The following is a 40,587-nucleotide window of genomic DNA, read 5'->3' as shown; positions in this document are numbered from 1 at the left end:
CAGCGACTGTCATGCTGACATCGGCGGCAACCCGGCGCTGTCCGGTTTCGATCCTGGTGAGCAGAGTCCGATCCATCCCCACGTCCTTGGCCACCTGCTGGATCGAGAGGTCCTGATCCTGGCGCAGGCCGCGCAGGGCATCACCGAGGTGAAGCCTCCGACTGTAGGGCGAAACCCGATCACCGTTGGCTACGACCGATCCTTGCGACAACGGTCACACCTCCTTCATCGCACAGTGACGAGTTGTCACACCAGACTGCTGTCACAGCATACAACCTCGGGTTTTCCCGTCATTTCGCCGATTCCGTTGCACGCTGCTTGTCACTGTGCCACTCTGACACAAAGCAATGCAGCGTGATTAGCGTTATGCAAGTCACTTTGCTGGGGATCGCTCGGAGTGCAGGTGGGACTGATGGCGGCAAAATTCGTGTGCGACATCGCTTGGGGCCTTGCGCCTGCCCGCTCCGCCGCAGGTGTGATGGCGGGCGTCGGCCTAGACCGCGATCAGCGGATGGATCGGGGTGTGTGATGGCAGTCGCGACCACCACCACCCGCATTGCTAGCGACCGTTCCGGGGTGTTCGCCGTTTCGGTGGGTCACGGCAAGTGGGTCACCGAGCGCCTGCGCGGCCGGACGTTCACCACAGATCAGGCGCTTAGCGTTGTCCAGTTTGCGGACGAGGTTGTCTTCGGAAGAGAGTTGGCGCCGTTCGACAATCCGATCTGGGCTGAGGCATTGGATTGGGTTCGGATGGTCGGTCTGTCGATCCGCGAAGCTGTGATTCTTCTTGAACTGCCGTGCGACCCGCGCGAATTGCCAGCGGTGTTGCCGCTGGGTGGAGATATCCCGGAGCCGCCGGAACAGTCGGCTGTTACGCAGGGGCGGCGCTTCAGAATCGGACGACGGCGATGAGCGCGGTCCGGGGCGTCGAGGACCTAGAGCAGGTGAGCCAGACGCTCGGGATCTTCGGCTACCTGCGGTATCCGTTGGTTGGGCAGCAGCGAGCCGAGTTCGTGAGGGCGATCGAGGAGCGGGCGATGTCCTGCGGTGGGCCGCTGCGCGATGTGTATTTCGAGGCAGCGTCGCCGGTGGCGATGTTGTGGACGCTGCTTCAGGGTCTAGATCGCGACTGGGGCGGGGACGTGGTGTCCGCGGTGACGGAGTACGCGCGGGCCGATGGCGTCGATGTGCGGGATGTGCTCGACGGCGGCCGGGTGGCGCCGGTGCAGTGGCGAGCGCTGGTCGCTGAGCTTGATCGGCTCGGCGGGGGCTGGATCATCATGCCCTCTCCTCGCGATCTCGACGGGCTCGGCGAGCCGAGACATGTTGTGCTGCAACGACTTGCCGCGATGAATGTGCACGTGGCGTATCTGCGCGGCGGCGCCAGTGCTCCGGAGCCAGGTCAGCGGCGTGCACCCGCGCTGGTGAGCGAGGGCACCGAAATCGGTCAGTTCAGGGTGAGCGCGTTCGGCTTGGCGATCGAGGTGGCGAAGCTGAGCGCGCAGATGTATCTGAACCGCGCTGGTCTGGCGTACCTGGTCGACGCGGTAACGGATCTGCTAGGCGATCTGATCGGGCGGCGGGTGGAAGACACGCTCGTCCCGGGCCGAACGAACGAGATGACGGTGCAGCTGCTGCGGAGGTCGGACTCGTTGGTCGTCGTGGTCAGTGAAACTCATGACCATCTCGGCGAGCCGGTCAGCGCGACGGCCCGCGCGGTCTGCGGGTTGGACGGCGTCGAGCAGGCGCAGGCCCCCGACGGGGGCACGGTCACTCGTTACCGGGTGGCGTTGACCGAGCCCGTCGCTTTCGAGTCGGCCGCGATCCGGAGGCCGGCATGACCATCGTGCGGGCGTACGGGATCGTGCGCAGCGACTTGTCCGGGGATGACACCGAGCTGGATGCCGCGCGGGTTCGAGACCTATCGGGGCGGCGTGGATTCGATCTGTGCGCAGTGCGGATCGAGCATGGTGATGCCGATTTCGGGTTGTTGCTGGCGACGTTGGCGCCGTCGCACATCAGCGTGCTGATCGTGCCGACGGTCGCGCATGTGACCGGCTGGCTGGATGCGGTGCGGCAGGACGCGAGCGTGTGGACGGTGCGGCCAGCGGGCTGCTGGCCGCGTTTGGATGCGCCGGGCACGGTCTCGGAGTTCGTCCCGGCGGGGTCGGCGTGAGTGCCGGGGTGCGGCTGAGATGGCCGCTGGGCGATCCGCCGACCGATGACAGGGAACGCTGGGGGACCGGCTCACATTTTGAGTCCGATTGCAGCACAGCGGAATCCGGTGTCGTCATCGCACATGAGGTGATTGGCGTCGTTGAACGCTGCTGGTCGGGCGGCTTCGAGGAGGCTGCTGAAGGACGAGCCTTTGAGCTCGAAACGGCCGGGAGCCGATTCGGTCGACAGCCATTCCCAGACATTGCCGCAGAGATCGACCACTCCCCACGGCGAGACGGAGGATTTGTAGCAGTCGACCGGTGTGGTCGTGCCGGATTGGTCGAAGACTTTGCAGTTGCATTTGGCCGGCGTGACCTGGTTGCCCCACGGCCAGGTGGCGCCGGAGGTGCCGCGGGCGGCTTTCTCCCACTGCTGCGCCGTGGGCAGTTGTTTGTGGGCCCAGCGCGCGTAGGCGGTGGCGTCGTCGTGGGTCACCCATACGACAGGGTGATCGGCAATGGCGGGGGGTGGCTGGCCGTTGTCCCAGTGCCGGGGTGCTGGATACCCGGTCGCGGTCACGAATGTGGCGTAGTCGGCGTTGGTGACCGGGTAGGTATCGATGTGGAATCCGGGCAGCCAGACGGGTTGGTCCATCGGTCCGGACAGGAAGACGCCTTCGGGGATCCAGGTCATGGAGCGGCCGTCGACGGGGTGGCGGATGCGGTCGGGCTGGATGAGCTGGTCGCTGTCGGGGGCCTCGCCGATCGCGTCGGCGGGGACGACGGTGAGGAATCGCGTCAGCTCGTCGGGGGTCAGTCGCGACAGGGAGGTGTCGAGCGCGGCCTGATTGACCGGCCGGGGCTTGATGTCGGCTCCCTTTTTCTCCCACTTGGAGACCATGCGTTCGCTGACGCCGAGGTGTCCGGCGAATTCGATCAGAGACATTCGCCGGGCCTCGCGCAGCGCGGCAACATCGGCTCCCGTCCACGGCCGAACCAAGCTTTTCATCTACAGCGTCGCCCCTTCTCGATCTGGTGGGGACCGAGCCTACTGGGAGCCGGGGGCAGTGGTGGGCTAGAGCTGTTGCGGCGGAATGGATTCGTACGCTTTCCGGAGGATCGACACCGCGTCGTGCTCGGGCCATTGGGTGTCGTCGATGCAGGACACGGCGCGCACACCGGTCGCGGCGTTGGTGGCGACGACGCCGGCGTAGTCGCCGAGCTGGGCAAGGGTGACGCGTTCGGTCACCACGTCTTCGTCGAGAACCTGGTTGAGCAGTCGCATCGTGGTGCCGGGGAGAACTTCGGCGCGCGGCCACACCAGGTGACCTTCGCCGGTGATGAATCCGATGTTGCTGGTGGCGATTTCGCTGATCGAGCCGTCGCCGGCGGTGAACACGACGTCATCGAATCCCTGACGCTGGGCGGCTGCGCGCTGCGCGAGGGCACCGAAGAGTCCGATGTGCTTGACCCTGGGCAGATCTCGCGAGTACACGACCGATTGCAGGCGCAACGGCGTCGACGGCACGGCCGGTGCGTGGCGCATGGAAACCAGCACGTGCGGGTCGGCGGGGGCGCCGGGTTTGGACAGTTCGAGCGCCGGATCGTAGATGGTCACTCGGATGACTACCGGCCCGTCGGCGTCGCGGATGGCGTGCCGCACGTAGGCGCGGACGCGCTCGGGATCGAGTTCGGCGTTGAAGACCGTGAGGCTGTCTCGGGTCAGCCGATCGAGATGCAGTTCGAGGCCGCGAACCGCGCCGCCTTCCTCGACCCGCATCGAAGTGAAGTGGCCGAGTCCGACCAGCGCCAGCGGAGCGAGGTCGTCCACCGTGACCGGCACGCCGTTGAGTTCCATCATGCCGCCAGTGTCCCACCGGCTAACCGATGCGCAACAAGGGCCCGGGCGCGAAGTTCGGTGAAAGTTCAGTGCAGTTCGGTGCCGGTGCAGTTCCGGCTCACACCCGTTGTGCCGATGCTGAAGTGCATGAAAATCGCGGAGCGTGACGCCCGGGAGGCTATATGACTACCCGCGCGCTCGTCCCGGGGAATCGAGTCCTACCGGATTGGCACGAGCTGTGGGCGGCGGTGCGCGGCAGTCGCGGACTGGACACGCATCCGGTGACGGCCATCGCCTCCGGCTTGGCGCGGACGCACCGTCTCGCGCTCACGAGGGACAGCGCGCTGGTCGCTCGCCGCCGTCTGGGGTTGATCTGGGCGATTGATGCGTGGGTGGCCGAGCACGTCCGCACTGCTGACCGGCGGGTCTCTATCGGCACCTACATCGACAAGCTGTCCGCGGCCGCGGTCGCTGCCGATGAAGCGGTTCGACACGAAGGCGCAACAGGCGATGTCCTGCACGAGGTCTTCACCGAAGCAGCCGAGTGGGCGGCCGGCTGGACCGAGATCGTCGATACTGCGGCGCCACGTACCTACCGGGCGGGTTCTGGATGAACGGACTACACCTGCCCGAGTCCTGCCGGATCTTCAAATCCGTTGTTCTTCTTGCCATTTCATGCATTCGTTGATGGAGGTCTCGTGACAACAGCAACAGTTCCGCCACAGCTCGATGTCGGCGTGGAACCTCACCCACGGCCGGGCGCGGGTAGCGCGCTCGCGACCGGTGAGTCCTTCGCGGAGTGCAAGCGTCGATACGACCAGCTCTACGGCCCGACACATCTCGACAGCACCTTCAAGGCGATAACCGTTCGCGCGAACCGCTTCGTGGCGCTGATGGTGCGCGGCGAGATCGCCGACGCTGTGGCGGAAGCCTTACCACGGCGGCCGTTACCCATCTTCGGACTGCGCCGGGGAATGCGGGTCGTGATGACTGCCCCTCCGGCACTGGATGACGACCTGCGCAGGTGTGAGGCGGTCCTGTTCGGTGCCGAAGTGACGATCGTCGGACACGGGGCGGAGTTGGCGTTGCCGACGCCGGGCAACGAGTCACGCTACTGGCTGGACGGCCTGCCGGTGGATTCCTGGTTGCCGTCTTACCGCGAGGTTGTCGACGCGATCGGCGCCAAGACTGCCCGCACCCGCGGTTTGCCGGCGGCGTCGCGGTGAGCCGCCCTCCTTCGGTCGTCGGCCGCGGCATCGACTCGCGCAATTCGACCAGATTGCGGCGGTAGCTATCTCTTCCAGCTTCCGCATCACTGTGCGCTGAACGATCTCATCGACACATCAGCCGCTGCGCACAGATTTCTTTTCCCTCAACACGTTTGGAGTATTTCTGTGTCCACACCACCTGGCTCCGGCCGGTGCCCGATCGAGCACGGCCCACCACCGAGGAGCGCTCCGTCGTTTCCGATCGCCGGGCAGGAATTCGCCGCGGATCCGCACGCCGTGTTCCGGAACATGCGGTCGCGGCACTCGCATCTGGTCCCGGTCGATGTGGGTTTCCCGGCGACGCTGGTGATCGACTACCGGCTCGGGTTGGAAATCCTCAACAATGAGGATCGCTATCCCACCGAGCCGGTGGCTGGATCGCCGGCGCTGGCCTGCCTCGGGCCCGGACGCGATGCCTTGCATACCCGTGGTGACGGTCGTCGGCGACTTCGCCGTGCGATATCGGACAGTCTTGCCCGGGTCGACACGTTGGCGTTGGAAAAGACGGTTGCCCGCGCTGCGGTCGGGCTCGTCAACAGCTTCTGCGAGGCCGGTGAGACGGATGTGGTGGCCTGTTTCGCCATTCCTCTCGTGGCCGAGGCTTTGCATGGTGTGTTCGGGATCGCCCCGGAGGTCGGCGGGAAGATCATCGATGCTCTGCTGGCGTTGCAGTCCGCCGATCCTGCAATCGCCGCGCGGGGCCGTTCGATGCTGCGTGAAGTGGTGGTCGACACGGTGCTGGCCAAGCGTGCGTACCGGGACGCCGATGTCACCTCGTGGCTGATGGAGCATCCGGCGGAGCTGTCGGACGAAGAGATCGTCGAGCAGCTGCTGTTGTTGTGCGAGTTCATCGCACCGACTTGGGCGTTGATCAGCAACGCCGTGCTGCTGGTGATGACCGACGAACTCGGCGGCGATGTGCTCGGCGGAGCGCTGTCGGGTCAAGACGCCATCAATGAAGTGCTGCACAAGAATCCGCCGGTAGCTGTCGCGGCGCCACGGTTCCCGCGGCAGATGCAGGTCCTCGACAACATCGGCACGCTGCCCGACAACTGGCCCCTTCTGGTCGGGCTGGCGGTCTGCAACGCCGATCCCGCGGTGATGCGCGAGGACCGCAGAGGCAACCGCGCGCACCTTGCGTTCGGCGCCGGAGCGCACATGTGCCCGGCCGAACCGATCGCGACCTTGATTGCGCGCTCGGCGTTGGACCAGCTGCTGGATGCACTGCCGGATCTGGAGCTCGCCGTGCCCGAGAACCACCTTGTGTGGGTGCATGACCCGTTCAGCCGGGCTCTGGTCTCACTTCCCGTGCAGTTCCCGCCCTCGAAACCCTTCCCGCTTGCGTAGAGAGCGTTGATGATGCAGCAACAGCCCGCGGTCGACGGTGCCGCTTCCCTCTCGATCGAACAGGTCGGGCCCCGAATCAGTTTGCACACACCGGAATTCGCCAGCAACCCGCACGAAATCTACCGCTACATGCGAGACAACTTCGGGCCGCTGGTGCCGGTGCTGCTTGCACCGGGGGTCCCGGCGACCCTGGTGATCAGCTGGCACACCGCCAGGCAGATCCTGGGCGACGACGGCCATTTCCCCGCCGACCCGCGCGCCTGGCAGGACGGAGTGGCCGACGACTGCCCGATCAAACCGATGACGCTGTGGCGGCCCAACGTGCTGCACGCGGTCGGCGCGACCCATTCTCGTCTGCGCGAGGCGATCAATGACGCCCTGGCCGGTGTCGATCCGCACGCGGTGCGGACGGAAGTGATCTGGAGATCGGAAGACCTGATCGATGGGTTCTGCCAGCGCGGGCGCGCGGATGTCCTCGGCGAGTTCGCGCATCCGATGGTGTTCGGGGTCTTCAACAACCTGATCGGCTGCTCGGACGACACCGGTGCACAGGTCGCCGACGCAATGGCGCGAATGTTCAACGCCACCAACGACACCGAGACCGTCGAACAGGACCTGGCACGGGCACTCGGCCAAGTCGTCCGGCGCAAACGGATCCAACCCGGGAACGACATCACCACGCGCCTGCTGACATTCCCCGCCGACCCGAGCGAGCACGCGCCGCTGTCGGACGAAGAGACCATCCATCAGCTGGTCCTGCTCTACGGGGCAGCAATCGAACCGACGGTCAACCTGATCGCCAACTCGGTGCTGCACATGATCACCGACGACCGATTCACCGCCAGCACAACAAATGTCAGCTCCACGATCACCGACGCAATGACCGAGGTCCTGGCCTTCGACCCGCCGATGGCGAACTTCTGCCTCACCTATCCACCCCGACCCACCCTCGTCGAAACCCAGCCAGACGGGCAGCGCATCTGGCTGCCAGCGAACCAACCCGTCCTGATCAGCCTCGCTGCGTGCAACAACGACCCACGCATACAGAAGGACCGGACAGCCAACGACTCGCACCTGGGATGGAGCACCGGGCGACATGCATGCCCCAAGGATGCGCGAGACCTCGCGAAACTCATCGCCCACACCGGCATAGAGAGGCTGCTCGACGCCGTTCCCGACCTCGTTCCGGTCAATCGTGAACCGGTCTGGCGCCCCGGTCCCTTCCACCGCGCAATGGCCGAATTCCCAGTCACCTTCCTGCCCGCACCCCCGATGCACCCCACCACCAGGAGCCATCATGACCGCTGACCAATCCCTGACGGCCACCCTCGACCCCGCCGGCGTCGGCATGACGCACGAGACCATCGACACCTACTTGGCCACACTCACGTTGACCGCCCCGCAGGCGTGGACCCTGTGTGACATCCTTCCGCCCGCCCAACAGCTGGACCACCGGTGGTGGGACGACGCACCCAAGCAGCTGGCGGCCGTGACCCGCGCCAGAGCCCTCGAACCGCATCACAGTGAGCGGTGGGGAGTCGATCACGCCGATCTCGCCACGGTCTGCGAAAGCCTCGCTCCACCACAAGCAGTCGCGCTCGTGGACGCCGTTGTCCGGGCCCGATCCGCCCCAGGGGACTACGTCGAGGCGCTACGAGCAGTCGGGCTGCTGCGCTGACCTCGGGGCGGACTGGATCGCACCGATCCGGCGCGCCCGGCTTGCCCACCATTCACATCCACACGAAGCCATGGGGCTCACAGCAATTCGGCGACACACCAACCGGCCACCCATACCGGACGTGGCGCCGGCAGCACCGCGAAGGGAATCGACATGACCACCACCGATCCCACCACAACCACCGACAAAGCCGACACCACCTCCCACGGCTGCCCCGTCGACCGACACACATCAGTCATCAGCGCGCTGGGTGCTGCGTTGTTCGGCCCGACCACGCAGAGACGAGCAGAGGTGCGTGAGGCCGCCGCCGCGCTCGGCTACCGGCCGAAGCCGAACCAGACCTACATGCAGAAGGCGGTGCGCGGGCCTGAGCAGTTGCGGCAGGTGATCTCCGACATCGACGGATCCGCGGTCGCGGTCGCCACCGACGACGAGCTGCGAGGTCTGCTGTGCGAGGAAATCGCCGTGCTGGCCCCGCAAGGGCTGACACCGCTGACCGGACACCTGGATCTGGCGATCGGCGCGATCGCCGCACTCGGCAACGGATCGGACTATCAGCAGCAGATCCTCGACGATCTCGATCGCGGTGCTGTTCTCGGCCTGGCCGGCATCACCGAGGTCGGCGGCACCAACGGAAACGACTGCCGCACCCTCGCGATCTGGGATTCGGGCTCCGGGGGCCTGTGGCTGCGCACCCCGGATCTGCGGGCGTGCAAGTTCAAGCCCAACGGCAAGTATCCGGGGTTGCCGACGATCATGGTGGTCACCGCCCGCGTGATCGTCGACGGCCGCGACGAAGGGGTGCTGCCGATCCTGCTCCGTCTGCACGACGGCACCGACTTCGCGCCCGGAGTCGAGGCGGTTTTGCTTCCGGAAGGCATCTCGACACTGCCTCACTACATGTTCCGGTTCCTTGACTTCTGGGTGCCGAAAGACGCTGTGCTGGGCGGTGATTGGGTACGCATCACCGACGACGGACGGTTCGAATCCGACGTGCCGGTGCCCGAGCGGTTCCACCGTGCGAGCATCCCGCTGGGAGCTGGGCGACTCGACCTGGCCCGCGCCAAACTCGCCGCAGCCCGCGCCGCGGTCTGGGGACTGCACAGCTTCGCGTCGCAACGTGGCGGTCATCAGTTCGATCCGCCCCAGCCGGGGCGGCAGATGATCGACCGGGATCCGGTCCAAGCCGATCTGGTCACGGCCGTCACCGCGCTGTACCCGGCGACGATCCTCGCCCGCCAGCTGGGCACCATGCGATCTGCCGCCGGCGCTGACGCGATCGAGACGATGGTGTGGGCGATGATCGCGAAAGTCTCGTGCACCGTCACCGCCTACGAGCAGGTGCTGATGGCCCGGCTCAACACTGCCGCTCACGGCGCCACCATCAACAGCCGGCTCGGCGAATGGCACGCCAACACACTCGGCGCCATGATCGCCGAAGGCGTCATCCAAGCCATGCAGGTCAAAGCCGGACGCCTGCTAGCGAAGACCGGGCAACTTCACCTCCCAGGAACCCCGGACCAGCTGCCGCCCCTCACCCAGGCACTCACCGAGCGGGAGCGCGTGATCGCGGCGGCGATCCGCGACGGCGATCTCTTGGTTGCCGGGCCGGTGCTCGGATCGGACTCGGCCGCCATCGCTTTGACCAGCGCGGCCGCCGAACGCGCTCTGGCCACCGCCCCCTTGATCGCGGCCGCCGAAACCACCGATCCCGACACCCGGCACCTGCTGACCACTATCGCTGCCGCCTATGCCGCCGACCGTATCTACGCCCACCACGGCTGGTTCAGCGCCCACCGGCATCTGACCCACGCCGTGGTCCCCGACTCCGGCGCCCTCGCGCTCGAGTTGGTTGAGCATCGCCGCACTCTCGCCCGACGGCTCGCGGACCTGGTCGGTGCCTTCGACGTCCCAGACCTTCCCGGGTCGCCCCTGTCGGGCCCCGACTACACGCGCCCCTGGCGTGAACTCAGCGGCTGGACCGAGGACAGCTTCATTCCCGCGGACGCACCCCTGCCCAGCAGTCGAATCGATTGAGACTCAGGAGATTCCATTGATTGATATCCATTCCGCGGCGCCGCCGATGACGCGGCTGCCCGTCTGCATCTGCACCGACCTGGGCTACGACCCGGACGATTTGCTCGCGTTGGTCATCGCGGCCGCGGCGTTGCCGCTGCGGCTGGTCGTGACGTCCGACGAATTCGGTGGCGGCGAGCGCGCGCGGTTGGCGCGGTATCTGCTCAACCTCTGCGGGCGGACCGGCGTCGTTGTGATCGCCGGGGAAGAAATCGAGGGCGCGGAGGCTCGCTGGGTGTGTGACGGGCTGGTTCCGTCGGACTTCCCGCCGTCCTCGATGCCGATTACCGGGTCGACGGTCGAGGCGGTGCGCACGGTGCTGGGCGAGGGCCACCGCGCGGCATGGATCGGGCAGGGCCCGGTCTCGAACCTGGCGTGGCTGTACAAGTGCGCCCCGGAGCTGGCACGGCGGCTGGTGATCACGTTGATGGGCGGCGGACCGGCTCACCTGTATCGCGACCCGTCCCGCGCCAGCCACAACCCGCGGATGGATCCTGCGAGCGCGACCGCGATCTGGACCGCGCCGGACCTGGATCTGCGATTGGTGACCTCGGATGTCACCTTCACCACCGAAACCGAGATCACCCGCGACAGTGAGGTCTATCGGCTGCTCGCGGCCGACAACGCGCCGAAGTGGGCGCGGCTGGTGGCCGACGGGTACAGCAGGTGGTTCGCGCGCAAACGGCCCGGATCGAAAGCGGCCGATCCCATGGCGGTCACCGCGGCGGCGGGGCTGCCGTTCGTGAAGTTCGAACCCGTCCGGGTAAAGATCGGCTCGGATGCCCGAATGCACCTGGACCCGAACGGGACTGAGCTGCGCCTTTCCACGGCCGCGGACTACGCGGGCTTCCGCGGTTGGGTGACGATGGTCGTGCGACACGCCCTCGAGTCCGGGATGGGGTATGACCCCTCGCTGATCGGGCGGCTGCCGAGTGCACCGGGCCCGGCAACGGCAGGGGCGGCATCGATCGGTAGCTGGTCATGACCGCCGGCGAGCTCCAGCGCGATTACCTGGACCAGGCGTTGCTGCCGCACGTGAGGTCCAACCTCTACGACTGCTGGACCGACCCGGGCGTGCTGTCACTCGAGCGAGCCGAGCGCGCACATCAGCTGCACCTGCACTGCTCGTCGGACTGCCGTGTTCGTACCCGAGCAGATCAGTGCCTCAACCCGCTCGCTCGGCAGGGATCGGAGGACGCCGGATGAGCAGCCCACAGGATGTCCAGCCCCGGCGTCCAGAGCCGATGGACATTCACGACCCGAGCCGGGCGCATTGCGGGCGGGTCCACGATTTCCTGCTGAACGGCGGGAAGGATTCGTACGAGGTGGACCGGGAGGTCGGCGATCAGATCGTGCGCGAGTGCACCGTCTTCCAGCAGTCCGCCCGCGCTGCCCGCTTGTTCCTGGTGCGCGCCGTGCACCACTTGGCGGCCGAGTGTGGAATCGGTCAGTTCGTCGAACTCGGCTCGGGCTATCCATGCCCACCGAATCTGCACGAGGTCGCGCGCAGCAAGGTGCCCACGACGCGCACGTTGTACCTGGACTCGGACGCGGTGATCGCCGCGCACGGTCGGGCGCTTCTCGCGGATGAGCACAACGTGTTCGTCCATGCGGACTTGACCGACACCAGCACTGTCGTGCAGGAATTCGCCAAGAATATGAATCTCACTGCGCCCGTGGCAATTTGCCTCGGATTCGTCGCCGAGTTCATCGCGGATCCGCGGACTGTGGTCGCAGCCGTGTCGGCGGTGTTGCCAGCGGGGTCGTACGTGATTCTGAGCCATGTCACCAGCGACGTGGACGCCAAGGAGGTCACGCGCGCCGCGGAGATCTATCGGGATCACGGCATCGAGTTCTGGCCCCGTCCGCGTAACGAGATCGGCGAGATTCTGTCGGGCTGTGAACTGATCGAGCCCGGCTTGGTGGCGTCGAATAAGTGGCGACCAGATCCGGAGGTCGATTCGGCGCATGCCGCGCGGCTCGGCTGGGATCCGGCCTCGATCGGTGAGATCTGCTTGGCGGCGGTGGGGAGGGTCCGATGACCTGCCTTCACATCCCGCGATCAATCCGTATCCAGCGCGAACAACGGCGGGCGAACGACGCGCCGGCGACCGAAGGGGAGTTGCACAGACGCATGCTCAAGGGAGCGACATTGGACAGCCCGGACGTTCTGGTGGTCGATAACGGCCACTTGAAGGCGACGTGGCCATTCCTGGGTGATCGACTGCGTAATGGTCTGGTCAGCCGGGATTTCACGGTGATGTGGGAAAGCCTGCCCGCTGGCAGGTCGTTGCGCGAGATCGAGGGGATTGCGGAGGCACCCGCGCTAGTGCTGCTCGACGTCGAGCCCGGTGCCGAGGACATCGCGGCGATGCCGCGGCTGGGAGTCGTCGCGGGAGTTACCGGGACCGGCCCGGCGGTGGCGCCGCAGCTGGCCGCCCGGGGCATCCCCTACGTCGACGGGTCGCGCGGTCACAGCTATTCGCGGGCGGAGATGGCGGTCGCGTTGACGCTGTCGGCGCTGCGTCAGCTGCCGGGCTGGCATGTCAAGGTGGCGGTCGAGGGTCCTGCGGCGTGGCCGCTTCCCAGCTGGCAGTTTAGCGATCACCTCGGTTACGTGAGCGGCACCTTGCGCGGCAAACACGTCGTCGTGGCGGGTCTGGATCCGGTGGGAATGCACGTCGCCGACCTGTGTAGCGCGTTCGGCGCGGTGGTGTCCGTCGCCGATCCAGCTGCCGAGGACATCGACTTCACCGTCTGCGATGTGCAGCGGGTAGGAATCGACGAGATACCCCAGACCGGCGACATCCTCGTGGTGGCCTCCAGCGGGCCGGAGCTGCGGGTGCCCGCCGGCGTGGTCAACCGCATGACGCCGGGCTCGCTGGTGGTCACCATCGACGGCGCCGGGATCGACCTGGCCGCGGTGCGCGCCCGCGTCCTGCATGACGAGCTGGCATGGGCGACCGACGTGTACGAGACCACGCCGGTCGCGTTGGATGATCCGATCCTCGGTCGCGACAACGTGATTCACACACCGGCGGTGGCCGGGCGAACCCGCGACGCGAATCATGGTGTCGCTGATGTTCTGGCAGAAAACGTGATTCGTGTTCTGCGCGGCGGCCAGCCGTGGCCGTGGGACTGCATTCCTGCTGCCCGGTCAGCCGCGGAACGGACGGACTCGGCCGGTCCTCCGGAGGTTGGGGCCGTCTCGTTGACGAATATCGTCCCCGGGATCGAAGCAGGCCGATGGTAGGGGCGGCGGTTCTGGAGCGGTCTTCTCGGAGCGGTGCTCTGTGTCAGCGAGCTGCTGATGTGCCGTCCAGCGGGGTCGCTAGTTCGGCGGGTTTCGTGCTCAGCGGGGTTCAGGTGCTGGTTCTGCGCGCGCTGGCCAGTGCGGAGGGCGGCCTGACCGCGGGGGAATTGGCGGCCGCGACCGCTGGTGCCCGCACGATGCCGGTCGCGCCGGCAGTAACAGCGCTGGAGGCTCGGAGCCTGGCCTGTGGGCACGAGGGGTCAGGTGCCGGGCGGCATACGGCGTGGGCTTGGTCGCTGACGGCTCTGGGGCGGCGCACCGCGCAGGCGATGAGGGTGGTTGAGGGCTCCGGCGCGGTCGTCAAGGTGGAGTCCGTGCGGACGAACTCGGCGGAGGCGAGGCAACGGTGAGCGCCGACATGGCGGAGCCGCCGTGCTCGCAGCCCCAGCAGCAGATCACTCGAGACCGTCTTCTTCGCTCGGCGGGTCAGTTGTTCATGGCCGAGGGGTTTCACACGACCTCGGTCGACCGGATCGCCGCCCATGCCGGGTATAGCCGCGGTGCGGTCTTCGGGACCTTCAACGGCAAGGCCGAGATGGGTGCGGCGGTGCTCGACGAGATGTACCGCCACGTCACCGACTGCATGCGTTTTGTCCGCGTCAGGACGGTGGAACAACTGGTCTCCACCGTGACGACGTGGGGGTACCTCGCGGTGAGCCGGCCCGGCTGGATCCGGCTGGAACTGTCGCTGGCCGGGCCGTCGGCTCCCGCCCGATCGGTGCCGCTGACGCGACTGATCTCGGCGCTCGGCGGCTGGTTCACCTGCGCCGCCGAAGACATCGGCGTGCCCGCGACCGACGGCGAAGAAGCGGCGTACGTGCTGATGAGCACGCTGGCCGGCCTCCTCACGAACTACCCGGATCCAACCGACATCACGACGGGCTTGGTACGCCAGCGCGTCGAACTCGTGGTGTTGAACACCTTCATTCATTACGCAGCAGCCGAACTGCGCGACAGCGGCTGCGCCAGCGAGGTCGCCCGTGTGATGCCGCGCGGGTGCGTCACGACAGGACGAGCCTCCCACCGAGCCGACCAGCTCGGCCCCGAACCAGACGTCGATTGGATGGAGACCAAATCATGAGTAACACAACGAATCTCACGAATCCGCACAAGCCCTTCGGTGATCCCGGCCGATCCAGCGGTCCCGAAACGCCGACGGTGGCCGCGGTAGCAGTCACACCGCTGGGGATCGGACTGGTGTACGTACGGTTCGACGCCCAGCAACCGCACGACCTCGGCGCGGATCATCGCGGTTTCACCTTCGGCTATGAATTGCTGGTCAACAGCACTGCCGAGCAATTCGGTCCTACCCTCGCTCTCGACGAGCGAATGGCCGAGTGCGACCTGTACGCGGAGGTGATCACCGGCCACGATCTGGCAGGCGCTCTCAAGCCGCTGTGCACGGCAGCAGTCGAAGGTCAGATCGAGCTGGTGAGCGTGGACAACTACGCGATGTTGTGGCCGCATCGCAGGGAGCTGCCGGACACCGACGATGTCTCCGCGTTGATGGTCGACACGGCATTCGATCTGGACATATCAACGCCGGACCTGCGCGAGACCTGCGCAGCAGCGAAGTTGTCGAGCTGGTATCTGGATCCGGCACGCGACAGCTGGCGCGGACCGATCACCGCGGCGTTTGGGTCGGCGTTGTTGACCGCCCGATCGCTGGGCTGGTGCTCGTGGCAGACGCTGGACCTCGACCCGCTGGTCACCGAGTCGGCACGCGAGTCGCGGTAACAGATCGTGGCAGCGCAACAGCGACGCCTCGAAGTACTCGGCCCGGTCGCCCTATGGGAGCCACTGTCTGTGGCCGTCCGGAGCGCGCAGCTTCGTGATGCTCACGGACGCGATAGACGCCACCCACCCATAGTGGGCACCCCAGCTCGCCTCTTCGTCGGCATGAAGGTGGTCGTCCAGGACGCCGAATTGATCCGTCAGCGCACCGAAGACGTCGTCCCCGTGGAGCCAAAGAGCATGGTCACAAGCTCGGACCTACTGCCGAGTGGTGGATTGCACTGTGGGTGCGGCATGTCGCTGCCGAGCGAGGGCGGAACACCTACTCGCAGTGAGTTCTTCGCAGGGCGGTTCGTTCCTAGCCTCGAATGGGACCGCATCTCGAATCGTTGGGGAAGCAGGGCGGCATGAAAACAACTCCCGATAAAACAGGTCGCTACACGATCGCAAAAGCCTTCACGTTCAGCGCAAGTCACGAATTGCACCACCTCCGGCCGGGGCACAAATGCGCTCGCAACCACGGCCACAACTACACGGTGACGGTGAGGGTGAGCGCGGACCGGCTCGACGAATTCGGTTTCGTCACCGACTTCGGTGACCTCGCGGCCTTCGGCGGCTATCTGACGGAGCACTTCGATCATCGCTTGCTCAACGACGTCGTGCCGTTCCCGCCGACCAGCGAACTGCTCGCCGCTCATCTGGGCGAGTGGTTCATCGAGCATGTGGAACCGACCATTCATGGCCGCCTCGTGTCGGTGCAGGTCAGCGAGACCCCGACCTCGTTCGCGGTATGGGAAAGGACAACCTCCGATGACGCATGACACGATGCTGCCCGATCCGGCGATCGGGCCCGGCGAGGTGAGCGTATTGCTGGCCGAGAACTTCGTCTCGGTACAGGGCGAGGGGCCTTACACGGGCCAGCACTGTGCGTTCGTGCGGTTTTCCCGCTGCAATCTGTCGTGCTCGTGGTGCGATGAAAAGCGCACATGGGACTGGACGCAATACCGGCCCGACGAGGTGAGCCGCCGTATGCCGGTGGCGGCAGTGGCCGACTGGGTGCGTGAGTCGGGGGTAGATCTGCTGGTGATCACCGGCGGCGAGCCGATGATTCAACAACCCGCCATGATCGCTCTGGCCGAACAGGTCCGCCCCTCGGTGCGGGTACAGGTCGAGACGAACGGCACGCAGGCACCGACACCGCATTTGGCTCAGCTGGTGGACTTGTGGGTAGTCAGCCCGAAACTGGCGCACTCCGGGGTGGCCTATAGCCGCCGAATCGTTCCACCAGCACTGGAGGCACTGCGGGATTCGGGCCGCCGAGTCGCGTTCAAGTTCGTCGTCACCGACAACCCGGCGGCGGACTTCGCCGAGATCGACGCTCTTGCAGCTGATCTCGGGCTCGACCCGGTAACGATTTGGGTGATGCCGGAAGGCGAGACCGCCCACCGCGTCGCGGCCGGGGTGGAGCAGCTGCGCGAGCCGGCCGCAGCACGCGGCTGGCAGGTCAGTACCCGGCTGCACATCTTGCAGGGGGTGCGGTGAGCAGCACGGGAACCGCCGAGGTGGCGTTGGATCTGACATGGCCTGCGCTGGAACACCATACGGGCGCGATGGCAGACCGGATCCGTGCCGATGGCGTGCCCGAGGTGATCGTGGGAATTCTGCGCGGCGGCATGGTGCCCGCCGTGATGCTGGCTCATCACCTGGGAGTGCGGGATGTGCGCGGCGTCGAGGTCACCCACACCCTGTCCGACACACCGAACGGCGCCAAGTCTGCGATCCCGCAGATCGCGAACCCCGCATCACTGGGCGCGCTCGCGCCCGGCACCGATGTGCTGCTCGTCGACGACGTGGCCGGATCTGGTGACACCGTCGAGCACGCTGCCCGTCTGCTGCCGGACGCGGGACGGCTGCGGCGGGCGATCGTCGTGGTGAACACAGTCAACTGGTATGCGGCGCACCCGGATTCGGTTGCGCCGGAACACGTTCAGGACTACATCGGCTGCACATGCGCTGGATGGGTCCGTTTCCCCTGGGAGGTCCGATGAACACGATCACCGACACCGCGGAGTTCGAGCGCGAGTTCGGCACCCGGCCCGGCACGCCGATGATCGGCCCATACAGCGTCAACCAGATGGACGACTTCTATGCCGCGCTGGCGCGGGGAGAGGTGAAACCGACGGGGGTGATGAACTACCTGCAACGGTTGTTCATCGCCGAGCGCACCCGCCCCGGTGACCGGGTCGTGGATGTGTGTTGCGGCCGCGGCCTGCAACTGCCGCCGCTGTATCGGTATTGCTCAGCGCTGGGCAGTTACGTCGGCCTCGACATCAGTGCCGCCAACCTGGAGCAGGCCCATCAGCGAGTGGACGAGCTGAACAACCTGTATCCGGAATCGCGGTTCCCGATCGAGTTCTACCGAACCGATGTCGCGGAGCCGTGGCCGGAGCTGGAGCCCGCCGACGTCGCGGTGTATACCTCTGCGCTGGAACACCTTCCGCGCGAGCTGGGCGTGGCCAGCCTCGAGCGCACCGCCGCGGCACTGGCCGACGGCGGGGTGTTGTACCTGTCCACCCCGAACACCCCGGGGGATCCGCCGCGCCGGTTGCAGCACCGGGTCCATGTCTACGAGTGGTCGCACGAGGAGCTGGCGGCCGTGCTCGAGCAGGTCGGGCTAGTGGTGCGCAATATCGTCGGGATCTTGCCGCCGGCGACCACCGAGGCCGCCGAGGAGGCGGTGAAACAGCGGTGGGGATCCGGAGCGCTGGAGTTCTACCGGCACATGGCCGACAACACCCCGGCCGCGCTGCTGGGCCCGGTCACAGCGACCGCGCTGGACACTGCGGCCAGCGAGGTGCTGTACGTATGCGCACGGAGCGAGCAATGACCGCATCAGCGCACAAGCCGTTGTGGGTCAGTCTCGAAGGGCGCAGCGGTGTCGGGAAGACCACAACGGCCCGCGCGGTCGCCGCCATGCTCGGTCCGCGATGCCTGCTGGTGGACGAACTCACCGATCAGCCCGGCGACACGCTCCCCGGGCTGGTGATTGCCGCGCTGGGGGCGGGCGGCGACGACGTCTTCCTGCGCACAGGCCACCCGGTCGCTGAAACTCTGGCGTTTCTCGCATTGCAGGTCCATAAGGCCGAGCGTCTGGCGGGCCGTGACTTGACCGGAGTCGAGGTGATTCTCGAGGATCGGGGTGTCGATACCGTCGCTGCGTGCCAGGCCGCGATTCTGTGCTCCCAGCCCCCAGAGGTGCGGCCGGAATCAGTTGCGGCGCATGTGTTGTCGAGTCTTCGCCGGTGGACTGTGTTTCCGGACGCGACTCTCCTGCTCACCGGGGATCCCGTGGTGTGTACGGCGCGGTTCGCCGAGCGGATCGGCCATCCGCTGACACCGCAGGACGTATCGCTGCTCGATCAGATCGATGCCCTGTACCGCGTCGCGGCGGCCGAGGATCCCGGGCGATACACCTTCGTGGACGTGAGCGACCTGTCGCCGCAGGACAGTGCGGCGGCCGTGTGCGGCATCGTGACCAGACTGCTGGATCGGCGGGTCGCTCATGCCTCGTGACATCACGCTGTTGTGGGGCCTGCGGTCCCCGTGTGCGTTTGCGTGCCCGCACTGCTATTTCGGCACCATCGAGGAGCACAAGACCAATCCACCGGAGCAGGCCGGTGTGCTCTCGCACCTGTCGCGCACCGATTTGCCCGCCGAGGCGATGACCGCGTTCGCGCGCACGTTGGCCGGATCGGATGTCGAGCGGGTGGTCATCGCGGGCGGTGAGCCGCTGGACTGGCCCGGCACTCTCGGACTGATCTCGGTGATCAAGGATGCGGGCTGCGAAGTAGTCGTTGCGACGAACGGTGTCCCGCTGACTCGCCCCCAGGTGGCCCAGCGTCTGGTCGATCTCGGGGTCGACGGGGTCTCGGTCTCGCTGGACAGCGCCGACGCGCACACCAACGATCTGATGCGCCCGTCCCGCTCGGGCCGGTTCGGATTCCGGGACGTTGTGGAGGGCATCGACATCCTGCTGCGCCTTCGCGCCGGCGGGACGGTGCCCAGGGTCGGGATCTACACCGTGGTCACCCGGGCACGTCCGCACGAGATCACCTCGATGGGGCAGCTGGCTGCCGATCTCGGTGTGGACTACTTTGTGCCGCAACCGATCTCCCTTGCACCGGACCACGCCTTGTTCGGCGAGATGTGTCATACCCCCGGCGATGTCGCCGATGTCGGTGAGCACCTGACGCGCCTGTATCGCGACCCGCAAGGGGTGGCGCTGCCCGATCCGTCGTACGTGCGGCGCTTCCTGTCCTCGATCACCACCCAGGAAAACGGCCGCGTCCCGGACTGTTTCGGCGGTGCTCGCCTGTTCTTCGTCCAGCCTGACGGCTCGGTCTGGGACTGCCCGTCCGATCGCCGGATCGCCGCCACCGCACCCGAGCAACACCGCACCATCCGGGGCGCCGACGCGCGCACGCTGTTTGCCACCCGGCCGCCGTGCACGGACTGCTCACTGTTCAGCCGAGACTGTGTGAACATGTGGCCCCTGCTGGATATGCCGCATCTGCTGAACCAGGGAGCGCCCCGATGATGCCGCAAACCTCCACAGGTGCAGGGCCGCTGATGGATCAGCTCGGCCCGGTACTCGAGCAGATGCCTGACCCGAGCGGCGGCCCGGTCGCTGCGGACCTCGAGCGTGAACTGGCGGCCGCGTTCGGTGTCCAGCACGCGGTGTCGGTCTCCTCCGGCACCGCGGCGTTGCACGCCGCGCTGTCCGCGTGCGGGATCGGCCCGGGTGACGAAGTCCTCGTTCCCGCGCTGACCGTCGTGATGACGGTGGCGCCGCTGCACGCGCTCGGGGCGCGGCCGGTGTTCGTCGACAGCGACCCGGCCACCCTGGACCTGGACTACGCCGATGCCGCAGCCAAGCTCACCCCGCGCACCCGGGCGATCATGCCGGTGCACCTGTGGGGCCGGATGGGAAACCCGGAAGCTTTGGGCGCGTTCGCCTTCGCGCATGGGCTCGCCGTCGTCGAGGACGCCGCGCAAGCCGCTGGCACCACCCGCGACGGGCAGTGGGCGGGAACCGTGGGCACGGCCGGCTGCTTCAGCATGAAGGACGGCAAGATCCTGTGGAGCGGGGAAGGCGGGTTCCTGCTGACCGACCGCCGCGAAGTGGCCGAGTATGCCACCGCGTTCCGCAGCCACTGGCTGCCCGCTCCCGCCGGGCAAGCCCCGCTCAGTCGCCTGGCCACGAACTCCCGCCTTGCCGCGCCCTTGGCGGCGATCGCTCTGGCCAACCTGCACCGGATCTCCCACCTGGTGCAGCTGCGCCAGGAACAAACCCGGCACCTGCTCAACGCTGTGGAACACATCCCCGGCCTGACCGCCCTGAGCCCGGCCGCAGGCGAGCAGTGGAACGGGTTCGCTCCGCTGCTGCGTATCGACCTGCCCAACCCCCGGGGGTTCGCTGAACACCTTGCCCGGCGGGGAGTTCCGAACTCCACCGGGAGTTTCCGGCTCGTGCCGTGCGACACCCGGCCGATGTTCCCCAGCCCGGACCGGCCGTGCCGCGGCGCCGCGCAGATCTTGGACCACACCCTGGCGGTCGTGCTCACCGAACGCGACACCGACACCACGCTGGACCAGTACGCCGCGGTCATCGCGCGAGAGGCCGCCACATGGGCGCCGTGACCGACATCGGGCAACCGGCACCGGACGATTCGTCTGAAAGCTGCTCTCAACACCGTATTGTCTCTGCCCCCGAACGGATTCGGATGCCATGACGATCACACCGATACACCAGCATCGCTACTGCACTCGCGGACCGCTGATCTCCATCGAGGGCATCACGGGAGTCGGCAAGACGTATCTGACCCACCGCGTTTTCGACACCCTCGAGGACACGCCGCTGCTGCTCGAGGGGTTCTCCCAGCGGATCGACGGGCACCCGGGACTGGGCAAGGCGCTGCTCGGTGCGTTGCGCGAGGCCAGCGGCGGGGATCCGTTCCTGCGCGGGGGCGCTCCCATTGCCGAGGCCCTGATCCTGCTGGCCATCAAACGCTGTGACCTGGACACCGTCGTGGCCGAGCTGGCGAGCGGCCGGACCGTCGTCGAGGGCCGCAGCGTCGACTCCACCGCGGTATGCCAGGCGCTGCTACTGCACCCCGACAACCCGGACGCGGCCCTGGCGACTGCGACCGACCTACTGGATCTCGCGGCCTCCTACCGGCCACTGCCGGACCTCACGATCCTCATCACCGACGACCCGGCCCGCGCCGTCGCGCGCACCCAGCAGCGCGACGAGTGCGTTCTGACCAGCGAACAGTCCACGTTCATGCACCACGCGGCCGGCCTGTACGAACGAGTCGCGGCCGCCGACCCGGTGCGCTGCCGGGTCCTGGACCGGCGCACCGTCGATGAACACGACGCCGCCGAACAGATCCGGGCATGGATCCACCATGCCCGAACTGATCTGGACTGCGTGCGCGAGCCGTGGCAAGGCCCACGGGCCCGGTGCCTGTGCTGCGGCCACTCCGCGCAGGTGGTCCCGGTATGAGCCCGGCCCCCGCCCGCGCGGCGACCCCGGGTCGGGCACCCGACTGTGGCTGCGTGCCCGTACTTCCCGGCGATGTCGGGGCGCTGATCGTAGATTTCGACGGCACCCTCGCGGACACCAGTGCCGATCATGAGCAGGCTTTGCGAGAAGCGTTGCAGCCGTACAGCATTGATCTTAGTCACCAGTGGTATCGCGACCATATCGGCCTGTCGATCCGCGATCTGCTGTCCCAACTGCCGGGAGCCGGGCACCTGCCGCACGAGCAGATCATCCGGTGGAGCCGGACCCGTCTGCTGGCGAGCGTGCACGCCATCACCCCCATCACCTGCGTGGTGACGCTTGTGCATGCCGCGCGCCGCGCTGGACTGCCCTGCGCGGTCGCCTCGGGCGCCAGCCGGGTGCTGGTCGGTCCCGGACTCAAGGCGCTGGGCCTGGCCGGTGAATTCGCGACCGTCGTCGCCCGAGAGGATGTCGCGCACGGCAAACCCGCCCCTGATCTGTTCGCCGAAGCTGCCAGCCGTCTCGGCGTCGCGCCGAGGGTCTGCCTGGCCGTCGACGACGCCCCCGAGGGCGTGGCGTCCGCCCGCGCGGCTGGAATGCGAGTGCTCACGGTGATCGAAGGCCACCTGGCCCTCCTCGAGGACGGCTCCGAGGCCGCCGCGAACGACGGAATGCCGCAGCACCGCCACGATCAGCACACTCCACCCCATGACGGCACAAGGCCGCCGGACCAGGGAGCATGATGCCCGTACTTCATTCGACCAAGAACCTGAAGATCCTGGATCCGCCCACGCCAGCGCGGGAAGGAGTCGGCGTCTTCGAGTACACGGACCACTTCTCCGTCTTCCACTTCGGGCGCATGCCGGACACCATCCCCGGCAAAGGAGAGGCGACCTGCCGGATGGCCGTGTTCAACTTCGCGATGTTGGAGGCGGCGGGGGTGCGCACGCACTTCCGCCGGTTCATTGCACCGAATCGAATCGAATTCGCGCTCGCGCGTGTCCCGGACCAGCACACTCGGGCCGCCGGGAGCTATCTGATTCCGGTGCAGGTCCTCTTCCGCAATGAGCTGCCCGCGGGTAGCTCCGTGCATCGACGGATCGCGTCCGGCGAGCTGACACCAGCCGAACTCGGCCTGGACGGCATTCCCGCTATCGGCGAAGCGCTGCGGCGTCCGGCTATCGAGTACGCCACGATGCTGGACGAGGTCAACCGGTTCATCCCACCAAGCGAGGCGCAACGCCGCGCGGGTCTGAGCCGGGCGCAGTTCCAGGCGATGCGCACGATCGCGGTCACCGTCAACGACGTACTGACCAGGCGCGCACGCGCTGTCGGGCTGAGCCACAGCGACGGCAAGGCCGAGTTCCTGGTATCCGGCGACAGACGGCTTGTTCTCGCGGACAGCCCCGGCACACCCGATGAGAGCCGCCTTATGTACAACGGGGTGCATTGCGGCAAACAGGTCCTGCGGAACTGGTACGTCCGCAACGGATTCGAAGTTCCGGTCAGCACACTGATCGCCCAGCACATACCCCGGGATCAGTGGCCGCGACCGGCCCGCCTTCCAGCCGAATTCGTGCCGGTGATGTCGGACCTGTACCGCTCCCTGGCTGAGACCTGGACAGGCGAAAAGCATTGGGGCGCACCAGATCTACAAGCCGCGACCCAGGCGGTTGCTCGTCTTATCGGCCGATGAACCAGCGGTCCCCGGGCCCGCCCGCGGGCGTGCTCTCCTCGATCCGGCCGGCGCAGGCCGCCACGACACCTACGAGAACGGTGGACACATGGGCTTGACCGAAGACCCCGCCTTCGCGGCAACGACGTTCGTGGTCATCGACTTCGAAGCCACGACCCCCACGGGCTACCCGGCCCAGCCCATCGAAGTCGCTGCGCTCGCGCTGCGCTACCGGCACGGCGAGTGGGCCACGGTCGGCCGGTACGAATCGCTCATCCGCCCACCGGATTTCGCGCCGGTGACCCCCGCCGTGACGGCCCAGACCGGCCTGACCCCCGAGCAGGTGAATAGTGCGCCCAGCCCCGCCGAAGCGCTGGGCGCACTCGACCGGCGATTCAGCGCAGACACCCCGTACCTGCTGGTGGCGCAGCACGCTGCCACCGAGGCGAACCTCATTCACAACCAGCGGGCACACTGCCCAGCCCTGGCCCGCGTCGACCTGCTCGACACGATTCCGTTCGCCAAGACGATCGTTCCCGGTCTGCGCAACTACAAGCTCGACACCTTGCTCAAGCACTTCGCCGTCCCGATGCCCCCAGACCGCCACCGGGCCGCTGCCGATGTCGAGGTCACCGCACAGGTCTTCGCCCGGCTCATACACGCCGCCGCCGGAAGTTCCCAGATCAGCGATCTCGCGAGCCTGGTGAAAATCGCCGGGCGCACAGCCAAATGCAACATCCCGGTCCAGAGCGGCCTGTTCGACATCGAAGACGTCCCGCAGGAACAAGCCCTTGCGGACCCGAGCTGACAGGAAGGAACGCCGTGGTGATGATTGAGGAACAACCCGAGCGCCAAGGCCGCCAGGAGGTGCCGTTCTGGTTCGATCCGCTGTGCCCGTGGGCGTGGATCACCTCGCGCTGGCTCCTGGAAGTCGAACAGGTGCGTCCGGTGCGCGCGGACTGGCGGATTATGTCGTTGAGCTACCTCAACCTCGTCCAGCGCGAAGGCCAAGGGCTCAGCGACGAGTACCGGGAACTGATGACCACCGCGTGGGGGCCGGTGCGGGTCTGCGCAGCCGCCGCCGCGCACCGCGGCCGTGGCGTCCTCGGCCCGCTGTACACCGCCATCGGCAGCCGCCTGCACAACCAGCGCCGACGCGATGACCCCACGGTCATCACCGAAGCACTGGCGGAGGTGGGCTTGCCCGCCTCGTTGGCGTCAACGGCGACCAGCACGGAATTCGATCAGGGCATTATCGACTCGCATCACGAAGCATTCGACCAGGTCGGCCTGGATGTCGGCACACCCGTGCTCCGTATCGGCGGCACAACGCTGTTCGGGCCGGTGATCACCCCGGCCCCGCGCGGCGACGCCGCCGGACAGCTGTGGGACGGCCTGGTCATGATTGCGAGCACTGATGGCTTCTTCGAACTCAAACGCAGCCGGGACCGCAAACCGTCCTTCGAGTAAACGCGGTGATCGACCGACCGACCCAACGGGGCGTGGTCAGCGGGCTGGAGTGCTGATCGCTCGCGCGATGCGGGGCCCGACACGGCGTTCGGCCTCGGCGAGCGGGTACCACGCGGCGCCGGTTACCTCTGATGCCTGGAGATCTCCGATATCGGCCTGCGTCGTGGTGAAGGCGAATCCGAAGTCCAAATGGAAGTGCGGCGGCTCGTCTTTGTTCGGGCGGGCCGGCACCGCGCCGAACTCGATGTAACTCGGGATCGGCGAGGCCAGCACGACGTGGCTGGGGTCCAAGCCGGTCTCCTCGGCCAGCTCGCGCAGCGCGGCGTCGACGAGCGAGGCATCGGACTCCGGCTCGAGGTGCCCGCCTGGCTGAAGCGTGAGCCCGTACGCGCGGTGTTCCACCAACAGGATCTCTCCATCACGGACCAGCAATGCCCCTGCGGTCGCGTGCATCGGGAATGTCCGGCGCCACGCGAAGTTCTCGCCCCGCCCGAGGAGTTCGATCGGCTCGGCCAGATCCGCGGCCTCGTCCGGATAGATCTCGAGATAGGCCGCGATCGCCTCCGCGATGTCCGAGTCACTGATCGCCACGACGCACCCCCGTCACAGCCGCAGGTCCCTCGGGATTTCCTGCCCGGATGTGAGCATTGAAACGCGACACAGTCAGCTCCGTGGAAAGCGCTTGGCGTACAAGGTCGCCCGTACTGTACAAGCCTGGATCTGGCGGCGTGCGGATACCACGCCGGACACCGATCGAAGGACCCGCAAACGGGGACATTCCGGCGTGGTCACTCGACTGCTGCCAGGCGGCCACGTCACCGCACACTCGGCGAAATCGGTTGGCGCAAAGCAAGACCCGTGATACTTTCTGTGCCCGCTGCCGTTCGGCTGTGACCTCATCGGACCGCGGTGTGGAATTCCTCGCGTCGGCTCGGCTCGTCGAGCAGCAGACCGCGCCACGCCGAGGTCAGAGTGGTCGCGCCGGGCGACTGCGCGCCGCGCATCGTCATGCACAGGTGTTCGGCGCGAACCACCACGCCGACGCCGCGGGCGTCGAGCTGATCGTGCAGCCACCCCGCGATCTGCTCGGTCATCCGCTCCTGAGTCTGCGGACGCCGGGCGAACATCGTCACCACCCGCGCTAGCTTCGACAGGCCGACGAGGCGATCGCCTGGCAGATATCCCACGTGCGCGACGCCGACGAACGGCAGGAAATGGTGCTCGCACAGCGACCTGAACGCGATGTCGCGAGTCAGCACCAGCTGCTGGTATGCCTCGCTATTCGGGAACACCGTGAGGTCGAATTCGGGCGGGCTGAGCATCTCCTCGTATGCCCGCGCCATCCGCAACGGGGTGTCGCGCAACGACTCTGCCGACACGTCCACCCCCAGCGCCGACAACATGGCGGCGGCCGCCGCAGTAGCCGCGTCGAGATCGCGTCCGGCGGTCTCGGCTGCGGTGACGCGCCGCCGTGACGTGCCGGCGGCGGCGAGGTCGACCACGGGTGCGGATGCGAGGTGGTTGAGCATCTGATCTCCTAAACAGCAGCACACGGCACAACGCCCGTGATGAGATGAAGGTGCAGCGTCCGTTCCACCCTAGGAATTCGGAGCGGACCGAAGAACTCACTGCGAGTAGGTCTTTCGGGCGACGAGGAGCGCGACATGCCGGACTCGGCGGGTAGATCACCTACTGCCGGGAGGAGTGCGCTGTCCGGACGGGTGGCCGGGGCGATGCTGGCCACGATCCGCCGATCCCTCGGCCACAGCCAATTCCAGCTGGCCCAACGGTTCGAGGTGGCGGAAAAGACCGTACAAGGCTGGGAATTGGGCACCAAACCCCTGATCCACCTGTCCTTCTCGCGACTGGGGGCGGTCAAGCGCACCCTGGTCGGGCTCGGCGCATCGCCCGAGCTGATGTCGTTGTGGGACACCGCGCTGGCCGTCGATGACCTGCTCAGCGCCTTCGACACCAGCGACCCCGAACAGCACCCGCTGGCCTTGACCGTCCCGAACCGCGTCACCAGTGACCTGATCTCCTGGGCGCTCACCGGACGGCTACCACGCGAATTGCGTGAGACCACCGCGGTCCTGCACATCCCGGACAGTGCTCGCGATCAGGTGGTGGACAGCCTGCGCGAAGTGGCCGACTCCGCACGGCCCGGCGGCGCGACCGCAGCCCAATTGCGCCGTCAGACCATGTATCTCGTTGCCCGGCACGACGGTTCGCAGGACTGGATCGCCGACCAGGTCCGGCGCACGATGCGACGGCCGCACAGCGAGCTGCGGCAGTGGTCCCCAGAGTGGGCGCTGACTCGCTCCGCGGCGGTGAGCGCGGCCGCCGTCGGTGACACCGAGCCGTTGGAGCGGTTCATATCGGCGGGCGGCATCGAGGACCGCAACGCGCTGATCAACCTGACCTACTGGGCGTATTGGGCCGGTGACATCGCAGGCACCTGGGACCGGGACTCTGCGATGTTCCTGGCCAGCACTGATACCTGGTCTGGTGACCGCCTGCTCGCCGGTCTCCTCGATGGCATCGTGCACGCGCCCTATCGGGAGCTGTGTATCCACACGCTGACCGCTCTGCTGGCTACCCGGCGCCGACTCGCGACCGATCCACGATGGCGGGGACGAATATCGTCTACCGTCGAGACCGCACTGACCAGCGAGGGATTCAGTCCGAACGCGCGGCGGTGCCTAGACCAGGTGTTCTACCTTGTTAGGAGCGAATGACGATGTCGGACAATGAGTTTCAGGGCATCGCGGTGTTCGGCTACGAGACAGGGCGCCTCAAGAAACTGGCCCGCGACGGCTGGGAGAACGCCCTGGTCCCCAACCCTGAATCGGTCGCCGAGCACAGCCACCGCACCGCAGTGCTGGCCTACATCATCGCCCTCCTGGAAGGCTCACCCAACCCCGACCGAGCCGCCACCCTTGGCGCGTTCCACGACCTCCCGGAAACGCGCCTCGGCGACAAGAACGCCGTCAGCCGCAGGTACGTCACAACCGCAGATGCACGCGATGTCATCCGCGACCAGACCAAATGCCTTCCGGACACCATCGCGGCCAGAATTCGCGAGCTCGTCGACGAACACGAGTCGTGCAAGGGGGCAGATGCGACGCTGGAAGCCCGCTGCTCCCATGACGCGGACAAACTCGAATGCCTACTCCAAGCCTGCGAATACGAAGCCGCAGGCAACCGGAACATGCAGGTGTTCAAAGACACGATGCTCGACGCCCTGCTCACCCCGACCGGCAAAGCGCTCGGCCAAGCAGCACTCGAAACGGACCCCGCTACCTGGTGGCTGGAGTTTTCCGCCAACATCGGCCGAATCGGCCGACACTAGCAAGGGACGACCTGATACCCCCCACTTGAAAACTCCCTCGGTAAGCGTGCTTTGGATTCTCGCATTGTGACCAGAAAGCAGGCCCTGGGCTGACAGCCGTCGATATCGTAGTGCACGGCCCGGGCATGGCAGCCGGTGTTCAGGTCGTCAGCTGGACTACCCGTGATCGGCCTTGACGACGAACACCCAGCATGGCGCCGGTGGCCCGACACGAGCAGGAGAACCGCACCGATGACCCGCCCCGTGATCAATCCGCCGGCGGTGACGCCGGACAGCCGCGTCGCGATCGTCTCCACCTCCTCGCCCATCCCCGCCGACGAACTGGATCGACTCGTCGCCTACTTCGAGGGGACCGGTCGCCCGGTCACCGTGGGGACGCACGCGCGGGCCGCGACCGGCTACCTCGCCGGATCGCCCGCCGACCGAGCCGCCGACCTGATGGCGGCGTTCGCCGATCCGAGCGTCGATCTGATCGTGCCGGCCACCGGCGGCAAGGGCGCCGCGCAGCTGCTCGACCTGCTCGACTACGACACCATCGCCGCGAACCCGACTGTATTCACGGCGCTGTCGGACCCGGTGGTGCTGGCCAACGCCATCACCGCCCGTACCGGGCTGGTCACCCTGCACGGCCCGACCGGGTTTGACTTCTCCCGGCCCCAGGTCAACGAGGCCACCGCGGAATCGTTCTGGCAGATCGTGTCCGGCCCGATCAAGGACATCGTGGTACCCGGACCGGGCTGGCGCATCCCACGCGGGGCGGGGGCCTCGTTCTCTGGGCCGGTGGCCGGCGGGCATCTGGGCACGATCCGGGCACTGATCGGAACCCCGTGGATGCCGGACCTGACCGGGGCGGTGCTGATCCTGGAAGAGGTGTTCGTGCCCTGGGTGCAGGTCGACGCAGCCCTAACCCATCTGCGCCTGGCCGGGGTGTTCGATGCGATTGCGGGCCTGCTGGTCGCGGTCCCGGTCGACAGCCCCCGCGAGGACGCTCCGGATGCTTCCTACGACGATCTGATCCTGCGCTGTGTCGGCGGCGGCTTCCCGGTCGTCACCGGCGCCGAATTCGGGCACACGCCAACGAAATTCGCTCTACCGCTGGGCCTGGATGTCCAACTCGACCTGACCGGACCGCGCCCGGTGTTGCGGTACCTCGAGAACCTGGTGACCGCATGAGCCCGCCACAACGCCCCTGGATCTGGCCGCCGAGTTCGTCGGCCAGCGGTGGGCGAACTCGGCGAGGTCGTCTTGGACTTCCTGACCACCGATACCTGGGTCGCTGAACTCGGCACACGGGTGGTGGTGCGCTCGGGCGCCCGTGGCTTAGCCGTTGCGCGTCGCGATCGACGCCCGCTACTGGCGCTCGAGTATCCAAACCGGGGTCGAGCGCTACATCTACCTGCTCACCGAAGCCGACTCTCGGCTGCGCGCGACACGTGGCCGTACCCCTGGCGGCATCCGCGAAAACTAGGGTGGGATGATGCTGAGTTGCGGTCAGGCGCCGGCGTCGATGGTTTCGATGGTGGGTAGCCACGCTACGGCGTTGTCTTTACAGGACTGGTGTACCGGGGTCAGCATGCTGTGGTCGTCGAGGGCCATCATTGTGATACCCATGTCGGTGCCGTCCTCGTCGATCGCCGCGACGAGCGAACCGCAGTTGGGGCAAAACCCTCGCTTGGTTGTGGGGAAGGTGTGGTACCAGGTGGGCTCGCCGCCATCGCCGGTCCAGGTGAAGGTGGCCAGCGGGAAATCGACCCAGGCTGTCACTGGGCCGCCTGCTAGTTTCTGGCAGTGCTCGCAGGAGCACAGATGCGGCCAGTTGGCCTCACCGTCGGCGCGGAACCGGATTCGTCCGCACAAGCAGCCCCCTTCATACATCTGCGTCCTCTTTCTAGTCGAATTTCGTTGTGGTTAATGCCTTTTGGGTACCATCGCAGGCCGCGGTGAGCTTCGACCCGGCCAGCGTAGACCAGCATGACCAGCCCGCCCCCAGGGCGTGCGGCGTGTTGCGCTGCGAAGCGCCGACCGATGAGCGCGGTGCCGCGCTGCGCTCGCAGGCCATCATGACGCCTTGGCCCCGGCGGGTGTAGTCCGCGCACGAGCGGGGATCATTTCGGTGTGAACCGGGATGTTCGAGCGAAGTGGTGGGCTGAGGCCGTTGGGTGTGGTGCAGGCGCGTCGCGCGTCGGCTTCAAGATGAGCGGGCGCGGACTGTGCGGCGTAGTCGCGGGGATCATGCTCCGGCGCGCCGGAGATGTTCGAGCGTCAGCACGTGCAGCGTCTGCCGATGAGACTGCGGGGTGTCGTCCCAGCGGTTCGCTGGCTCAGGGTGAGATGGTTTGCGCTGGCCAGCCGTTTCTGTCCGGGCGTGCATAGTCCGCCCCCGAGCGGGGATGACTCCCGCGTGAGCTGTGATGTTGAAGCGAGGTCGGAGGCCCTGGACCAGGGGTTGTTGGGTCAGGTACAGGCGCGTCGCGCGTGCGGTTGGCTCCTGACCGGTAACCTGGTGCCCTGGTATACCTCGACGATGAGCGCTAACGCAGTGGCTGGCTGGCCTGATCCTGCTTCAGGGATACCGACGGACACAGGTAGGTTGCGGTGACGTTCACACAAGATGACGCGGTTGTGGTCTTCAACGTGGTTGGCGGCCTGGCTGACATGACCTTGTTCAGTACGGTGTTCGCGGATGGCCGCACTCCGGCGGCTTGGCGGAAGTTCTTCGCGCGAATTGTGGATGCGAAGGTGATCGAGGAAAACCGGGATCTGGTGCACGCAGTCGCAGGTCTCGGTTATACCGTGAGCTATTCCAGCACCTTCCCCGATGCCACACGGATGGATACGCTCGGTTGGCTTGCTGCCCACGATTTCCCCGACGGTGACCTATTTCTCCGGCCGGATGACAACCTGACGCATGCGCGTCGAATCAAATATCAGCATTGTCGGGCAATTCCAGAATACAAACGACGGCTGCGCGCATTCGTAGACGACGACATTCGTGCCGTGAATTTCTTGCGTAATCGGCGGATCCCCGGGCATACGTTCGAATATCTGCTGGGTTTGCGTGTTCGACAGATCCGTCATGAATTCGACGTACTGGCGTCCAAAACCGATATGTGTGAGATGCGCCCGTCCGTGGCCTGATCGTCTCGCGCGCACCTTCCTCGCGGCTCACCTCCAGCGCCGATGGGTGTTCTCGTGGGTGGGCCTAACAGCGTTCCCACGAGAACACCCATTCGAGGGTCAAACCGCGTCGGCTGCGACGGGTGGAACCCGTTTCGGCATGATCATGCCGCCTGTGCGGCGGGTGGCCTGGCCGGGTTCCGGATCGGGGGTAACCGGCACCAGCCGCGGCGGCTGAACGGTGTGTGCTGAACGGTGCACACGAGGCGCGGAACGCGGCCGGGTTGGCGGAGCCGTAGGAGGTGTGGGCGGTTCAGCAGGCGCAGATTCAGCCTGGGGCACCTCATTCTGTGCCGGATCGGCAGGCGGTTTGGCTACGGCGGCGGGCGTGGTCTTGGAGATTGCAGCAGGAGCGGGCGGAGGGGGCATGGTCGCCGATGCGCTGGCAGGTGCTGGCGGACCTACAGGTGTCTGCGGTGTAGTCGTGTGCTGCGGAACCGGTGTGAGCCGTCGGTTTTTGCTGCGCTGCTGGCGCCGCGGCTGTTTAGGAGTGGGAGATTCGGCGGGTTCGCGGTGGTCAGAACGCTCTCCCATGCCGGTTGCCGCGATGGATTCCGCGACGATCGCTACCGCGCTGGCGATCACGGAGAAGTCGATGATGAAGGGAACGAGGCCCGCCAGACGCGGTGTGACTCCGCACATGATCGCGAAGTCACGCACGGCGGCGAACGACATCGCGAAGGCTGCGGCGCCGATGAGCATGGCGATTGCCAGCGACAAGAACAACGTCGCCACCACAACCCAGGCCAGACGGCGGGTGTACTGGCTCAGTCGCACCAGGCGCGCGACCAACTCGGTGATTCCGATAAGGGCGATCGGTGGGATCACGCCGACCAGGGTCGTAGCCAGGGGCGGCAGCGACGCGGAGGGCACGAGGAAGGCGTGAAAGCCGTTGGCGGCCACGCTGACTGCCGACCAGAGTACCAGCAGCAACCATGCCCACTCCCGAACCGAGGCGAGAGCGGATCGGTAGAGCTGGTCGTCATCGACCGGTGCGCCGGCCTCGGCGGGTGCGGGCATGTAGGCGCGGACGCGACGTATGAGCGATTGGGTCATCCCGTGGTCTTCCGTGCTGGGGGCTGGCTGAGTGAGGGCCTTCTTGAAGGCGCCCTGAAAAAAGGCGGGCCCGGACCGTCGATGGTGGTCAGGGCCCGCTGAGTGGATGTAACCGGCGCTCAGGGCAAGCCGAGAGCCTGCTTGATCTCGTCGGGATCGAAGGTGATGCCGTTGGCCTTGGCCTCCACCATCTGCACTTCGGCCTGAAGGCGCAGGATCGGCAGGCCAGCCGCCTTGGCCGCCGTGAGGGTCTGGAGGAACGAATCCTGACGCTCGAGCAGCTTGCGTGCGCTCGCGGCCCACGCGCCACCAGCATCGGTCACCGCCTTGAGGATTCGGTTTTCCTCCGCCGGGTCGATCGTCTGGACAGGCACAGCCGAACGCGCTGCACGCCCAGCAGGCGGTGCCGAGGCGGCCTCCCTCTCCCCAGCAGCGTCCGCGGCCGCCACAGCAGCGGGCTGAGCAGCTGCCGCAGGCGCCGACTGCTTCTTGGGTGCTGGCTGAGCCGCGGCCGGTGCAGGCACTGCGGTCAAGGTGGGAGGCGGGGCCTTCGCCGGCTCGACCTGCGGCGGCGCAGACTCCGGTGCCGGTCGACGCCGGGCCTCCTTCTGCTGTTTCATGGCGTCCAGCCCGTTACTCATGCGACACGCTCCCCTACTTCTCGTGCTATCTGAACCAGTGCCGTGATGTACGGTGCCTTGGCCCTGGAAAGCCGCTTGGCCGAAAGCACGGCGTTGAGTGCCGCCCGGGTAGGAGCCCAATCCGCTTCGGGAATCGGAAGCGACACCGGCAGCTCGTATTTCGCGCAAATCTGCTCCAACCAGCGCAACTGCCGGTCAGGCGGATTCTTCGGAATCTTGTTGGGCGTGATGAGGATTTCGTGTCCGCGCATCTCCTCGCACCAGCCCTCGAGCGCACGCAACACCCGATCGGCCAGCTCTACCGGCGAAACGAGCAGGTGCGACACGGCCGCTGCCCCGTAGACGGCCGCGCCGGTGCCGGGGTGGGTGTCGACGATCAGGCACCGACCAAGCTCTTTGGCCCATCGCGCGAGGCTTTCGGAGATCACTTCCTGGGCGGGCTGCCCAATCTCGAAGTCCGGGCCGCAAGGAATCAGGTCGGGCCTTCCCAGCTTCGCTCCGAGGTAAGGCCGCGGCAACTTACCGCTGGTCAGCGCGGTCAGGATGGGCGAGGACGGATAGTCCTCGTGCCGCCATCCCAGCGAGCGACTTCCATTGCCCTCGTTCCAGTCCATGTCGACATAGACGGCATCGAGTGCGTACGCCAGGTCGATGGCTTCTTGCGTTTTGCCGACCCCGCCCTTGTCCGAGCAGACGGTGATGATCCGGCCGGCAAGGTTGTCTCGCCCCCACTGCCGCAGTGCGGCAACCATCCCGAGTACATCGAGTTCGTTGGCGTCGTCGTCGGTGCCGTCGTAGTCCTCGGCATCCGCCAGATCCGCTGTCACCCGGCAGACAGTAGTGCGCGCGCCCGCTCGGGGGCAAGCACCCGAGCACTCGCGTGTCGCTCGCAGGCCCTGGCGCACATGCGATCCCCCGCACACGAGTGCGTTACGCACCCCAGTCGCAGCGCGCGCACTACCGCGCTTACGTGTGGTCGCCTCTGCGTGCTCTCGATCGGGAGCACGCGCGCTCTCACTCCCCCACGCGCTTTCGCGATCGTCTGCGCACGCTACCGATCGAGCACACCCACACGGGCGTGCCATCGCCAGCAAGTGCGCAGGCGCGATCGCTCCAACGAACGCACGCTCTCACGCGCGCTAGCACGAACGCTTGCGCTTTCGTGCGTTTTCGCGTACGAGCGTGCGTGCGCATGTACGTGCCTGGGTTCGTGCGTGCGATAATGCGCGCCAGCTACCGCGCTGGCGGTGGTACGTGATCACGTACTCGCTTGCTCTCCCGCTATCGCTAGCACGTGGGTACGTGATCACTAGCGCCCCTGAGCACGTGATCAGTTGCGCACGTGCGTGAGTGCCTAGCGTCAGCACGTCAGCACGTTGGCGCGATGGCACGTACGCACTCACGGTCGAGCGTTCGCACGCCACCACGTGTGTTCGTGAGCAAGAGCGACCGGGCGCACCCACTTGCGTTCGCGCTTTCGCTCGCATTCGCGCACGCGCCCTCGAACGCACTCGCGTCCGTTATCGCGTCCAGGTGTGCGAGCAATCGCACCTGCGCGCTGGCCATCGCACGCACCCGGTTTCGGGCGCCCGCACGTAGCCTCGAGCGCGCTCACGCTCTCGGCCAGGCGCGCATCCCTGCACGTGCCACTGCGGGCACCTCCCTGCGTTGGGGATCGCGTGGGTGGGCTCCCGACATGCTGGCGCCATGCGCGCGCCCGCACGGTGGCGGCCACGTGCCAGCGCGCAGCCGATCGGCCTCGGCGGAGAGCACGGTCGGCCCGGGGGGCGGACCCGGGATCGTGGCCCCCTCCAGAGGTTCGTGAGTCCACGGCACGGGGGAGGGGGCAGCGGGCGGGATGCCGGCACGGCGCCCTCGAAATGCCCGCCTCCTGGAGACAGTTTCAGCGTGCCCGCTTTGCCGCCCAGCAAGCCCGATGAGCTATCAAAACCATGCCTCGCGCAGTTGTACTCGTTCCCCTTTTATGTCACGTGACATAAAGGGGGAGCCATAGTGCCCGGTCACGCTCGCACGCGAGCACGCTCGCGAGCACTGGAGCGCGGACGTGATCGCGCACGTTACGACCTGGCTCGAGCAGGTTTTCGTAATCGGTTTTCGTGTTTTCGTATTTTCAATTTCGTGTTTTCGACGTGTGTTACGATAACCGCGTGAGTGAGCCGATCGGCAAGGAAGACGCAGCTGGCGCGTCCACCGCGGAGCAGGGCGGGCGGTGCAGGTTCCCGGTGGGGTGGGACACCGAAGCGAACGATTTCGAGGGCTGCGGCCGGCCGACGGTGCCGGTCAAGAGCGAAGACGGGCGGGGGCGCCCGACGGGCTATTGCGATGACCCCGACCACAGGCGCGAACGAGCCAGCGCTGCACGGCGCCGCATCCGTCGCAGTCTCGCGCAGGCGATCCCCGACGATCTCGGTCGGCCAGTCACCCAGGCCAGGGCAGCGGGGGAGCACTTCCTCGACCAGGTGCGCCGGGTGGCCGAGCCTCTGCACGACACCGTGGGCCGGTTGCTCGACGCATTGGACTCGATGACGGATCCGGACCTGGTGGCCGAGCAGCTGACCTTGACGACGCAAGACCATCAGGTCGAGAAGGCCCAACTCGAGTCGCGATTGAGCAAGGCCGAGCGCACCGAGAGGGAGTTGCGCGCTCGGTTGGAGGAGGCCGAGGCCGAAGCCGAGGAATCCACCGCGCACGCGGATGTGGTGCTGTGGCTGCATGCCGAGACCGGCTACCGACTCGCGGTGTCGAGTTGGTTGCACGCGGAGACCGCGTGGCAGCTGGCCCGCGAGTCCGCCAGGGCGGCCGACGCCGAAGCAGCCACGGAGACCGCCCAGGCGAAAAACCAAGAACTAGCCGCCGAGGTCGAGCAGAAAGACGCGCGAGTGGCGGAACTCGAGCCACAGGTTGCTTCGCTGACGGCCGAGGTCCGGGCAGCAAACGAACGAGTCGAGAGTCTGACCGAGCAGCTGTCCACCGAAACCTCTCGCGCCGACCATAACGAGAGGGCCGCGGCGTGGCTGGTCGCGGAGGCACGGTACCTGGCCGGCGCGGAGGTGGAAGCAGCGCAGGAAGCGGCACGAACCGACATCGAGCAAGCTCGCGAGCAGGCCGACCGTCGCGTCCAAGACGCTCAGCAGGAAGCGGACCGAAAGGTTCAGACCGCGCAGGAGGAGGCTGCTGCGCGAGTGCGCGCATCAGCCCAGGAGCGCTCCGACGCGGTGGAGGCCCAGCGGGCAGCCGAGCTTCAGGCGGCGACGGCGACGCAGGCAGCTGCGGATCGACAGCGTGAAGCCGAAGCCGCGACCGCGACGGCCGAGCGGTTGCGTGAGGAATTGACCGAGCTGCGCAGTTCTCACGAACAACAGCTCGAAGCTCTGCGGGAGGGCAGGGACCGCGATCTGCGCGTCGCCCACGAGGAAGCGCGTGCAGATCGCGAGCAGCTGGCAGCGACCTACAACCGTCAGATCGAGGGACTGTCGCAAGCACTCGCGTCGACACGTGCGGCCCTCGAGTCACTGAGTCGGCGCGAGCCGACCACCGAAACTGACGACGACCCGCAGCGATAGCCGCCTCCGCCGGCGGCGGAAGTTGCGGCACCACCGCCGCAGGGGTCCGCAGGCCGCCCAACGAGCATTGGGGGGCCGAGGTCTCGCGGGCCTGCGCGGTCAGGTGATCAGCACAGCGCCGAGTTCGCGTTGGAGGAGCGCTAGTGCCTCGACGTCGGGGTCGACTGCTACCGCGACGGCGGCGGAGGGTTCTTCTGCCGCCGTTGGGGGCCAGCTGGAGCCTGGTGGGCTGTGTTCGCCTACGACGGCGGCGATGTATGCGGGCGTATCGCGCACGAGCTCGTCGATCGTGGCGTAGCCGCGGAGTTCTCGGGGAGTGAACGCGGCGGTGATGATGTCGATGAATTCCCAGAACTTCCGGCGTTCTTCCTGGTGGCGCGCGACCCGCTCAGCGTGTCTTTCGTCGGCCTCGGTGGTGGTTGCGCCGAGGCGACGGGGAGGCCGGCCGGTGCGGGCGATCCATCCGTGTCCGTGGTCGACGAGACCGTGTTCGGCGAGCGTGCGGACTGCGCGATGGACGGTGCTCAGACAAACGCGGGCCGCGGCCGCGAGTTCCGCTGGGGCGATGGTTTCCCCTGGTCCCGGCTCGATGGCGCGAGCGATTTCGAACACCCACCAGGCGCTGAGCCCGAGCAGGCTCCATACCGGGTCGATCGGCTCTATCCGCGCGGCATATGCCTCCCATTCCGCCGCTGCCACGACCTTCCCGTCAAGCCGAGGTGTGACCAGAGTGTACCGATCTCCCGTATGCTCCTGAGCGTTCCAGCGGGCGAGAAGCCTGACCGGCGATCCTTCGAGGGATTCCAGTTTGCGCAGGACCCGCCGCGCCGCCGGTTCGCCTACCAGGCCAGCCGCTACCGAGATCCATCGACCGCCGTAGGCAACCGATCGTCCGTCGCCGAGTGAGATTCCATAGGCCAGCGCGGTGACACCGGCCAGTGCGGTGGTCAGCTCCCGACCGGTGAACTGGCCGCTGAGCAGTATCCATTTCCGCGCGGCGGCGAGTTTCCAGCGAATCTCACGGAGCCCCCCATCCCCCCCTGTGTGCTTTCGGTCGGGTTCATGCGACGAATGAGACGATTTTTCCGCCTTCGGTGCCAAACGCTTCTCGGCACGCTCGTAGGCCCGTGACCAGTCGATTTTTAGGCGCTTGTCCGCATCGCGGCGGTCGGCGTAACCGGCCCAGAACCCCTGCCAGGCCGGATCAGTGCGAGTAGCCCGGATCTGTGTGAGGCTCCAGCCGCGGGCGGCGTGCTGTTCGAGGACCGACAGGCGTGCATGGCTGGGCGTCCACGGGCGGCCGTCGCTGGCGGTGAGATCGGGGACGGTGCCGGCGGTGAGGAAGGGATGCACCCAGGGCCGTAGCGGCGCGGTAGTGGCCAGGGTTGCGGGGAGGCAGGTGTCCTCGTGTGGGCCACTGGCGTAGTCGGTCGGTTGGGGGCCGCCGAGACCGGTGGCCGTGAGGAGGGTGCGTTGAGGGTCCAGCAGAGCGACGAGGTTGGCGACGAGTCGCGGCGCGGACCGGGTGGTCAAGGCCGCGATTGCCTGATCCATGGTCATGCCGACGAGCTGGCGGAAGCCGCCGGTCTTGCAGCGGGCACCGGGCGGAGTGATGCACCCCTTGTCCGGGTTCCTCATCGGTGCGATGTCCAGGGTCGGCAGCTTGGCCTTGAGCAACGTGAGAAGGGGCATCAGAGAATCGCGGCGGAACTCTTCGCCGTGAGCGAAGGGAACAAGCACGTGGATGCCGCCGCGGCTGGATCGGTCGGCGACCGTCACGCCGCCGCACTGGTGGACCCAGGCGATGGCCTGGGCGGCGTCGCGCTCGACGTCGGCGAGGTCCTGCGCTTCAGCTTCGGGTGTGTTGTCGCGTGGAGCTGGATCGAAGTCCAGCACGAGCATGCAGGTCCGCCACCGGGTGTTGTAGACGGGCACGGCCGCCGGGCGGTCAGGAAGTCGTTTGCTGGTGAGCCGCGCAACGTCGTCATACTTGCGACTGGCCGTGACGTACAGGCGCATCGAGCGCCGCGCCGCAATGTAGGTGACGAGGCCGCACCACAATCTTTCGGCGGCCGCCAGGGCACCGGGAGTGTCGTTGTCCGGCTGGTTGCCGGATATGTGAGCAGCAAGCGTCAGGGTACTTGCAGGGGATTTGGAGGACAGATCGCCGACACAAGCCGATTCGGTTGAACCGGCATTTGGGCGTGCGCTATCCTCAATCTCGTGGCCTTTCAGCACGGGACTGGTCCTGTTTCTGGTAGCGGCTGAGGGCCACACGGGGATGAGGTGAGAGTCATCCCCCTAAAGCTTTTCCGAAGGCTCTCGGCGGGCAGGCCGAGGGCCTTCGGGCTTTTGTGGGGCCCGTTTGCCTGATTGAGTTGTTAGCTAGCCGCCCTTCGCGGCGCGATCGTCTGCGGTGCCTTAGTCCCGGCCATCAGGCGGACTGCGGCAATACCTCCTGGTCGTAATCTCGCTTGAGTTCGTCGAGTGCAATGCCTGCTTCGCGGGCCAGCAAGGACATGAGGTAGGCGCCGACGGGCTGTTTGTTCTTCTCCGCGAGCTCCTTGAGCAGGTCGCGCCCGGGTTCGGAAACCCATGCCTTTGCCTGGACCGGCGTATATCCCAGATACGGATCTGGTCCACGCTTACCTGTCCCTCTAGCCATGGCGATCATCCTGGCACGAGGGAAGTGATCGACGCTCGCCGACACGCGCAACAGCGGTACCGCAGTTTCCGAAAACTGCGGTACCGCTGTTGTAGGCGCGCCCACAGGCACCAAGCACGCTCGTTGCATGAGGCGAATCTAAAGCGAATCGAGGGGGTGTGTCAACGGGACGTTGTGTGTGCAACCCTCGGCCGCAACGCAGCCCGGTTAGGGTTTGCCCAGGTCAATCGACTCGAGACGTGTTCGCGGCGTGCAATATTGCGTTTCTGGCGTGTCGCGACTCGCGCTGCTACGTGCGGCTTACGCATGATCGCCCGGACCGACCCCGCCGGAGTGGGGGCTCAGGCCGGGGACGAGTCGCGGCGCGGCGCGCGCGCGGCCCAGGTGGCGACTGAGCCGTACACCGCGATCTGCACATCGGAAAACGCTGCGCGCAAGGCGGTTTCCAGGCCCGCGAGGTCGTCGTCCGTGTTGTGGAAGACGTGCAGAACGCGGTTGTAGAGCGTGCTGATTGCGTCGGCGAGAAGGTTGGTGGCGACGCCGCGGCCGAGGATGGTGGAGCCGAAGAACACGCCGTCGTCGGAGGTGGCTTCCGCGATGTGTTGGAAGGCAACGTTCTTCTGGTCCCAGCGGCCGGGGACGCAGTGCATGAGGAAGTTGGCTGCGACGGAGCCGAATCGGTGGTTCAGCGGGAGCGGTTGCAGGACGCTGCCCAGGTGCCGAGCCGGTTCGACACCGCGTCTTCGCAGCCGCCTGGTGGTCATTGCCAGGGAGTTGGGGTTCATGTCGAGCAGTGAGATGGCGGGATGGGCCGGCAACGCCGTCTTCGCCAGGTACCACCCGCTGCCGGGCCCGATGTCGAGGTGGTCGGGGGAGATGTGTGCGTTGTAGAGATCGAGCATTTTCGAGGTCGGACAGCGCCACGCCAGGTAGTTGCTGAAGCGGAGTACATACAGGTCGTAGACGGCGAGGACGGCCGGTGTGTAGATGGGG

Annotated in this window: 46 protein-coding genes; 34 read left to right on the top strand and 12 right to left on the bottom strand. The window is 66.8% G+C overall.

What is annotated here, in order from left to right:
- A partial coding sequence (locus tag NA4_RS39300) for a helix-turn-helix domain-containing protein (RefSeq protein ID WP_157129212.1) occupies nucleotides 1–211 on the bottom strand: 211 nt, incomplete at its 3' end.
- Between the two features lie 317 nt (nucleotides 212–528).
- Here NA4_RS39300 and NA4_RS21960 point away from each other — a divergent pair.
- The 3 genes from NA4_RS21960 to NA4_RS21950 are packed head-to-tail and all read left to right on the top strand — an operon-like array spanning nucleotide 529 to nucleotide 2,176.
- A complete protein-coding gene (locus tag NA4_RS21960) occupies nucleotides 529–912 on the top strand; it encodes a hypothetical protein (protein WP_067473063.1) in 384 nt (127 codons plus the stop codon).
- Complete coding sequence (locus NA4_RS21955; RefSeq protein ID WP_067473059.1) at nucleotides 909–1,841, top strand: hypothetical protein; 933 nt, start codon at nucleotides 909–911, stop codon at nucleotides 1,839–1,841. The genes NA4_RS21960 and NA4_RS21955 overlap by 4 nt, the downstream gene beginning before the upstream one ends.
- The gene (locus tag NA4_RS21950) at nucleotides 1,838–2,176 is read left to right on the top strand and encodes a hypothetical protein (RefSeq protein ID WP_067473056.1); all 339 of its coding nucleotides are present in this window, start codon (nucleotides 1,838–1,840) and stop codon (nucleotides 2,174–2,176) included. The genes NA4_RS21955 and NA4_RS21950 overlap by 4 nt, the downstream gene beginning before the upstream one ends.
- A gap of 71 nt (nucleotides 2,177–2,247) precedes the next feature.
- Here NA4_RS21950 and NA4_RS21945 read toward each other — a convergent pair whose 3' ends face one another.
- A complete protein-coding gene (locus tag NA4_RS21945) occupies nucleotides 2,248–3,165 on the bottom strand; it encodes an SUMF1/EgtB/PvdO family nonheme iron enzyme (protein WP_218022334.1) in 918 nt (305 codons plus the stop codon).
- A 66-nt stretch (nucleotides 3,166–3,231) separates the two neighbouring features.
- Nucleotides 3,232–4,017 (bottom strand): aminotransferase class IV family protein, encoded by a 786-nt coding sequence (locus tag NA4_RS21940; RefSeq protein ID WP_245671531.1) that lies wholly within the window; start codon nucleotides 4,015–4,017, stop codon nucleotides 3,232–3,234.
- 161 nt (nucleotides 4,018–4,178) lie between these two features.
- On the opposite strand from NA4_RS21940, the gene NA4_RS21935 reads away from it, so the two are divergent.
- From NA4_RS21935 to NA4_RS21815, 25 genes are all read left to right on the top strand, one after another.
- On the top strand, nucleotides 4,179–4,610 hold the full coding sequence (locus NA4_RS21935) for a hypothetical protein (RefSeq protein ID WP_157129211.1): 432 nt from the start codon (nucleotides 4,179–4,181) through the stop codon (nucleotides 4,608–4,610).
- Nucleotides 4,611–4,694: 84 nt separating this feature from the next.
- Nucleotides 4,695–5,222, top strand: a complete 528-nt coding sequence (locus NA4_RS21930; RefSeq protein ID WP_157129210.1) for a hypothetical protein — start codon at nucleotides 4,695–4,697, stop codon at nucleotides 5,220–5,222.
- A gap of 168 nt (nucleotides 5,223–5,390) precedes the next feature.
- Nucleotides 5,391–6,611 (top strand): cytochrome P450 family protein, encoded by a 1,221-nt coding sequence (locus NA4_RS21925; protein ID WP_067473042.1) that lies wholly within the window; start codon nucleotides 5,391–5,393, stop codon nucleotides 6,609–6,611.
- A gap of 9 nt (nucleotides 6,612–6,620) precedes the next feature.
- On the top strand, nucleotides 6,621–7,919 hold the full coding sequence (locus NA4_RS21920; RefSeq protein WP_245671530.1) for a cytochrome P450 family protein: 1,299 nt from the start codon (nucleotides 6,621–6,623) through the stop codon (nucleotides 7,917–7,919).
- Nucleotides 7,909–8,289, top strand: a complete 381-nt coding sequence (locus tag NA4_RS21915; protein ID WP_067473037.1) for a hypothetical protein — start codon at nucleotides 7,909–7,911, stop codon at nucleotides 8,287–8,289. Before NA4_RS21920 ends, NA4_RS21915 begins: the two co-directional genes overlap by 11 nt.
- 153 nt (nucleotides 8,290–8,442) lie before the next feature.
- The gene (locus NA4_RS21910; protein WP_067473034.1) at nucleotides 8,443–10,326 is read left to right on the top strand and encodes a hypothetical protein; all 1,884 of its coding nucleotides are present in this window, start codon (nucleotides 8,443–8,445) and stop codon (nucleotides 10,324–10,326) included.
- A gap of 16 nt (nucleotides 10,327–10,342) precedes the next feature.
- A complete protein-coding gene (locus NA4_RS21905; RefSeq protein ID WP_067473031.1) occupies nucleotides 10,343–11,350 on the top strand; it encodes a nucleoside hydrolase in 1,008 nt (335 codons plus the stop codon).
- Entirely contained in the window at nucleotides 11,347–11,571 is a 225-nt protein-coding gene (locus NA4_RS21900) for a hypothetical protein (RefSeq protein WP_067473028.1), read from the top strand. The genes NA4_RS21905 and NA4_RS21900 overlap by 4 nt, the downstream gene beginning before the upstream one ends.
- The gene (locus NA4_RS21895; protein ID WP_084497329.1) at nucleotides 11,568–12,407 is read left to right on the top strand and encodes an SAM-dependent methyltransferase; all 840 of its coding nucleotides are present in this window, start codon (nucleotides 11,568–11,570) and stop codon (nucleotides 12,405–12,407) included. Before NA4_RS21900 ends, NA4_RS21895 begins: the two co-directional genes overlap by 4 nt.
- Entirely contained in the window at nucleotides 12,404–13,618 is a 1,215-nt protein-coding gene (locus tag NA4_RS21890) for an NAD(P)-dependent oxidoreductase (RefSeq protein ID WP_067473023.1), read from the top strand. Before NA4_RS21895 ends, NA4_RS21890 begins: the two co-directional genes overlap by 4 nt.
- A gap of 95 nt (nucleotides 13,619–13,713) precedes the next feature.
- Entirely contained in the window at nucleotides 13,714–14,028 is a 315-nt protein-coding gene (locus NA4_RS21885; RefSeq protein ID WP_067473020.1) for a hypothetical protein, read from the top strand.
- A complete protein-coding gene (locus NA4_RS21880) occupies nucleotides 14,025–14,759 on the top strand; it encodes a TetR/AcrR family transcriptional regulator (RefSeq protein WP_084497328.1) in 735 nt (244 codons plus the stop codon). The genes NA4_RS21885 and NA4_RS21880 overlap by 4 nt, the downstream gene beginning before the upstream one ends.
- Nucleotides 14,756–15,415, top strand: coding sequence for a hypothetical protein (locus NA4_RS21875; protein WP_067473013.1), 660 nt, complete (start codon nucleotides 14,756–14,758; stop codon nucleotides 15,413–15,415). The genes NA4_RS21880 and NA4_RS21875 overlap by 4 nt, the downstream gene beginning before the upstream one ends.
- Before the next feature lie 404 nt (nucleotides 15,416–15,819).
- Entirely contained in the window at nucleotides 15,820–16,233 is a 414-nt protein-coding gene (locus NA4_RS21870; protein ID WP_067473072.1) for a 6-pyruvoyl trahydropterin synthase family protein, read from the top strand.
- A gap of 4 nt (nucleotides 16,234–16,237) precedes the next feature.
- Complete coding sequence (locus tag NA4_RS21865) at nucleotides 16,238–16,954, top strand: 7-carboxy-7-deazaguanine synthase QueE (RefSeq protein ID WP_084497327.1); 717 nt, start codon at nucleotides 16,238–16,240, stop codon at nucleotides 16,952–16,954.
- Nucleotides 16,951–17,460, top strand: coding sequence for a phosphoribosyltransferase (locus tag NA4_RS21860; protein ID WP_067473008.1), 510 nt, complete (start codon nucleotides 16,951–16,953; stop codon nucleotides 17,458–17,460). The genes NA4_RS21865 and NA4_RS21860 overlap by 4 nt, the downstream gene beginning before the upstream one ends.
- Entirely contained in the window at nucleotides 17,457–18,299 is an 843-nt protein-coding gene (locus NA4_RS21855; RefSeq protein WP_067473005.1) for a class I SAM-dependent methyltransferase, read from the top strand. The genes NA4_RS21860 and NA4_RS21855 overlap by 4 nt, the downstream gene beginning before the upstream one ends.
- Nucleotides 18,296–18,985 (top strand): dTMP kinase, encoded by a 690-nt coding sequence (locus tag NA4_RS41490; RefSeq protein WP_218022333.1) that lies wholly within the window; start codon nucleotides 18,296–18,298, stop codon nucleotides 18,983–18,985. The genes NA4_RS21855 and NA4_RS41490 overlap by 4 nt, the downstream gene beginning before the upstream one ends.
- Nucleotides 18,975–20,009, top strand: coding sequence for a radical SAM protein (locus NA4_RS21845; RefSeq protein WP_067472997.1), 1,035 nt, complete (start codon nucleotides 18,975–18,977; stop codon nucleotides 20,007–20,009). The genes NA4_RS41490 and NA4_RS21845 overlap by 11 nt, the downstream gene beginning before the upstream one ends.
- The gene (locus NA4_RS21840; protein ID WP_067472994.1) at nucleotides 20,006–21,112 is read left to right on the top strand and encodes a DegT/DnrJ/EryC1/StrS family aminotransferase; all 1,107 of its coding nucleotides are present in this window, start codon (nucleotides 20,006–20,008) and stop codon (nucleotides 21,110–21,112) included. The genes NA4_RS21845 and NA4_RS21840 overlap by 4 nt, the downstream gene beginning before the upstream one ends.
- Nucleotides 21,113–21,200: 88 nt before the next feature.
- Complete coding sequence (locus tag NA4_RS21835; RefSeq protein WP_067472991.1) at nucleotides 21,201–21,977, top strand: dTMP kinase; 777 nt, start codon at nucleotides 21,201–21,203, stop codon at nucleotides 21,975–21,977.
- A gap of 53 nt (nucleotides 21,978–22,030) precedes the next feature.
- Complete coding sequence (locus NA4_RS21830) at nucleotides 22,031–22,720, top strand: HAD family hydrolase (protein ID WP_067472988.1); 690 nt, start codon at nucleotides 22,031–22,033, stop codon at nucleotides 22,718–22,720.
- A complete protein-coding gene (locus NA4_RS21825) occupies nucleotides 22,717–23,673 on the top strand; it encodes a phosphoribosylaminoimidazolesuccinocarboxamide synthase (RefSeq protein WP_067472985.1) in 957 nt (318 codons plus the stop codon). Before NA4_RS21830 ends, NA4_RS21825 begins: the two co-directional genes overlap by 4 nt.
- Nucleotides 23,674–23,761: 88 nt before the next feature.
- Nucleotides 23,762–24,460, top strand: coding sequence for a 3'-5' exonuclease (locus NA4_RS21820; RefSeq protein ID WP_067472982.1), 699 nt, complete (start codon nucleotides 23,762–23,764; stop codon nucleotides 24,458–24,460).
- 20 nt (nucleotides 24,461–24,480) lie between these two features.
- Nucleotides 24,481–25,122, top strand: a complete 642-nt coding sequence (locus NA4_RS21815; protein ID WP_067473069.1) for a mycothiol-dependent nitroreductase Rv2466c family protein — start codon at nucleotides 24,481–24,483, stop codon at nucleotides 25,120–25,122.
- Between the two features lie 36 nt (nucleotides 25,123–25,158).
- On the opposite strand, the gene NA4_RS21810 is transcribed toward NA4_RS21815, so the two are convergent.
- Nucleotides 25,159–25,713 carry an NUDIX hydrolase gene (locus tag NA4_RS21810; RefSeq protein ID WP_067472979.1) on the bottom strand — a complete coding sequence of 185 codons (555 nt, stop codon included), beginning with the start codon at nucleotides 25,711–25,713 and terminating at the stop codon, nucleotides 25,159–25,161.
- Between the two features lie 305 nt (nucleotides 25,714–26,018).
- Nucleotides 26,019–26,651 (bottom strand): GTP cyclohydrolase I FolE, encoded by a 633-nt coding sequence (folE, locus tag NA4_RS21805; protein WP_067472976.1) that lies wholly within the window; start codon nucleotides 26,649–26,651, stop codon nucleotides 26,019–26,021.
- 135 nt (nucleotides 26,652–26,786) lie between these two features.
- Between folE and NA4_RS21800 the strand changes: the two genes are divergently transcribed.
- The 4 genes from NA4_RS21800 (at nucleotide 26,787) to NA4_RS40600 (ending at nucleotide 29,939) form a co-directional block, all read left to right on the top strand.
- Nucleotides 26,787–27,857 (top strand): helix-turn-helix domain-containing protein, encoded by a 1,071-nt coding sequence (locus tag NA4_RS21800; protein ID WP_157129208.1) that lies wholly within the window; start codon nucleotides 26,787–26,789, stop codon nucleotides 27,855–27,857.
- 2 nt (nucleotides 27,858–27,859) lie between these two features.
- Nucleotides 27,860–28,471 (top strand): HD domain-containing protein, encoded by a 612-nt coding sequence (locus tag NA4_RS21795; RefSeq protein WP_067472969.1) that lies wholly within the window; start codon nucleotides 27,860–27,862, stop codon nucleotides 28,469–28,471.
- Nucleotides 28,472–28,702: 231 nt separating this feature from the next.
- A complete protein-coding gene (locus NA4_RS21790) occupies nucleotides 28,703–29,644 on the top strand; it encodes a S66 peptidase family protein (RefSeq protein ID WP_084497322.1) in 942 nt (313 codons plus the stop codon).
- 154 nt (nucleotides 29,645–29,798) lie between these two features.
- Nucleotides 29,799–29,939: a hypothetical protein gene (locus NA4_RS40600; RefSeq protein ID WP_157129207.1), complete on the top strand. Its 141-nt coding sequence runs from the start codon at nucleotides 29,799–29,801 to the stop codon at nucleotides 29,937–29,939.
- A gap of 23 nt (nucleotides 29,940–29,962) precedes the next feature.
- Here the strand turns inward: NA4_RS40600 and NA4_RS21785 are convergent, their stop codons facing one another.
- Complete coding sequence (locus tag NA4_RS21785) at nucleotides 29,963–30,346, bottom strand: GFA family protein (protein ID WP_067472963.1); 384 nt, start codon at nucleotides 30,344–30,346, stop codon at nucleotides 29,963–29,965.
- A 720-nt stretch (nucleotides 30,347–31,066) separates the two neighbouring features.
- Here NA4_RS21785 and NA4_RS21780 point away from each other — a divergent pair.
- Nucleotides 31,067–31,609 (top strand): HAD family hydrolase, encoded by a 543-nt coding sequence (locus tag NA4_RS21780; RefSeq protein WP_067472960.1) that lies wholly within the window; start codon nucleotides 31,067–31,069, stop codon nucleotides 31,607–31,609.
- Between the two features lie 99 nt (nucleotides 31,610–31,708).
- Here NA4_RS21780 and NA4_RS21775 read toward each other — a convergent pair whose 3' ends face one another.
- From NA4_RS21775 to NA4_RS21765, 3 genes are all read right to left on the bottom strand, one after another.
- Nucleotides 31,709–32,704, bottom strand: a complete 996-nt coding sequence (locus tag NA4_RS21775; RefSeq protein WP_084497321.1) for a DUF2637 domain-containing protein — start codon at nucleotides 32,702–32,704, stop codon at nucleotides 31,709–31,711.
- A gap of 119 nt (nucleotides 32,705–32,823) precedes the next feature.
- On the bottom strand, nucleotides 32,824–33,078 hold the full coding sequence (locus tag NA4_RS21770; protein WP_067472954.1) for a hypothetical protein: 255 nt from the start codon (nucleotides 33,076–33,078) through the stop codon (nucleotides 32,824–32,826).
- Nucleotides 33,079–33,341: 263 nt separating this feature from the next.
- Nucleotides 33,342–34,172, bottom strand: a complete 831-nt coding sequence (locus NA4_RS21765; protein WP_067472952.1) for a ParA family protein — start codon at nucleotides 34,170–34,172, stop codon at nucleotides 33,342–33,344.
- Between the two features lie 1,341 nt (nucleotides 34,173–35,513).
- On the opposite strand from NA4_RS21765, the gene NA4_RS21760 reads away from it, so the two are divergent.
- Nucleotides 35,514–36,929, top strand: coding sequence for a coiled-coil domain-containing protein (locus tag NA4_RS21760; RefSeq protein ID WP_067472949.1), 1,416 nt, complete (start codon nucleotides 35,514–35,516; stop codon nucleotides 36,927–36,929).
- Nucleotides 36,930–37,028: 99 nt separating this feature from the next.
- On the opposite strand, the gene NA4_RS21755 is transcribed toward NA4_RS21760, so the two are convergent.
- The 3 genes from NA4_RS21755 to NA4_RS41485 form a co-directional block, all read right to left on the bottom strand.
- On the bottom strand, nucleotides 37,029–38,948 hold the full coding sequence (locus tag NA4_RS21755) for a helix-turn-helix domain-containing protein (RefSeq protein WP_157129206.1): 1,920 nt from the start codon (nucleotides 38,946–38,948) through the stop codon (nucleotides 37,029–37,031).
- A gap of 415 nt (nucleotides 38,949–39,363) precedes the next feature.
- The gene (locus NA4_RS21750) at nucleotides 39,364–39,594 is read right to left on the bottom strand and encodes a hypothetical protein (protein WP_157129205.1); all 231 of its coding nucleotides are present in this window, start codon (nucleotides 39,592–39,594) and stop codon (nucleotides 39,364–39,366) included.
- 341 nt (nucleotides 39,595–39,935) lie between these two features.
- A complete protein-coding gene (locus NA4_RS41485) occupies nucleotides 39,936–40,583 on the bottom strand; it encodes a class I SAM-dependent methyltransferase (RefSeq protein WP_067473066.1) in 648 nt (215 codons plus the stop codon).
- Between the last annotated feature and the right edge of the window lie 4 nt (nucleotides 40,584–40,587).

The organism is Nocardia amamiensis NBRC 102102 (genome assembly GCF_001612745.1).
Taxonomy (GTDB): Bacteria; Actinomycetota; Actinomycetes; order Mycobacteriales; family Mycobacteriaceae; genus Nocardia; species Nocardia amamiensis.
The sequence above is the reverse complement of the archived record's forward strand: the minus strand, read 5'-3'. Positions and strand labels throughout refer to the sequence as shown.

Excerpts from the sequence above, each read along its gene's own strand:
- NA4_RS21790 (WP_084497322.1), top strand. The coding sequence starts at position 28,703 with ATGACCCGCCCCGTGATCAATCCGCCGGCGGTGACGCCGGACAGCCGC.
- NA4_RS21800 (WP_157129208.1), top strand. The coding sequence starts at position 26,787 with ATGCCGGACTCGGCGGGTAGATCACCTACTGCCGGGAGGAGTGCGCTG.
- NA4_RS21960 (WP_067473063.1), top strand. The coding sequence starts at position 529 with ATGGCAGTCGCGACCACCACCACCCGCATTGCTAGCGACCGTTCCGGG.
- NA4_RS21755 (WP_157129206.1), bottom strand. The coding sequence starts at position 38,948 with ATGCGCCTGTACGTCACGGCCAGTCGCAAGTATGACGACGTTGCGCGG.
- NA4_RS21795 (WP_067472969.1), top strand. The coding sequence starts at position 27,860 with ATGTCGGACAATGAGTTTCAGGGCATCGCGGTGTTCGGCTACGAGACA.
- NA4_RS21785 (WP_067472963.1), bottom strand. The coding sequence starts at position 30,346 with ATGTATGAAGGGGGCTGCTTGTGCGGACGAATCCGGTTCCGCGCCGAC.
- NA4_RS41490 (WP_218022333.1), top strand. The coding sequence starts at position 18,296 with ATGACCGCATCAGCGCACAAGCCGTTGTGGGTCAGTCTCGAAGGGCGC.
- NA4_RS21900 (WP_067473028.1), top strand. The coding sequence starts at position 11,347 with ATGACCGCCGGCGAGCTCCAGCGCGATTACCTGGACCAGGCGTTGCTG.
- NA4_RS21840 (WP_067472994.1), top strand. The coding sequence starts at position 20,006 with ATGATGCCGCAAACCTCCACAGGTGCAGGGCCGCTGATGGATCAGCTC.
- NA4_RS21855 (WP_067473005.1), top strand. The coding sequence starts at position 17,457 with ATGAACACGATCACCGACACCGCGGAGTTCGAGCGCGAGTTCGGCACC.
- NA4_RS21870 (WP_067473072.1), top strand. The coding sequence starts at position 15,820 with ATGAAAACAACTCCCGATAAAACAGGTCGCTACACGATCGCAAAAGCC.
- NA4_RS21920 (WP_245671530.1), top strand. The coding sequence starts at position 6,621 with ATGATGCAGCAACAGCCCGCGGTCGACGGTGCCGCTTCCCTCTCGATC.
- NA4_RS21890 (WP_067473023.1), top strand. The coding sequence starts at position 12,404 with ATGACCTGCCTTCACATCCCGCGATCAATCCGTATCCAGCGCGAACAA.
- NA4_RS21950 (WP_067473056.1), top strand. The coding sequence starts at position 1,838 with ATGACCATCGTGCGGGCGTACGGGATCGTGCGCAGCGACTTGTCCGGG.
- NA4_RS21845 (WP_067472997.1), top strand. The coding sequence starts at position 18,975 with ATGCCTCGTGACATCACGCTGTTGTGGGGCCTGCGGTCCCCGTGTGCG.
- NA4_RS21910 (WP_067473034.1), top strand. The coding sequence starts at position 8,443 with ATGACCACCACCGATCCCACCACAACCACCGACAAAGCCGACACCACC.
- NA4_RS21915 (WP_067473037.1), top strand. The coding sequence starts at position 7,909 with ATGACCGCTGACCAATCCCTGACGGCCACCCTCGACCCCGCCGGCGTC.
- NA4_RS21815 (WP_067473069.1), top strand. The coding sequence starts at position 24,481 with ATGATTGAGGAACAACCCGAGCGCCAAGGCCGCCAGGAGGTGCCGTTC.
- NA4_RS21865 (WP_084497327.1), top strand. The coding sequence starts at position 16,238 with ATGCTGCCCGATCCGGCGATCGGGCCCGGCGAGGTGAGCGTATTGCTG.
- NA4_RS21835 (WP_067472991.1), top strand. The coding sequence starts at position 21,201 with ATGACGATCACACCGATACACCAGCATCGCTACTGCACTCGCGGACCG.
- NA4_RS21825 (WP_067472985.1), top strand. The coding sequence starts at position 22,717 with ATGATGCCCGTACTTCATTCGACCAAGAACCTGAAGATCCTGGATCCG.
- NA4_RS21940 (WP_245671531.1), bottom strand. The coding sequence starts at position 4,017 with ATGATGGAACTCAACGGCGTGCCGGTCACGGTGGACGACCTCGCTCCG.
- NA4_RS21775 (WP_084497321.1), bottom strand. The coding sequence starts at position 32,704 with ATGACCCAATCGCTCATACGTCGCGTCCGCGCCTACATGCCCGCACCC.
- NA4_RS21945 (WP_218022334.1), bottom strand. The coding sequence starts at position 3,165 with ATGAAAAGCTTGGTTCGGCCGTGGACGGGAGCCGATGTTGCCGCGCTG.
- NA4_RS21875 (WP_067473013.1), top strand. The coding sequence starts at position 14,756 with ATGAGTAACACAACGAATCTCACGAATCCGCACAAGCCCTTCGGTGAT.
- NA4_RS21750 (WP_157129205.1), bottom strand. The coding sequence starts at position 39,594 with ATGGCTAGAGGGACAGGTAAGCGTGGACCAGATCCGTATCTGGGATAT.
- folE (WP_067472976.1), bottom strand. The coding sequence starts at position 26,651 with ATGCTCAACCACCTCGCATCCGCACCCGTGGTCGACCTCGCCGCCGCC.
- NA4_RS21820 (WP_067472982.1), top strand. The coding sequence starts at position 23,762 with ATGGGCTTGACCGAAGACCCCGCCTTCGCGGCAACGACGTTCGTGGTC.
- NA4_RS21895 (WP_084497329.1), top strand. The coding sequence starts at position 11,568 with ATGAGCAGCCCACAGGATGTCCAGCCCCGGCGTCCAGAGCCGATGGAC.
- NA4_RS21955 (WP_067473059.1), top strand. The coding sequence starts at position 909 with ATGAGCGCGGTCCGGGGCGTCGAGGACCTAGAGCAGGTGAGCCAGACG.
- NA4_RS21935 (WP_157129211.1), top strand. The coding sequence starts at position 4,179 with ATGACTACCCGCGCGCTCGTCCCGGGGAATCGAGTCCTACCGGATTGG.